This is a genomic window from Pseudomonas sp. B19(2017) (assembly GCF_002113165.1).
Classification (GTDB): Bacteria; Pseudomonadota; Gammaproteobacteria; order Pseudomonadales; family Pseudomonadaceae; genus Aquipseudomonas.
This window is the reverse complement of record NZ_NEJR01000001.1, coordinates 392,466-448,811: the sequence shown is the minus strand read 5'-3', so window position 1 is coordinate 448,811 and position 56,346 is coordinate 392,466. Positions and strand designations below refer to the sequence as shown.

52 protein-coding genes (2 of these 52 running past the window's edge) are annotated in these 56,346 nt (G+C 64.1%); 26 read left to right on the top strand and 26 right to left on the bottom strand.

All coding sequences use genetic code 11. The annotated features are described in order from the left end of the window. From hemE to pilM, 10 genes are all read right to left on the bottom strand, one after another. Window positions 1-765 carry the 5' portion of a uroporphyrinogen decarboxylase gene (hemE, locus tag CAF70_RS02160; RefSeq protein WP_085621688.1) on the bottom strand. The gene continues 300 nt to the left of window position 1, outside the view, so 765 of the gene's 1,065 nt are visible here — the first part of the coding sequence; its start codon is at window positions 763-765; its stop codon lies beyond the left edge, outside the window. Between the two features lie 192 nt (window positions 766-957). Beyond that, window positions 958-2,376, bottom strand: a complete 1,419-nt coding sequence (locus tag CAF70_RS02155) for an FAD-dependent oxidoreductase (protein ID WP_019098286.1) — start codon at window positions 2,374-2,376, stop codon at window positions 958-960. Window positions 2,377-2,482: 106 nt separating this feature from the next. Beyond that, a complete protein-coding gene (gltB, locus tag CAF70_RS02150; protein ID WP_085621687.1) occupies window positions 2,483-6,928 on the bottom strand; it encodes a glutamate synthase large subunit in 4,446 nt (1,481 codons plus the stop codon). Between the two features lie 373 nt (window positions 6,929-7,301). Next, window positions 7,302-8,930 (bottom strand): SPOR domain-containing protein, encoded by a 1,629-nt coding sequence (locus CAF70_RS02140; RefSeq protein WP_085621686.1) that lies wholly within the window; start codon window positions 8,928-8,930, stop codon window positions 7,302-7,304. A 15-nt stretch (window positions 8,931-8,945) separates the two neighbouring features. After that, entirely contained in the window at window positions 8,946-10,043 is a 1,098-nt protein-coding gene (gene aroB, locus CAF70_RS02135; RefSeq protein WP_085621685.1) for a 3-dehydroquinate synthase, read from the bottom strand. 96 nt (window positions 10,044-10,139) lie between these two features. Then, window positions 10,140-10,658: a shikimate kinase AroK gene (gene aroK, locus CAF70_RS02130; protein ID WP_085621684.1), complete on the bottom strand. Its 519-nt coding sequence runs from the start codon at window positions 10,656-10,658 to the stop codon at window positions 10,140-10,142. A 4-nt stretch (window positions 10,659-10,662) separates the two neighbouring features. After that, complete coding sequence (locus CAF70_RS02125) at window positions 10,663-11,931, bottom strand: type IV pilus secretin PilQ (protein ID WP_085621683.1); 1,269 nt, start codon at window positions 11,929-11,931, stop codon at window positions 10,663-10,665. Further along, window positions 11,855-12,856 carry a pilus assembly protein PilP gene (locus tag CAF70_RS02120; RefSeq protein WP_085621819.1) on the bottom strand — a complete coding sequence of 334 codons (1,002 nt, stop codon included), beginning with the start codon at window positions 12,854-12,856 and terminating at the stop codon, window positions 11,855-11,857. The genes CAF70_RS02125 and CAF70_RS02120 overlap by 77 nt, the downstream gene beginning before the upstream one ends. Window positions 12,857-12,867: 11 nt before the next feature. Next, window positions 12,868-13,404 (bottom strand): PilN domain-containing protein, encoded by a 537-nt coding sequence (locus CAF70_RS02115; RefSeq protein WP_085621682.1) that lies wholly within the window; start codon window positions 13,402-13,404, stop codon window positions 12,868-12,870. Then, window positions 13,401-14,282 (bottom strand): type IV pilus biogenesis protein PilM, encoded by an 882-nt coding sequence (gene pilM, locus CAF70_RS02110; protein WP_085621681.1) that lies wholly within the window; start codon window positions 14,280-14,282, stop codon window positions 13,401-13,403. The genes CAF70_RS02115 and pilM overlap by 4 nt, the downstream gene beginning before the upstream one ends. Window positions 14,283-14,463: 181 nt before the next feature. Here pilM and CAF70_RS02105 point away from each other — a divergent pair, with 181 nt between their 5' ends. Next, window positions 14,464-16,914, top strand: a complete 2,451-nt coding sequence (locus tag CAF70_RS02105) for a penicillin-binding protein 1A (RefSeq protein ID WP_371915931.1) — start codon at window positions 14,464-14,466, stop codon at window positions 16,912-16,914. 108 nt (window positions 16,915-17,022) lie between these two features. Here the strand turns inward: CAF70_RS02105 and CAF70_RS02100 are convergent, their stop codons facing one another. The 3 genes from CAF70_RS02100 to rpmE form a co-directional block, all read right to left on the bottom strand. Beyond that, the gene (locus CAF70_RS02100; RefSeq protein WP_085621679.1) at window positions 17,023-18,291 is read right to left on the bottom strand and encodes a malic enzyme-like NAD(P)-binding protein; all 1,269 of its coding nucleotides are present in this window, start codon (window positions 18,289-18,291) and stop codon (window positions 17,023-17,025) included. Window positions 18,292-18,475: 184 nt separating this feature from the next. After that, window positions 18,476-19,291 carry a thermonuclease family protein gene (locus CAF70_RS02095; protein ID WP_085621678.1) on the bottom strand — a complete coding sequence of 272 codons (816 nt, stop codon included), beginning with the start codon at window positions 19,289-19,291 and terminating at the stop codon, window positions 18,476-18,478. Window positions 19,292-19,293: 2 nt separating this feature from the next. Continuing rightward, window positions 19,294-19,509, bottom strand: coding sequence for a 50S ribosomal protein L31 (gene rpmE / locus CAF70_RS02090; RefSeq protein WP_003257833.1), 216 nt, complete (start codon window positions 19,507-19,509; stop codon window positions 19,294-19,296). A gap of 167 nt (window positions 19,510-19,676) precedes the next feature. Between rpmE and CAF70_RS02085 the strand changes: the two genes are divergently transcribed. The 3 genes from CAF70_RS02085 (at window position 19,677) to CAF70_RS02075 (ending at window position 24,565) form a co-directional block, all read left to right on the top strand. Continuing rightward, complete coding sequence (locus CAF70_RS02085) at window positions 19,677-21,896, top strand: primosomal protein N' (protein WP_085621677.1); 2,220 nt, start codon at window positions 19,677-19,679, stop codon at window positions 21,894-21,896. A 232-nt stretch (window positions 21,897-22,128) separates the two neighbouring features. Beyond that, window positions 22,129-23,865 (top strand): arginine--tRNA ligase, encoded by a 1,737-nt coding sequence (argS, locus tag CAF70_RS02080; protein ID WP_085621676.1) that lies wholly within the window; start codon window positions 22,129-22,131, stop codon window positions 23,863-23,865. Between the two features lies 1 nt (window position 23,866). Further along, window positions 23,867-24,565: an SPOR domain-containing protein gene (locus CAF70_RS02075; protein WP_063912064.1), complete on the top strand. Its 699-nt coding sequence runs from the start codon at window positions 23,867-23,869 to the stop codon at window positions 24,563-24,565. A 57-nt stretch (window positions 24,566-24,622) separates the two neighbouring features. On the opposite strand, the gene CAF70_RS02070 is transcribed toward CAF70_RS02075, so the two are convergent. Beyond that, window positions 24,623-25,042 carry a TM2 domain-containing protein gene (locus tag CAF70_RS02070; protein ID WP_085621675.1) on the bottom strand — a complete coding sequence of 140 codons (420 nt, stop codon included), beginning with the start codon at window positions 25,040-25,042 and terminating at the stop codon, window positions 24,623-24,625. A gap of 166 nt (window positions 25,043-25,208) precedes the next feature. Here CAF70_RS02070 and CAF70_RS02065 point away from each other — a divergent pair, with 166 nt between their 5' ends. Next, on the top strand, window positions 25,209-25,838 hold the full coding sequence (locus CAF70_RS02065; protein WP_085621674.1) for a C40 family peptidase: 630 nt from the start codon (window positions 25,209-25,211) through the stop codon (window positions 25,836-25,838). 128 nt (window positions 25,839-25,966) lie between these two features. Here the strand turns inward: CAF70_RS02065 and CAF70_RS02060 are convergent, their stop codons facing one another. Then, window positions 25,967-26,965, bottom strand: a complete 999-nt coding sequence (locus CAF70_RS02060; RefSeq protein ID WP_085621673.1) for a type IV pilus twitching motility protein PilT — start codon at window positions 26,963-26,965, stop codon at window positions 25,967-25,969. 65 nt (window positions 26,966-27,030) lie between these two features. On the opposite strand from CAF70_RS02060, the gene CAF70_RS02055 reads away from it, so the two are divergent. The 9 genes from CAF70_RS02055 (at window position 27,031) to CAF70_RS02015 (ending at window position 33,600) form a co-directional block, all read left to right on the top strand. After that, entirely contained in the window at window positions 27,031-27,717 is a 687-nt protein-coding gene (locus CAF70_RS02055; protein ID WP_085621672.1) for a YggS family pyridoxal phosphate-dependent enzyme, read from the top strand. Between the two features lie 38 nt (window positions 27,718-27,755). After that, window positions 27,756-28,574, top strand: a complete 819-nt coding sequence (gene proC / locus CAF70_RS02050; RefSeq protein ID WP_085621671.1) for a pyrroline-5-carboxylate reductase — start codon at window positions 27,756-27,758, stop codon at window positions 28,572-28,574. Window positions 28,575-28,584: 10 nt separating this feature from the next. Continuing rightward, window positions 28,585-29,175 (top strand): YggT family protein, encoded by a 591-nt coding sequence (locus CAF70_RS02045; protein ID WP_013974619.1) that lies wholly within the window; start codon window positions 28,585-28,587, stop codon window positions 29,173-29,175. A gap of 99 nt (window positions 29,176-29,274) precedes the next feature. After that, a complete protein-coding gene (locus CAF70_RS02040) occupies window positions 29,275-30,414 on the top strand; it encodes a homoserine O-acetyltransferase (RefSeq protein ID WP_085621670.1) in 1,140 nt (379 codons plus the stop codon). A gap of 7 nt (window positions 30,415-30,421) precedes the next feature. After that, window positions 30,422-31,042 (top strand): methionine biosynthesis protein MetW, encoded by a 621-nt coding sequence (gene metW / locus CAF70_RS02035; protein ID WP_015272149.1) that lies wholly within the window; start codon window positions 30,422-30,424, stop codon window positions 31,040-31,042. A 22-nt stretch (window positions 31,043-31,064) separates the two neighbouring features. Then, the gene (locus CAF70_RS02030) at window positions 31,065-31,499 is read left to right on the top strand and encodes a DUF4426 domain-containing protein (RefSeq protein ID WP_025340971.1); all 435 of its coding nucleotides are present in this window, start codon (window positions 31,065-31,067) and stop codon (window positions 31,497-31,499) included. Then, on the top strand, window positions 31,496-32,092 hold the full coding sequence (gene rdgB, locus CAF70_RS02025; protein ID WP_085621669.1) for an RdgB/HAM1 family non-canonical purine NTP pyrophosphatase: 597 nt from the start codon (window positions 31,496-31,498) through the stop codon (window positions 32,090-32,092). Before CAF70_RS02030 ends, rdgB begins: the two co-directional genes overlap by 4 nt. After that, the gene (gene hemW / locus CAF70_RS02020) at window positions 32,089-33,264 is read left to right on the top strand and encodes a radical SAM family heme chaperone HemW (RefSeq protein WP_085621668.1); all 1,176 of its coding nucleotides are present in this window, start codon (window positions 32,089-32,091) and stop codon (window positions 33,262-33,264) included. The genes rdgB and hemW overlap by 4 nt, the downstream gene beginning before the upstream one ends. Before the next feature lie 9 nt (window positions 33,265-33,273). Next, window positions 33,274-33,600 carry a DUF3392 domain-containing protein gene (locus CAF70_RS02015; RefSeq protein WP_085621667.1) on the top strand — a complete coding sequence of 109 codons (327 nt, stop codon included), beginning with the start codon at window positions 33,274-33,276 and terminating at the stop codon, window positions 33,598-33,600. Window positions 33,601-34,411: 811 nt separating this feature from the next. Here CAF70_RS02015 and trmB read toward each other — a convergent pair. The 4 genes from trmB to CAF70_RS01995 form a co-directional block, all read right to left on the bottom strand. Further along, on the bottom strand, window positions 34,412-35,134 hold the full coding sequence (gene trmB / locus CAF70_RS02010; protein WP_013974624.1) for a tRNA (guanosine(46)-N7)-methyltransferase TrmB: 723 nt from the start codon (window positions 35,132-35,134) through the stop codon (window positions 34,412-34,414). Window positions 35,135-35,143: 9 nt separating this feature from the next. After that, window positions 35,144-35,938 (bottom strand): thiazole synthase, encoded by a 795-nt coding sequence (locus CAF70_RS02005; protein ID WP_013974625.1) that lies wholly within the window; start codon window positions 35,936-35,938, stop codon window positions 35,144-35,146. A gap of 53 nt (window positions 35,939-35,991) precedes the next feature. Then, window positions 35,992-36,192: a sulfur carrier protein ThiS gene (gene thiS / locus CAF70_RS02000; RefSeq protein ID WP_003257817.1), complete on the bottom strand. Its 201-nt coding sequence runs from the start codon at window positions 36,190-36,192 to the stop codon at window positions 35,992-35,994. Window positions 36,193-36,294: 102 nt separating this feature from the next. Then, window positions 36,295-36,666, bottom strand: a complete 372-nt coding sequence (locus tag CAF70_RS01995) for a DUF423 domain-containing protein (protein WP_085621666.1) — start codon at window positions 36,664-36,666, stop codon at window positions 36,295-36,297. Between the two features lie 64 nt (window positions 36,667-36,730). Between CAF70_RS01995 and mtgA the strand changes: the two genes are divergently transcribed. Continuing rightward, window positions 36,731-37,441, top strand: a complete 711-nt coding sequence (gene mtgA, locus CAF70_RS01990) for a monofunctional biosynthetic peptidoglycan transglycosylase (RefSeq protein ID WP_085621665.1) — start codon at window positions 36,731-36,733, stop codon at window positions 37,439-37,441. Window positions 37,442-37,608: 167 nt separating this feature from the next. Here the strand turns inward: mtgA and rpoH are convergent, their stop codons facing one another. From rpoH to ftsY, 4 genes are all read right to left on the bottom strand, one after another. Beyond that, window positions 37,609-38,463 carry an RNA polymerase sigma factor RpoH gene (gene rpoH / locus CAF70_RS01985; protein ID WP_003249083.1) on the bottom strand — a complete coding sequence of 285 codons (855 nt, stop codon included), beginning with the start codon at window positions 38,461-38,463 and terminating at the stop codon, window positions 37,609-37,611. A gap of 111 nt (window positions 38,464-38,574) precedes the next feature. Further along, a complete protein-coding gene (ftsX, locus tag CAF70_RS01980; protein WP_013974629.1) occupies window positions 38,575-39,597 on the bottom strand; it encodes a permease-like cell division protein FtsX in 1,023 nt (340 codons plus the stop codon). Next, window positions 39,594-40,265, bottom strand: a complete 672-nt coding sequence (ftsE, locus tag CAF70_RS01975) for a cell division ATP-binding protein FtsE (RefSeq protein WP_013974630.1) — start codon at window positions 40,263-40,265, stop codon at window positions 39,594-39,596. The genes ftsX and ftsE overlap by 4 nt, the downstream gene beginning before the upstream one ends. A gap of 2 nt (window positions 40,266-40,267) precedes the next feature. After that, on the bottom strand, window positions 40,268-41,779 hold the full coding sequence (gene ftsY, locus CAF70_RS01970; protein WP_085621664.1) for a signal recognition particle-docking protein FtsY: 1,512 nt from the start codon (window positions 41,777-41,779) through the stop codon (window positions 40,268-40,270). Window positions 41,780-42,010: 231 nt separating this feature from the next. Here ftsY and CAF70_RS01960 point away from each other — a divergent pair, with 231 nt between their 5' ends. From CAF70_RS01960 to CAF70_RS01935, 6 genes are all read left to right on the top strand, one after another. Continuing rightward, complete coding sequence (locus tag CAF70_RS01960; RefSeq protein ID WP_085621663.1) at window positions 42,011-43,366, top strand: pitrilysin family protein; 1,356 nt, start codon at window positions 42,011-42,013, stop codon at window positions 43,364-43,366. Next, on the top strand, window positions 43,359-44,849 hold the full coding sequence (locus CAF70_RS01955; protein WP_085621662.1) for a pitrilysin family protein: 1,491 nt from the start codon (window positions 43,359-43,361) through the stop codon (window positions 44,847-44,849). Before CAF70_RS01960 ends, CAF70_RS01955 begins: the two co-directional genes overlap by 8 nt. Beyond that, entirely contained in the window at window positions 44,849-45,451 is a 603-nt protein-coding gene (rsmD, locus tag CAF70_RS01950; RefSeq protein WP_085621661.1) for a 16S rRNA (guanine(966)-N(2))-methyltransferase RsmD, read from the top strand. The genes CAF70_RS01955 and rsmD overlap by 1 nt, the downstream gene beginning before the upstream one ends. Before the next feature lie 94 nt (window positions 45,452-45,545). Further along, window positions 45,546-46,877, top strand: a complete 1,332-nt coding sequence (locus CAF70_RS01945; protein WP_085621660.1) for a pitrilysin family protein — start codon at window positions 45,546-45,548, stop codon at window positions 46,875-46,877. Then, window positions 46,870-48,243 carry a pitrilysin family protein gene (locus CAF70_RS01940; protein ID WP_085621659.1) on the top strand — a complete coding sequence of 458 codons (1,374 nt, stop codon included), beginning with the start codon at window positions 46,870-46,872 and terminating at the stop codon, window positions 48,241-48,243. The genes CAF70_RS01945 and CAF70_RS01940 overlap by 8 nt, the downstream gene beginning before the upstream one ends. A gap of 60 nt (window positions 48,244-48,303) precedes the next feature. Further along, window positions 48,304-49,296 carry a hydrolase gene (locus CAF70_RS01935; RefSeq protein ID WP_085621658.1) on the top strand — a complete coding sequence of 331 codons (993 nt, stop codon included), beginning with the start codon at window positions 48,304-48,306 and terminating at the stop codon, window positions 49,294-49,296. A gap of 139 nt (window positions 49,297-49,435) precedes the next feature. Here the strand turns inward: CAF70_RS01935 and CAF70_RS01930 are convergent, their stop codons facing one another. Continuing rightward, window positions 49,436-50,290, bottom strand: coding sequence for a sulfurtransferase (locus CAF70_RS01930; RefSeq protein ID WP_085621657.1), 855 nt, complete (start codon window positions 50,288-50,290; stop codon window positions 49,436-49,438). Between the two features lie 47 nt (window positions 50,291-50,337). Further along, on the bottom strand, window positions 50,338-51,003 hold the full coding sequence (locus CAF70_RS01925) for a TetR/AcrR family transcriptional regulator (protein WP_025340981.1): 666 nt from the start codon (window positions 51,001-51,003) through the stop codon (window positions 50,338-50,340). 151 nt (window positions 51,004-51,154) lie between these two features. On the opposite strand from CAF70_RS01925, the gene CAF70_RS01920 reads away from it, so the two are divergent. The 5 genes from CAF70_RS01920 to CAF70_RS01900 all read left to right on the top strand — a co-directional run bounded on the left by CAF70_RS01920 (window position 51,155) and on the right by CAF70_RS01900 (window position 55,652). Next, a complete protein-coding gene (locus CAF70_RS01920; RefSeq protein WP_085621656.1) occupies window positions 51,155-52,585 on the top strand; it encodes a coniferyl aldehyde dehydrogenase in 1,431 nt (476 codons plus the stop codon). 10 nt (window positions 52,586-52,595) lie between these two features. After that, window positions 52,596-53,081, top strand: coding sequence for a twin-arginine translocation pathway signal protein (locus tag CAF70_RS01915; RefSeq protein WP_085621655.1), 486 nt, complete (start codon window positions 52,596-52,598; stop codon window positions 53,079-53,081). Window positions 53,082-53,101: 20 nt separating this feature from the next. Further along, window positions 53,102-54,700 carry a GMC family oxidoreductase gene (locus tag CAF70_RS01910; protein ID WP_085621654.1) on the top strand — a complete coding sequence of 533 codons (1,599 nt, stop codon included), beginning with the start codon at window positions 53,102-53,104 and terminating at the stop codon, window positions 54,698-54,700. 112 nt (window positions 54,701-54,812) lie between these two features. Next, window positions 54,813-55,292 (top strand): pantetheine-phosphate adenylyltransferase, encoded by a 480-nt coding sequence (gene coaD / locus CAF70_RS01905; protein ID WP_014861498.1) that lies wholly within the window; start codon window positions 54,813-54,815, stop codon window positions 55,290-55,292. Window positions 55,293-55,400: 108 nt separating this feature from the next. Continuing rightward, on the top strand, window positions 55,401-55,652 hold the full coding sequence (locus CAF70_RS01900; protein ID WP_085621653.1) for a YfhL family 4Fe-4S dicluster ferredoxin: 252 nt from the start codon (window positions 55,401-55,403) through the stop codon (window positions 55,650-55,652). 111 nt (window positions 55,653-55,763) lie between these two features. Here the strand turns inward: CAF70_RS01900 and mutM are convergent, their stop codons facing one another. Then, a protein-coding gene (gene mutM / locus CAF70_RS01895) for a bifunctional DNA-formamidopyrimidine glycosylase/DNA-(apurinic or apyrimidinic site) lyase (protein ID WP_085621652.1) crosses the window boundary here: on the bottom strand, window positions 55,764-56,346 show its 3' portion. It continues 230 nt past the right edge of the window; 583 of the gene's 813 nt are visible here — the last part of the coding sequence; its start codon lies off the right edge, out of view; the stop codon is at window positions 55,764-55,766.

The window sequence follows — 56,346 nt, the reverse complement described above, 5'->3', positions numbered from 1 at the left end:
CCACAGGCCGCCGTTCTTGGTGAACAGGATCACCGGCACCTTGCGCCCTTCGTGCTCGCGGATCAGGCCGCTGACGATCTTGCGCATGTAGGCCAGGGAAAACTCCTGGTAAGCCGCCGCCGACAGGTTGCCACCCCAGGTGTCGAAAATCTGTACAGCCTGGGCACCCGCGAGGATCTGGCCATTGAGGTAGCTGGTGACCGACTGGGCCAGCTTGTCCAGCAGCAGGTGCAGAGCCTGCGGGTTGTCGTAGGCCATGGCCTTGGTCTTGCGGAAGTCCTTCGACGAGCCGCCTTCGACCATATAAGTGGCCAAGGTCCAAGGGCTGCCGGAGAAGCCGATCAGCGGTACGCGACCATTCAGTTCGCGGCGGATGGTGCTGACGGCGTCCATCACATAACCAAGGTCTTGCTGCGGGTCGGGGATCGGCAGCGCTTCGATGTCGGCCGGGGTGCTGATGACCTTCTTGAAACGCGGACCTTCGCCGGTTTCGAAATACAGGCCCAGGCCCATGGCATCGGGGATGGTGAGGATGTCCGAGAACAGGATCGCTGCGTCCAGCGGATAGCGGTCCAGCGGCTGCAGGGTAACCTCGCAGGCGAACTGCGGGCTCATGCACAGGCTCATGAAGTCACCGGCCTTGGCGCGGCTGGCGCGGTACTCCGGCAGGTAGCGGCCGGCCTGGCGCATCATCCACACCGGGGTGACGTCTACGGGTTGCTTGAGCAGTGCACGCAGGAAACGATCGTTCTTCAGGGCAGTCATGTCGGCATCCGGAAAAATAGTGCGGGCATTTTCTCAGAGGCCAGCGCAAAAGGCACGGCCATGGCCATGCGTTTTGTCTATTGGATGCCACAGATCAAGCGTTTTTGTATACAAAGCTTCGCGGGCACGCCCGCTCCCACAGATTCTGCGCTGACCCTGTGGGAGCGGGCATGCCCGCGAACTGGTCGAAAATCAGACTTCCAGGTAGTCCAGAATACCTTCAGCAGCAGTACGCCCTTCGAAGATAGCCGTCACCACCAGGTCCGACCCGCGCACCATGTCGCCACCGGCAAACACTTTCGGGTTGCTGGTCTGGTGCTTGAACTTGCCCTTCTCCGGCGCCACCACACGGCCCTGGCTGTCCAGTTGGATGCCATGCTGCTCGAACCACGGCGCGGGGCTCGGGCGGAAGCCAAAGGCGATGACCACGGCATCGGCCGGCAGGATCTCTTCGGACCCCGGGATTGGCTCGGGACTGCGACGGCCACGGGCATCCGGTTCGCCGAGACGGGTCTCGACCACCTTCACGCCTTCGACCTTGTCCTCGCCGACAATGGCGATAGGCTGGCGGTTGTAGAGGAACTTCACGCCTTCTTCCTTGGCGTTCTTCACCTCTTTGCGCGAACCCGGCATGTTGGCTTCGTCACGGCGATAGGCGCAAGTCACCGACTTGGCGCCCTGGCGGATCGAGGTACGGTTGCAGTCCATCGCGGTGTCACCACCGCCCAGCACTACCACCTTCTTGCCCTGCATGTCGACGAAGTCTTCCGGCGACTTCTCGAAGCCGAGGTTGCGGTTGACGTTGGCGATGAGGAAATCCAGCGCATCATGCACGCCTGGCAGGTCCTCACCCGGGAAACCGCCCTTCATGTAGGTATAGGTACCCATGCCCATGAACACCGCGTCGTATTCGGCGAGCAGCTGTTCCATGGTCACATCCTTGCCCACCTCGGTATTCAGGCGGAACTCGATACCCATGCCGGTGAACACTTCACGACGGTTGCTGAGCACGGTCTTTTCCAGCTTGAACTCAGGAATGCCGAAGGTCAGCAGGCCACCGATTTCCGGGTTTTTGTCGAACACCACCGGAGTCACACCGGCACGTACCAGCACGTCGGCACAGCCCAGGCCGGCCGGGCCGGCACCGATGATGGCGACGCGCTTGCCGGTTGGTTTGACCTTGGACATGTCCGGGCGCCAGCCCATGGCGAAGGCGGTGTCGGTGATGTACTTCTCCACCGAGCCGATGGTCACCGCACCAAAGCCGTCGTTCAGGGTGCAGGCACCCTCGCACAGGCGATCCTGCGGGCATACGCGGCCGCACACTTCCGGCAGGGTGTTGGTCTGGTGCGACAGTTCCGCCGCGGCCAGGATGTTGCCTTCGGAGACCAGCTTCAACCAGTTGGGGATGAAGTTGTGTACCGGGCACTTCCATTCGCAATACGGGTTACCGCAGCCCAGGCAGCGGTGCGCCTGCTCCACGGACTGCTGCGGCTTGAACGGCTCGTAGATTTCCACGAACTCCTTCTTGCGCTGGCGCAGCAGCTTTTTCTTCGGGTCCTTGCGGCCCACTTCGATGAACTGGAAGTCGTTGTTCAGACGTTCAGCCATTTTTCAAAACCTCTTTACCGCAGTTGCCAGCCTCAGGCTGCAAGCTGCAAGACGATCACTTGAGCACGACGGGCCCCGCGCACGGGGCCGTCACTTGCAGCTGTTGTTACTGCGGGTTGGCACGGGTGCTGGACAGCAGTTGCTTCAGGTTGGCTGCCTTCGGCTTGACCAGCCAGAAGCGCCGCACGTAGTCGTCCAGGTTCTCCGAGAGCTCACGCCCCCACTCGCTGCCGGTCTCTTCCACGTACTCGGCAAGGACCCGCGCCAGGTGGCTGCGGTAGGCCTCCATCGCTTCACCACTGATACGCTGGATTTCCACCAGCTCATGGTTGAGCTTGTCGACGAAGGTATTGTCCATGTCGAGCACGTAGGCGAAGCCGCCAGTCATGCCAGAACCGAAGTTGTAACCGGTCTTGCCCAGCACGCAGACAAAGCCGCCGGTCATGTATTCACAGCAGTGATCGCCAGTGCCCTCGACAACAGCGTGGGCGCCGGAGTTACGTACAGCGAAGCGCTCGCCAGCAGTACCCGCGGCAAACAGCTTGCCGCCAGTGGCGCCGTACAGGCAGGTGTTGCCGACGATGGCGCTGTGCTGGGTTTCGAACGGGCTACCGGCAGGCGGCACGATGGTGACCTTGCCACCGGTCATGCCCTTGCCGACGTAGTCGTTGGCGTCACCTTCCAGGTGCAGGTTCAGGCCACCGGCGTTCCACACGCCGAAGCTCTGGCCCGCGGTGCCCTTGAAACGGAAGGTGATCGGCGCCGCAGCCATGCCCTGGTTGCCGTGCAGGCGGGCGATCTCGCCCGACACGCGCGCACCGATGGAGCGGTCGCAGTTGCAGATGTCGAGGTTGAACTCGCCACCGGCCTGGTCGCGGATGGCCGGCATGGCCATTTCCACCATCTTCTCGGCCAGCTCGCCCTGGTCGAACGGCGGGTTCTTGTCGACTTCGCAGAATTGCGGCTTGTCGGCCGGGATGTGCGAGCTGCCCAGCAGCGGCGACAGGTCCAGATACTGTTGGCGCTCGGTGTCACCTGGCAGCACGTCGAGCAGGTCGGTACGGCCGATCAGCTCGCCGAGGCTGCGCACGCCCAGCTTGGCCAGCCACTCACGGGTTTCTTCGGCGACGAAGGTGAAGAAGTTGATCACCATGTCGACGGTGCCGATGTAGTGGTCCTTGCGCAGCTTGTCGTTCTGGGTAGCCACGCCGGTGGCGCAGTTGTTCAGGTGGCAGATACGCAGGTACTTGCAGCCCAGGGCGATCATTGGCGCGGTACCGAAGCCGAAGCTCTCGGCGCCGAGGATGGCCGCCTTGATCACGTCCAGGCCGGTCTTCAGGCCGCCGTCGGTCTGTACCCGCACCTTGCCGCGCAGGTCGTTGCCGCGCAGGGTCTGGTGGGTCTCGGCCAAGCCCAGCTCCCATGGGGCGCCGGCGTACTTGATCGAGGTCAGCGGCGAAGCACCGGTACCACCGTCGTAGCCGGAGATAGTGATCAGGTCGGCATAGGCCTTGGCCACACCGGCGGCGATGGTGCCGACACCGGCTTCTGCCACCAGCTTGACCGAAACCAGGGCCTGCGGGTTGACCTGCTTGAGGTCGTAGATCAGCTGAGCCAGGTCTTCGATCGAGTAGATGTCGTGGTGCGGCGGTGGCGAGATCAGGGTCACGCCCGGTACCGCGTAACGCAGCTTGGCGATCAGGCCGTTGACCTTGCCGCCTGGCAGCTGGCCGCCCTCCCCGGGCTTGGCGCCCTGGGCAACCTTGATCTGCAGCACTTCGGCGTTGACCAGGTATTCCGGGGTCACGCCAAAGCGGCCGGTGGCCACCTGCTTGATCTTCGAGCTCTTGATGGTGCCGTAGCGCGACGGGTCTTCACCGCCCTCACCGGAGTTGGAACGCGCGCCCAGGCGGTTCATCGCCTCGGCCAGCGCTTCGTGGGCCTCTGGCGACAGTGCGCCCAGCGAGATACCGGCAGAGTCGAAGCGCTTGAGGATCGCCTCCAGCGGCTCGATCTGCTCCAGCGGCAGCGGCTGGTCGGCCACCTTCACCTTCAGCAGGTCGCGGATCATCGACACCGGACGCTGATCGACCAGCGTGGTGTATTCCTTGAACTTGGCGTAATCGCCCTGCTGCACGGCAGCCTGCAGGGTGTTGACCACGTCCGGGTTGTAGGCGTGGTATTCGCCACCATGGACAAACTTCAGCAGGCCGCCTTGCTGGATCGGCTTGCGCGCGCTCCAGGCTTCGGCTGCCAGCAGTTTCTGGTCGCTTTCCAGGTCTGCGAAACGCGCACCCTTGATGCGGCTGGAAACGCCCTTGAAGCTCAGGCCGACCACTTCCTCGGCCAGGCCGATGGCTTCGAACAGCTGCGCGCCACGGTACGAGGCGATGGTGGAGATACCCATCTTCGACAGGATCTTCAGCAGGCCCTTGGAGATGCCCTTGCGGTAGTACTTGAAGACTTCGTCCAGGTCGCCCAGCACTTCGCCGGTACGGATCAGATCAGCCAGCACTTCATAGGCCAGGTACGGATAAACGGCCGAGGCACCGAAGCCCAGCAGCACGGCGAAGTGATGGGGGTCACGGGCGGTGGCGGTTTCCACCAGGATGTTGCTGTCGCAACGCAGGCCCTGTTCGGTCAGGCGGTGGTGCACCGCACCCACAGCCAGCGAGGCGTGTACCGGCAGCTTGCCCGGGGCGATGTAGCGGTCGCTCAGCACCAGCTGGGTCTTGCCAGCGCGCACGGCTTCTTCAGCCTGGTCGGCGATGTTGCGGATGGCCGCTTCCAGGCCGACGCTCTCTTCATAGTTGAGGTCGATCAGCTGGCGGTCGAAGCCTTCGCGCTCCAGGTTCATCAGCGAACGCCACTTGGCGGGCGAAATGACCGGCGAGCTGAGGATTACCCGCGAAGCGTGCTCCGGGGATTCCTGGAAGATGTTGCGCTCGGCACCCAGGCAGATTTCCAGGGACATGACGATCGCTTCGCGCAGCGGGTCGATCGGCGGGTTGGTCACCTGGGCGAACTGCTGGCGGAAGAAGTCGTACGGCGAACGCACGCGCTGCGACAGCACGGCCATCGGCGTGTCGTCACCCATCGAGCCGACCGCTTCCTGGCCCTGCTCGCCGAGCGGGCGCAGCACCTGGTCACGCTCCTCGAAGGTGACCTGGAACATCTTCATGTATTGCTTGAGCTGGTCGGCGTCGTAGCTGGCCACGCCCTGGTCGTCGGTCAGCGTCGCCTGAATGCGCGTGGCATGCTGACGCAGCCAGCGTTTGTACGGGTGGCGCGACTTCAGGCGGTTGTCGATAGCGTCGGTGTCGAGGATCTGGCCGGTTTCGGTGTCCACGGCGAAGATCTGGCCCGGGCCGACACGGCCCTTGGCGATGACGTCCTCGGGCTTGTAGTCCCATACGCCGATTTCCGAGGCCAGGGTGATGTAGCCGTTCTTGGTGGTCACCCAGCGCGCCGGGCGCAGACCGTTACGGTCGAGCAGGCACACCGCGTGGCGGCCTTCGGTCATGACGATACCGGCCGGGCCATCCCACGGTTCCATGTGCATGGAGTTGTATTCGTAGAAGGCGCGCAGGTCGGCGTCCATGGTCTCGACGTTCTGCCAGGCTGGCGGTACCAGCATGCGCACACCACGGAACAGGTCGATACCGCCGGTGACCATCAGCTCCAGCATGTTGTCCATGCTGGAGGAGTCGGAACCGACGCGGTTGACCAGCGGGCCGAGCTCTTCGAGGTCGGGGATCAGGTCGTTGGCGAACTTGGTGCGACGGGCCATGGCCCAGTTGCGGTTGCCGGTGATGGTGTTGATCTCGCCGTTGTGGGCGAGGAAGCGGAACGGCTGCGCCAGCGGCCATTTCGGCAGGGTGTTGGTGGAGAAGCGCTGGTGGAACACGCAGATCGCGGTTTGCAGGCGCTCGTCACCCAGGTCCGGGTAGAACGCCGCCAGATCGCGCGGCATCATCAGGCCTTTGTAGATGATGGTCTTGTGCGAGAAGCTGCAGATGTAGTGGTCGGCGTCGTGGGCGTTGGCCACGGACGAACGGCGACGGGCACTGAACAGCTTGATGGCGAATTCCTGGTCGCTGAGGCCTTCCCCACCGATGAACACCTGCTCGATCTGCGGCAGGCGCTCCAGGGCCAGGCGGCCGAGCACGCTAGTGTCGATCGGCACCTTGCGCCAGCCGACCAGTTTCAGGCCGGCAGCGAGGATTTCGCGGTCCATGTTGGCGCGGGCGGCTTCGGCTTTGACCGCGTCCTGGTTGAAGAACACCATGCCGACGGCGTACTGCCTGGGCAGCTCGACGGCGAAGTGCTCCTGGGCCACGGCACGCAGGAACTGATCGGGCTTCTGCATGAGCAGACCGCAACCGTCACCGGTCTTGCCGTCGGCGTTGATGCCGCCGCGGTGGGTCATGCAAGTCAGGGCCTGCATGGCGGTTTGCAGAAGATGGTGGCTCGGTTCGCCCGTCATATGGGCGATCAGGCCAAAACCACAGTTGTCCTTGAATTCTTCGGGATGGTACAGACCTGTTTTCATAGACACATTCTCACCAGGTTCACCTCTCAACGGAGGTAAATCTCTTTTTTAACAACCACTTACCATCCACGCCGATCAAACGCCAGCTTTTTTGCGGTGGCCATGGAAAACCATTGTTGCACAGCGACAGCGATGCTCACAAATTTTCATGTCTCACCATTGAAAATTTATGTCGCAATTTTGAATGTTTTTGCGCCATGCGCCGTGATAGCGGCTTGGCTCGAGTCTGAAGCGTTTCAGCCATGACTGCAAGTAAAGGCTTGTGGCCGGCAGTCTGGGACAGAAAAGCCTGCCGCGCTCAGGCGCAGCAGGCTATTCGAATGTCGTTATCGCTCAGCAACTGGGCGGCGGGGGTGATGCCGCCCGGCAGGTATCAGCGGGCCGAGGCCAGCTCTTGTTGGACGCTGGCGACGGTACGTGGCCAAGGTTTACCAGCCTGGACCTTCGCTGGCAAGTTCTTGATTGCCGCAACCGCTGCGTCGCGGTTGGCGAAGTTGCCGTAAGTGACTACGTACAGCGGCTTGCCCTGCAGGTTTTTCTTGAAGTAGCGATAGTCGCCACCTTGGGCCTTGACGAAGGCCTGGGCCGAAGCCTCGGAGCTGGTACCCAGGATTTGCACCACGTAATTGCCAGGTTTCTGCCCGGCGTACCAGCCGCTGTTGCCGCTGCCACCAGCTGCTGGCTTGTCGGCGGGCTTGGCGGCCGGCTTGGCCACGGCGACCTGGGTCGGTGCAGGTGCAGGCTTGGCAGGCGCTACCGGCTTGGCAGGCTGGGTTGCAACAGGTTTTGGCGCAGGCGCTACCGGCTGTGGCTGCACCGGCTGGGCTGGCGCGGTGGCTACTGGCTGGGCAGGTACCGGTGCCGGGCCCGCCGGCACACCTTGCGGCGGCGCGATGGTGGTCACGGTTGGCGGTGGGTTGCCTGGCTGCAGGGCAGTATCACCGGCCGGGCTGCCCTCTTCACCCTCGCCCATGCCCGCGGCCTGGGCCAGCGGCTCGCGCATCACCGGCTGCGACTGGCCAACCAGCGGCAGCGGCATCGGCTGGGACGACCCCGAGAACTCGATGGCCGGGTTGCCACCATTGGCCTGGCCCTCGCCAAGCGGCAGCTGGGCCTGGGCAGCCGGCGCTTCGGCAGGCGCCTTGTCACCTTTCTTCGGCATCAACACCGCGGCCGCAACCGCGACCACAACCACAGCGGACAGCGCGAGCACATGTTTTTTAGGCATCTTGAACCCCATGGATGGTCGCTTGGCCGTCGAGCGGCTGGCGATCATGGCTTCGATCAAAGTGTCACGGGCGACCTGGTTGATGTTGCCAGGCCAGCCGTCGGAGTTTTCATGGATATCGACGATCTGTTCACGGCTGAACACCTCGATGCCCCGGCCAGCACCTTCCAGGCGCTGCTCCAGGTACTCGCGGGTCTCTTCTTCACTGTAGGGGGCGAGCTCAATGATGTGGAAGCGTTCTTCCTCGACATTGATCTCCTCCAGCCCGGCAATCAGCGACGGCTCACCGAACAGGAACACATGCGGGCGCCCTTCCGGTAAACCCGCCGCCAATTCCAGCAACGCTTGGAGTGCCGACTCGTCGAGTTGTTCCGCATCGTCCACCAGCAAATACACTTCCTGGCCGGTCAGTGCCAGTTGCACCACCTTGGCCAGGATTGCCTGCACTTCGGCCTGGGCCACATCCAGGTTCTGCGCGACCTGGCTCAGTACGCTGGCGGCATCGCTGGCGCCACGGGCGGACACCACCACGCTCTGCACCGCCTGCTTGTTGGTGCTGGCCACCAGGGCCTGGCGCAGCAGGGTCTTGCCGCTGCCCAGCGGGCCGCTGACTACCAGCATCAGCTGGCTGTAGCGCGCCAGGTGGTGCAGTTGGCCGAGCACGGGCTTGCGCTGGGCCGGGAAGAACTTGAAGCCGGGCACGCGGGGCGCGAACGGATCGTGGCTCAACTGGTAATGGTCGAGAAAGGCCTCATCGGCATGCAAACTGGTCATTGCGCTGTCACAACCTCAAAGCTGGGCCACGATCGCGCGGTAATCCGCCGACAACGTGGCCTGTAGAATCTCTTTCGGATAGTCGTCAGTCACCACGGCCTCGCCCATCTGGCGCAGCAGCACCAGACGCAGACGGCCGTCGAGCACTTTTTTGTCGACCGCCATGTGTTCCATGAAATGCGCCGGGGTCATTTCCTGTGGTGGCACCACCGGCAAACCTGCGTCCTGCAACAGGCGGATTCCGCGATCGCGCTCGGCCTGCTCGATCCAGCCAAGGCGCATGGACATCTCCAGGGCCATTACCGTGCCCGCCGCCACGGCTTCGCCGTGCAGCCACACGCCATAACCCATATGGGTCTCGATGGCATGCCCGAAGGTATGCCCCAGGTTCAATGTGGCGCGCACGCCAGATTCGCGCTCGTCGGCACCCACCACCGCGGCCTTGGCCGCGCAAGAGCGGCGGATGGCCTCGGTCAGCGCCACAGGGTCGAGGGCACGCAGCGCCTGCATATTGTCCTCGAGCCAGGCGAGGAACGGCTTGTCACAGATCAGGCCGTACTTGATCACTTCGGCCAGGCCTGCGGACAACTCGCGCGCCGGCAAGGTCTTGAGACTGGTGGTGTCGATCAGCACCGCATTGGGCTGGTAGAAGGCACCGACCATGTTCTTGCCCAGCGGGTGATTGATGCCGGTCTTGCCGCCGACCGAAGAGTCGACCTGGGACAGCAAGGTGGTCGGCACCTGGATAAAGTCGACGCCGCGCTGGTAACAGGCGGCAGCGAAACCGGCCATGTCACCGATCACGCCGCCGCCCAGGGCGACCACGGTGGTGCGGCGGTCGTGCCGTGCCGTCAGCAGGCCATCGAAGATCAGTTGCAGGGTTTCCCAGTTCTTGTGAGCCTCGCCATCGGGCAATACCACCGGCAGCACCGAATAGGCACCCAGGGTCTTGCTCAGGCGTTCGAGATACAGGGGCGCGACGGTCTCGTTGGAAACGATGGCAACCTGCCGCCCGGCGATGTGCGGCGCCAGCAGCTCGGGCTGGTCCAGCAGGCCTTCGCCAATGTAGATCGGGTAGCTACGCTCGCCCAGGTCGACCTTTAGTGTCTGCATGTATCCCCACAATGTACTTGGACGCGGTGCCGTTCAGGCACCCGCGCGGTAACGTTGAACCTCGCCTCGGCGCTGGTGGCCGAGAATAGTCCCGGGCTAACGGGGCGGCAACTGCTGCAAGCGCTCGAGAATATCGATCACCACCATGCGTGGCGGCCGCTCGTCGGTTTCCACCACCAGGTCGGCGATCTCGCGGTAGAGCGGGTCGCGGGTTTCCAGCAGGGCGCGCAAGGTCGCCTCGGGATTGGCGGTGCGCAGCAAGGGACGATTGCGATCGCGGGCGGTGCGGCCAACCTGCTGTTCCACCGAAGCATGCAGGTAGATAACCCGGCCACCCTGGTGCAGGGCCTTGCGGTTGGCTTCGCGCATCACTGCACCACCGCCGGTCGCCAGGACCACGCCGTCGAGTGCGCACAGCTCGGCGATCATCGCCTGTTCGCGGTCACGGAAGCCCGGCTCGCCTTCCTTGTCGAAAATCCACGGGATGTTGGCGCCGCATCGCAGTTCGATTTCCTTGTCGGAATCCTTGAACAGCAGGCGCAGCTCTTTGGCCAATAGGCGTCCGATGGTGCTTTTACCAGCGCCCATGGGTCCCACAAGTATCAAATTTCGCACAGAATCAACGACTCACAGCAATCGCCTGGTCACTCATGATACGCGGAGTCAGGAAGACCAGCAGCTCGGATTTTTTCTCTTGTAATGCATCGCGTCGAAACAGCCGCCCAACATACGGCAGATCGCCGAAAAATGGCACCTTGTCGACCACATTGTTTTGCGAAGTCGAGTACACGCCACCGATCACGATGGTTTCGCCGTCCGCCACGCGAACCTTGACATTGACCTCGTTCTTGCGAATCGGCGGTACGTTGTTCAAGGCATTGACGTAATCCGGCTCGTCCTTGGTCACCCTGACGGTCATGATCACCTTGTTGTCCGGAGTGATCTGCGGGGTCACCTCCAGCGACAGCGAGGCTTCGCGGAACGCGACCGAGGTGGCGCCACTCTTGCTGGTTTCCTGGTACGGCACCTCGGTGCCCTTGAGGATCCTGGCCGTTTCCTTGTCGGCGGTGACTACCTTGGGCTGCGAGATGATTTCACCATTGCCGCTCTTTTCCATGGCGCTGAGCTCCAGGTCGAGCAGCACGCCGCCGCGCAGCAGGCCCAGGCCGATGCTGCTGCCCACGCGCTCCACTCCAAGGTCGACGAACAACTCCTTGCCCGGCCGCGGGGCTTCAACGTACAGAGGCCCACCCCAACGTACCCCCAGGCTTTTCTCGTAATCGACGTTGGCCTCGACGATACGCGCCTCTATTGTCACCTGCCGCACTGGCACGTCCAGCTGCGCCACCAGTTGCCGCAACTCGGCGAGGCGGTCGGCGGGCTGGTATGCCACCAGGGTATTGGTGCGTTCATCGACACTCAGGCTACCCCGCCCGGTGAGAATACCGTCGTCCGCCAGACTCGCCAGCAGCAACTCCGCCATTTCGGCGGCCTTGGCGTGATGGATGGGCAACAGTTCCCGACGCAACGGTTGCACCTGCGCATCCAGCGCCTGGCCCACACGTGCATTGGCAGACTGCGCGGCAAACTCGGCCGCAGGCGCCACCAACAGCACATTACCCTCCTGGCGCCGGGCCAGGCCCTTGCTGCGCAGTACCAGGTCCAGCGCCTGGTCCCATGGCACATCCTCCAGGCGCAAGGTGACGCTGCCCTGCACAGCATCGCTGGCGACCAGGTTGACGCCGGCATAGTCAGCCAGCACCTGCAGCACCGAACGCACTTCCACATCCTGGAAGTTCAACGACAGCGGTTCACCCTGACAAGGCATCGCCAGCGCCAGCGGGATCGGCAGCAACGCTGCCAGTGCCCATTTTTTCAATGTTTTCATCGTGGTCCGGGGCCTCCTTGCCCAGGCGCTTTGCGAGGGTGATGAACGCCGTGCGCTCGTGCCACTCCCCAGCCATGAACAGCCGCTCGCGTACTTCGACCTGGCGTTGATCAACCCTTGCCACTACCCCCAGATCACGCCCGACCCGGTCCCCAGGGCGTACGCGATAGAGCCTGCCAGCCGCCAACAGCAGTGCTTCGTGCACCGCCCCACGCGACAGGCTGCCGACCATCTCCAGTTGTGCCAACGGCACACTGGCCAGCCCGGCCCCCATCAATCGCGTCGCCCCAAGGTCGAACGGGTCGACAGTGGGCGCTGCCGTCACGCCCCTGGCCGGCGTTTGCGCAAGCACAGCAGCCGTCGGTGTGGGCGCCAGCGCCTCATAGGCATCAACCTGCAACCGCAGGCGCAACAGGCCAGGCTGATCAACGGCTGCCGCCAGCTGCAGGTCACCGCTGCGCAGCACCCGCGCCTGGCCCAACCAGTCGCCCAGCCACTGGCGCAGGGCCACGTAACGCCCCACCACCTGCAGCTCCAGCGGCACCTTGCGCAAACCGGCCTGCTGTTCGCCTTCATGCACATCGAACCGCTCGATGAGCAAACCATGCGCATGCGCCGAAGCCGCTAGGCGCTCAAGTAGCTCGCTCATGGCCTCCCCGGCCGCCAGGTGCCAGTGCGCCTCCTGCAAGCGTTGCTCGGCCATGGCCACGGACGCCTGGAGCTGCTCACGTTCGACCTGCTGCAACGCGCTGGCTGCTTGCTGTTCGTTCAGCTGGGTATGCCGGGTCTTCTCGAGCGCCTGCTGCTGCAAAACCACCGGCAGACGTATCGCGCAGCCCAAGCCGAACAACGCCACTGCCACCAACACTGGCGCCAGTTGCCTGAAGCGTGAGGAGCGCTCGGCCACAGCCAGCCAGCCGAGCACCTGTGCAGCATTCACGACCAGAACGCCGAAACGCGCGCGTCCAGCAGGAATTCGTCGCCGCCCGGCATGCTCCTGATACGCTTGAGCTGCAGATCGAGCAACGCATTCGAGCGACCCAGGTCACGCATGAACTGCGCGACCACGGCACCGGACGTGGCCAGCCCGGTCATTTGCAGCCGGCCATTTTCCAGACGGAGGTCGAGTAGCTTTACCCCCACTGGCAACGCCCTCTCGAGGTCGGCGAACACCCCGGTCAGCACATCCTGATGGGCGCGCAGGCCTTCCAGCGCCGCCGTGCGGGCCAGCAGTGCCTCGTGCTGTGCACGCACCTCGGACAGCGGCTGCAATTGCTCGCCAAACACTGCAAGGGCTGCCTGGCGCTGGGCATTGGCCAGCGCCTGCTGCTGCCCGCGCTGGCGAGCCAACTGGTCGACCAGCGTCACGGCACACAAGGCCAGCAGCACACCAGCGACCAGTTGCCTGCGAAAACACCGCAACGCCGCCTGGCGCTGCCGTTCGCGCCAGGGCAGAAGGTTCAGCCGCATCATTGGCGCAACCCTCCAAGCGCCAGGGCGCACGCCAGGATCATCGCGCCATCGACCTGCTCCAGGCCCGCCAGGTCGGGTAGCGGGCGACACGGCAGGTTCAACTGCGAACCGAGGCTCTGCAACCGGCAGGGTTCGATCGGTGAACAGCTGGCGATCAACAGGCAATCGGGCAAAGGTTCACCGGCAAGCAGGGCCGGCAGGCGCTCCGGCAGCGATGCCGTTATCGCCGACATCCCCAGGCTCAGCTCACGCCGTTGCGGCGGCTGGCCCGTCTGCCAGCTGTAGAGGTTGGTGCCATGCGTCTCGATACGCAGCAGCGCCGCCGCTTGGTGACTACCCTGCGGCAGCATGCGCCCCAAGGCAATGCTGTCGACTTCCACGGCCTCAAGTTGCAACCCGGCCGCCTCGACGACGCCTGCAAGTGGTGCCAGCGCACGCTGCCGACATGCAGCCACCATCACCTCGGCGCAGCCTGGCTGGACACGGGAGGCCCCCATGACCTGAAAATCCAGCGCCAGGTCTTCCAGCGGAAACGGGAACAGCCGTTCGGCGTCAGCCAGCAGTTGCGCCTCCATTTCTGCCCCGCCCTGTTCCGCTGGCAAGTGGCACAGCTTGCAGATCACCTGGCTGGCCGGCAGTGCCAGCGCTACGCGGCGCTGCCTGAGGCCGCTGCGTCGGTAGGCACGCTTAAGGGCTGCCACCACGGCGGCCGGCTCTGCCGCCCAGTCACTGCCAGCCGGCGATTCGAACGGTTCTTGTACCGCGGCAAGCACCCGGCAGCGTCGGTTACGCCGCTGCAGTTGCACCATCCGAACGTTGTCAGGGGCAATTTCCAGCCCCACGAGTGAACCGGCATCCTTGCCGAAGCGTCCTAGCATCGCGACATCCTTGCTGTCTGTCTCAACCCCGCGCCAACACTGGGCCACGCTGGCCCATCGAGGCGACGGGCAGCCTGACCGGTAACCCGGAGAGGCGAAAAAATGCTTATAATGCCCAGCGTTTTCTGGTCCGCCGGACCTGCGCGCAATCCACTCCCAACCTGGACACCGAAAAGCCTTGATACGCCTGCTGAAGTTCTTCTGGTGGTCTTCCGTCGCAGTCATCTGCGCGCTCGTACTCGGTGTGAGCGGTGCGTTTCTGTATCTTAGCCCCAGCCTGCCCTCGGTCGAATCGCTCAGAAGCATCCAGTTGCAGATCCCCCTAAGGGTGTACAGCAGCGACGGCAAGCTGATTGCCGAGTTCGGCGAAATGCGTCGCTCGCCAATCCGTTTCGCGGAAATTCCCCCACAGTTCATCCAGGCGCTTCTGTCGGCCGAGGATGACAACTTCCTCAACCACTATGGTGTCGACCCCAGCAGCCTGATGCGCGCCGCGACCCAGCTGGTGAAAACCGGGCATATCCAGACCGGCGGCAGTACCATCACCATGCAGGTGGCGAAGAACTTCTTCCTTACCAGCGAACGCAGCTTCTCGCGCAAGACCAACGAAATCCTGCTGGCCCTGCAGATCGAGCGTGAGCTGACCAAGGACGAGATCCTCGAGCTGTACGTGAACAAGATCTACCTGGGCAACCGCGCCTACGGTATCGACGCCGCCGCGCAGGTGTACTACGGCAAGTCGATCCGCGACGTGAGCCTGGCACAGATGGCGATGATCGCCGGCCTGCCCAAGGCACCCTCGCGCTTCAACCCGCTGGCCAACCCGGTGCGCGCGAAAGAGCGCCGCGACTGGATCCTTGGCCGCATGTACAAGCTGGGCAAGATCGACGAAGCCAGCTACCAGGCAGCCCTTGCCGAACCGCTCAACGCCAGCTACCACGTGCCCACACCTGAGGTGAATGCACCTTACATCGCCGAAATGGCCCGCGCCGAAATGGTCGGCCGCTACGGCAGCGACGCCTACACCGAAGGTTTCCGCGTTACCACCACGGTGCCCAGCGACATGCAGGAAATGGCCAACAAGGCCATCCTCAACGGCCTCTCCGACTACGATGAGCGCCACGGCTACCGCGGCCCCGAGGCACGTTTCCCGGGCCGCACCCAGGCGGCCTGGCTGCAGGAACTGGGCAAGCAGCGCAGCCTTGGCGGCCTGGAGCCGGCAATCGTCACCCAGGTCGAGAAAACCGGCCTCAAGGTGCTGACCCGCAGTGGCCAGGAAGAAATGGTGGCCTGGGACACCATGAAATGGGCGCGCCCGTTCATCAACAGTAACGCCCAGGGCCGTGCGCCGCAGTCACCGGCAGACGTGGCCCAGGTCGGCGACCTGGTACGCCTGCAGCGCCTGGAGGATGGCAAGCTCAAGTTCAGCCAGGTACCAGGGGCACAGAGTGCACTGGTCACCCTTGACCCGTACAACGGCGCCATCCGCGCCCTGGTCGGCGGTTTCTCGTTCGAGCAGAGCAACTACAACCGTGCCATGCAGGCCAAGCGCCAGCCGGGCTCGAGCTTCAAGCCATTCGTCTACAGTGCCGCCCTGGACAGTGGCTATACCGCATCCAGCCTGGTCAACGACGCACCAATCGTGTTTGTCGACGAGTACCTGGACAAGGTCTGGCGACCGAAGAACGACACCAATACCTTCCTTGGCCCGATCCGCATGCGCGAAGCGTTGTACAAGTCGCGCAACCTGGTGTCGATCCGCCTGCTGCAGGCCATGGGCGTGGACCGCACCATCGACTACATCGCCAAGTTCGGCTTCAACAAACAGGACCTGCCACGTAACCTGTCGCTGGCACTGGGCACCGCTACCCTGACCCCGATGGAGATCGCCACCGGCTGGAGCACCTTTGCCAACGGCGGCTACAAGATCACCCCGTACCTGATCGAGCGCATCGAAAGTCGTAGCGGCGAGACGCTGTTCACTGCCAACCCGGCCCGGGTACCGCAAGGTGTCGAGGACCAGGCGGGCCTGGCAGCGCCCGAACAGCCGATCAGCACCGCCGCCATGCCGGGCGAGGCACCCGCTGCCTTCAGCCAGGTGGCGTCGGCACCGCAGGCGCCGGCCGTGGCCGAGCAGATCATCGACGGGCGCACCACCTACATCCTCACCAGCATGCTGCAGGACGTGATCAAGCGTGGCACCGGCCGCCGGGCACTGGCCCTGGGCCGTACCGATCTGGCAGGCAAGACCGGTACCACCAACGAGTCCAAGGACGCCTGGTTCTCCGGCTACAACGCTGACTACGTGACCACCGTGTGGGTCGGTTTTGATCAGCCCGAAACCCTGGGCCGCCGCGAGTACGGCGGCACCGTGGCACTGCCGATCTGGATGAGTTTCATGGGCGCGGCGCTCAAGGACAAGCCTATGCATGCGCCGGCCGAGCCGGAAGGCATCCTCAGCCTGCGCGTCGATCCGGTCAGCGGCCGTGCCGCTTCGCCGAGCACGCCGAACGCCTACTTCGAGCTGTTCAAGGCCGAAGACTCGCCGCCGTCGGTGGACGAACTGGGTACTGGCGCAGCACCGGGCAGCCCGTTGCCGGCGGATGAAGCGGCGCCGATGGATCTGTTCTAAACCTGACAGGCTAACGCCGTCCGTGTAGGAGCGCGTCAGCTGGGACACCGGCAAACAAAAAGCCCCGGCTCATACGAGCCGGGGCTTTTTTGTGTCGCCAGGCAGCAATCAGCCGTTGAACACGTCATCCACGCTGGTCAGCGGGTAGTGCTTCGGATACGGCAGGGTAGCCACGCCGGATTCGATGGCGGCCTTGGCCACAGCGTCGGAAACGACGGTGATCAGGCGGGCGTCCAGCGGCTTCGGAATGATGTACTCACGGCCGAACTCCAGGCCCTCGACGCCGTAGGCTTCGCAGACTTCCTTCGGAACCGGCAGCTTGGCCAGGTCTTTCAGGGCGACGGCGGCGGCGATTTTCATTTCTTCGTTGATGCGCTTGGCGCGTACGTCCAAGGCACCACGGAAGATGAACGGGAAGCCCAGTACGTTGTTGACCTGGTTCGGGTAGTCGGAACGACCGGTAGCCATGATCACGTCGCTGCGAGTGGCGTGCGCCAGCTCTGGCGAGATTTCCGGGTCCGGGTTCGAGCAGGCGAACACGATCGGGTTGGCAGCCATCGACTTCAGGCCTTCGGCGCTCAGCAGGTTCGGGCCGGACAGGCCTACGAACACGTCGGCACCGTCGAGGGCGTCAGCCAGGGTGCGCTTGTCGGTAGCGTGGGCGAACTGCGCCTTGTACTGGTTCAGGTCGTCACGGCCAGCGTGGATCACGCCGCTGCGGTCGATCATGTAGATGTTTTCGACCTTGGCACCCATGCTCACCAGCAGCTTCATGCAGGAAATGGCTGCAGCGCCGGCCCCCAGGCAGACGATCTTGGCGTCTTCCAGCTTCTTGCCAGCGATTTCCAGGGCGTTGATCATACCGGCCGCGGTCACGATGGCGGTGCCGTGCTGGTCATCGTGGAATACCGGGATGTCGCACTGTTCGATCAGGGTGCGTTCGATTTCGAAGCACTCAGGCGCCTTGATGTCTTCGAGGTTGATGCCACCGAAGGTGATCGAGATGCGGCGGACGGTGTCGATGAACGCTTGCGGGCTTTCCGACTCGACTTCGATGTCGAATACGTCGATACCGGCGAAACGCTTGAACAGAACACCCTTGCCTTCCATGACCGGCTTGGAAGCCAGTGGGCCGAGGTCGCCCAGACCGAGGATGGCGGTGCCATCGGAAATCACCGCAACCAGGTTGCCCTTGCCGGTGTATTTGTAAGCCAGCTCTGGATCACGGCCAATTTCACGCACCGGCTCAGCAACACCTGGGCTGTAGGCCAGGGCGAGGTCACGGGCGGTGGCAGTGGGCTTGGAGAGCTCGACGCTCAGTTTCCCCGGACGAGGTTGAGCGTGGTATTCGAGAGCGGCGGTTTTCAGGTCTGACATGGTGGGCATTCCGCTATTTACTGTTCTGACGGACCGCCGAGGATACGCAAAGAGCCGGGGAGTCACAAGACTGGTCGGTCACTTGTGTCAAGGCCTTTAGCCTACGACTTTACGCTATAACCCACGGGGGCATACGGCTCACAGTGTGTACAATCTGATAGCGAAATGTCTACATCTTTTGGCCTTAAATACGTTCCAACATGCTCGGATCGGTCAATGGCAACACCCAGCGTCGCTGCCCAGGCTTGAGGCCGCCCTTGCGGGAACGATCCAGCATCCAGCCGCGCGCTTCGACCTGGCGTCCCTTGAGGTTATCGAAGAAGCTGGCGGGAAAGTTGCGTTGCAGACGAGCGGGAACCTGCAACACCACGGCACTGTCCAAGGTCAGCCAAACCCCACCACGGTTGCGCTCTATGCCCTCTATGCGCCCCCCGACAACAGCAAAACCCGACTGCCTGACATCAGCCGCACGCACCACCGGCGAACGGCGCCACAAACCGGCGCCGGCCTTGCGCGCCGCTTGTTCAGCAAGTTGCTGGCAACCGCTGAGGCGCACGTTGGGGGCCACGGCAACCCGGTAGCCCAAGCCCTCGCTGAGCAGTTGTGCTTCCAGATTGTCGCCATTACGGCCATAGATATGCGCCAGTGCGCGGCCGTATTTGTCTTTGGCCTCGATACCCGGCACCAGCCCGACACGCCCGTCACTGGCCTTGACCAACGCCTGCAAACGCCGCCTGGCGGCCTCGGCGTAGGGCTCGCTAGTGCGCCCGTTACGGCCGATTTCCGGGGCATTGATGCCAATCAGGCGCACGCTGCGGCCATCGACCAGGCGCAAGGTATCGCCATCCACCACCTGGCGCACCGCCACCTGCTGCGGGCGGTCCGGTAACGGGCAGAACGCCAGTGCAGGGAAGTGCCAGATGACGCCCATAAAAAAGGCGCCCACAAGGGGCGCCTTTTTTTGCAGCAATGCGAAACCCGAGGGGTTCGCCATGCGCATGATTACTTCTTGGTACCGAACATGCCGAAGCGATCGGCGAACTTCTGTACGCGACCACCGGTGTCCAGGACTTTCTGCTTACCGGTGTAGAACGGGTGGCACAGGTTGCAAACGTCGATCGCCAGGGTGCTGCCCAGGGTCGAACGGGTTTCAAACTTGTTGCCGCAGCTGCAGGTGACTGCAACTACTTCGTAGTTCGGATGAATATCTGCTTTCATGGTCACTTCCTCGAGCTGCGTGCCGCCACCCAACACCAATTGTTGAATACCGCACGTAATTAGGCGGCGAATAATACCAGAGCATCACGCCAACGCAAGTTGTCGCTTGCACCGACCGTCGTCTGCTAGGCTCGCCAGTCTTTGAAACGCCCTCCGAGACTATCCGCGTGTCCGACGTCATCCTGCGCCTTGCCCTGCCCTCTCCGCTGCGTCGCCTGTTCGACTACAAGGCGCCGGCAAGCATGGCACGCCAGGCCTTGACCCCGGGCATGCGCATTCGCGTGCCGTTCGGCCGCCGCGAAATGATCGGCGTGCTGGTGGAAGTGTGCGAGCAGAGCGAAGTGCCCGCCGACAAGCTCAAGCCGGCCAGCGCTCTGCTCGACCCGGTATCGCCGATTCCGCCGTCGCTGTTCAAGTTGTGCCTGTGGACCGCCCAGTACTACCAGCACAGCCTGGGCGACACCCTGAGCTGGGCCCTGCCCACGCTGCTGCGCCAGGGCGAACCCGCCGAGATGCGCCAGGAGCGCTTCTGGCATGTCGCCCCCGGCGCCCGCCTGGAAGACCCGCGCATCGCCCGGGCACCGCGCCAGCGCGATGCCCTCAAGACCCTGGCCCAGCACCCGCACGGCGTGGCCCACAGCCTGCTGGCCAAGCTCAACCTGAACAAGGACAGCCTCGACCTGCTGCTGGCCAAGGACCTGGTGCAGATCGAGGTCCGCCGTCACCTGCCAGCGATACGCCACGAACACTGGCTGGCTCAGCCGGAACTGCCACTCAACGAAGAGCAGCGCGATGCTTTCGACGCCGTGCGCGAAGGCTTTGGCAGCTTCGGCGCCTTCCTGCTGGCCGGCGTCACCGGCAGCGGCAAGACCGAGGTCTACCTGCAGCTGATCCGCGAAACCCTGGAAGCCGGCAAGCAGGCCCTGGTGCTGATCCCGGAAATCAACCTCGGTCCGCAGACCCTGGCCCGCTTCGAACAGCGCTTCAACGCCCGCATCGCCCTGCTGCATTCGGCGGTAAATGATCGCGAACGCCTGGATGCCTGGCTGGCCGCCCGCGACGGAGAGGCTGACATCATCATCGGCACCCGCTCGGCGCTGTTCACGCCGATGAAAAACCCCGGCCTGATCATCATCGACGAGGAACACGACGGCTCCTATAAACAGCAGGAAGGCCTGCGCTACCACGCCCGCGACCTGGCGCTGGTACGTGCCCATCAGGAAAACATCCCGATTTTGCTCGGCTCGGCCACCCCATCGCTGGAAACCCTGCACAACGCCCTGAGCGGCCGCTACCGCCTGCTGCGCATGAATCAGCGGGCTGGCGGCGCCCGCCCGCCGCGCATGCTGCGCCTGGATGTGAAGAGCCTGCCGCTGGACAGCGGCATCAGCGGGCCGTTGCAGCAGGCCATCCGTCAAACCCTGGAGGCGGGCCAGCAAGTGCTGGTGTTCCTCAACCGCCGCGGCTTCGCCCCGACCTTGCTGTGCCACGATTGCGGCTGGCTGTCCGAGTGCCCGCGCTGCGATGCGCGCATGACCGTGCACCAGCGCTCCGGCGTGCTGCGCTGCCACCATTGCGGCTATGACGAGCGCCTGCCCCAGCAGTGCCCGCAGTGCAACCACGTTGACCTGCGCCCGGTCGGCGCCGGTACCGAGCGCGCCGAGGAACGCCTGAAAGTGCTGTTCCCGGATTACCCGATCCTGCGCGTGGACCGCGACAGCACGGCGCGCAAGGACGCCATGCACAACCTGTTCAGCACCATCCAGCGTGGCCAGCCGAGCATCCTTGTCGGCACCCAGATGCTCGCCAAGGGCCACCACTTCCCGAGGGTGACCCTGGTGGCCATCCTCGATGCCGATGGCGGGCTGTTCTCCGGCGACTTCCGCGCCAGCGAACGCATGGCACAGCTGATCGTGCAGGTTGCCGGGCGGGCCGGGCGCGCCGAGGAGCCCGGCAAGGTCATCATCCAGACCCACCTGGCCGACCATCCGCTGCTGGTGCAGCTTACCGAGCAGGGCTACTTCGCTTTCGCCGAGCAGGCCCTGGACGAACGCCGCGCCGCCGGGCTGCCGCCTTACTCGCACCTGGCACTGCTGCGCGCCGAAGCGCACAAGCCCGGGCAAGCCGAAGCTTTCCTCGACGAGGCTTGCGCCGCCGCCGAGCGCCTGGTGGCCCAACAGCGCCTGCCGGGCATTGAACTGCTGGGGCCGGTGCCGGCACCGATGGAGCGCCGCGCCGGGCGCTTCCGCGCGCAACTGTTGATACAGGCCAATACGCGGGCGCCTTTGCATCGACTGATCAGCGCCTGGTTGCTAGTGTTGGAGCAGATGCCGAGCGGGCGCCAGGTGCGCTGGTCGCTGGATGTCGACCCGGTAGACCTGTATTGATTTCAGGGGCTGCTTTGCAGCCCATCGCGACACAAGGCCGCTCCAACACAGAGCGTGCGCATCACCTGTAGGAGCGGCCTTGTGTCGCGAAAGGGCCGCAGAGCGGCCCCGGCATTCTGAAGGCAGGCAAGCCCCAAAGGTTGGCAACCCGCCCTCAGCCACGGATAATGCCCAGTTTTTCCACCTGCGCATCCAAGCGCTCCACCGCGCTTGCGGTCGAAAAGAGATCCCCATGAAAGACACCATTCGCCAGCTGATCCAGCAAGCCCTCACCCAACTCGTCATCGACGGTGTGCTGCCTGAAGGGCTGTCGCCGGCGATCCAGGTGGAAAACGCCCGGGACAAGACCCACGGCGACTTCGCCAGCAACATCGCCATGATGCTGGCCAAGCCGGCAGGCATGAAGCCGCGCGACCTGGCCGAAAAACTGATCGATGCCCTGCCGGCCAGCGCCGACATCAGCAAGGTCGAGATCGCCGGCCCGGGCTTCCTCAACTTCTTCCAGAACACCGACGCGCTGGCCAACCGCCTGGATGCCGCACTGGCCGACGCGCGCCTGGGCGCGCGCAAAGCCGGCCCTGCGCAAAAGGTGGTGATCGACATGTCGGCACCCAACCTGGCCAAGGAGATGCATGTCGGCCACCTGCGTTCGACCATCATCGGCGACAGCGTGGCGCGCGTGCTGGAGTTCCTCGGCGATGATGTGATCCGTCAGAACCACGTGGGCGACTGGGGCACCCAGTTCGGCATGCTGCTGGCATACCTGGAAGAAAACCCGATTACCAGCGACGAGCTGTCGGACCTGGAAAACTTCTATCGTGCCGCCAAGAAGCGCTTTGACGAATCCGAAGAATTCGCCACCCGCGCCCGCGGCCTGGTGGTCAAGCTGCAGGCCGGCGACCCGGACTGCATGGCCCTGTGGACGCGCTTCAAGGACATTTCGCTGTCGCACTGCCAGAAGACCTACGAGCTGCTCAACGTCAAGCTGACCATGGCCGACGTGATGGGTGAAAGCGCTTACAACGACGACCTGGCCAACGTGGTCGCCGACCTCAAGGCCAAGGGCCTGCTGGTAGAAGACCAGGGCGCCCAGTGCGTGTTCCTCGACGAATTCAAGAACAGTGAAGGCGAACCACTGCCGGTGATCGTGCAGAAGGCTGACGGCGGCTACCTGTACGCCACCACCGACCTGGCCGCCGTGCGTTACCGCAGCAACGTGCTCAAGGCCGATCGCGCCCTGTACTTCGTCGACCAGCGCCAGGCCCTGCACTTCAACCAGGTGTTCGAAGTTGCACGCCGTGCAGGTTTCGTCGGCCACCCGATGCAGATGGAGCACATGGGCTTCGGCACCATGAACGGCGCCGACGGCCGCCCGTTCAAGACCCGTGACGGCGGCACCGTGAAGCTGATCGACCTGCTCACCGAGGCCAAGGAGCGCGCCTACGCGCTGGTCAAGGAAAAGAACCCGAGCCTGGCCGATGAAGAACTGCGCCACATTGGTGAAGTGGTGGGCATTGGCGCGGTGAAGTATGCCGACCTGTCCAAGCACCGCACCAGCGACTACAGCTTCAACTTCGAGCTGATGCTCAACTTCGAAGGCAATACCGCACCTTACCTGCTATACGCCTACACCCGCGTGGCCGGCGTATTCCGCAAACTGGGCAAGGGCTTCGATGAAGTCGAAGGCAACATCGTGCTGCAGGCTGCCCACGAGCAGGACCTGGCCGCACGCCTGGCGCAGTTTGGCGAAATCCTCAACAACGTCGCCGACAAGGGCACGCCGCACGTGCTGTGCAGTTACCTGTACGACCTGGCCGGCCTGTTCTCCAGCTTTTATGAGAACTGCCCGATTCTTGCCGCCGAAACCCCGCAGCAGCAGCAGAGCCGCCTGCGCCTGGCGGCCCTGACCGGCCGCACCCTCAAGCAAGGTCTGGAACTGCTCGGCCTGGAAACCCTGGAGCGCATGTAAGTTGGCTGCCAAGAAAAAACCCGCACCCAAACGCGGCGCCAGCCGCCAGACGGCGCCGGCCAAGCAGCCGATCCCCGGTTGGGTATGGCTGGCGGTCGGCCTCACAGTAGGCGCGTTCATCGTGTTCCTGATGAAGCTCGAGCCCGGTGGCGAAGACATCAAGCGCACCAAGCCCGAGCAGCAGAAGGCGGAGAAAGTGGCTGAAGCCGGCAAGCCGGCACAGGCTACCCCACAGCAGCCAGTAAAGCCGAAGTACGACTTCTACACACTGCTGCCAGAGTCCGAGGTGATCGTGCCGCCAGAGGCCGTGCCAGAGAAGACGCCACCCGTCCCGGCCCAACCAGTGACCCCGGTGACACCGGCCGAAGCGGCGAAGATCGACACGGCGCGAGCCCAGGCAGCATTGATGGGGCAGACCCCGCCACCGGCACCGCCGGTAATCAAACCGGCGGCGACCACCCAGTTCTTCCTGCAAGCAGGCTCGTTCCGCAAGCAGGCCGATGCCGACAAAGTACGCGCGCAGATCATTCTGCTGGGCCAGGCGGTGAAGGTAGAGTCAGGCACGGTCAAGGACGAAACCTGGTACCGCGTACTGGTGGGCCCGTTCAGCAATCGCGAGCAGCTGACCGGGGCGCAGAAGCAACTGGCCGGTGCAGGTTTCAGCAACCTGTTGCTGCAACAGCGGCAAACCCGTCAGTAACCTGCATTTGCGGCCCTGTGGGAGCGGCCTTGTGTCGCTCCCACAAAGGGCTGCGCGTCAACCCCGCCCCGCATTCCGCTCGGAAACCTGGCTGTTCAGCGTCCAGAAGTCATACAGCACCCCCACCAGGAACAGCCCGCCGGTAAAGAAGTAGATGATCGCGGTCACCCACTTGCCCTGATACAGCCGGTGCAGGCCAAACACACCGAGGAAGGTCAGCAGGATCCAGGCGATGTTGTAGTCAATCCGCCCGGACTGGAACCTAAGGTCGGCTTCACGGTCCATGGCCGGGATCAGAAACAGGTCGATCAACCAGCCGATGCCCAGCAGGCCCAGGGTGAAGAACCAGATGGTGCCAGTTACCGGCTTGCCGTAATAGAAACGGTGCGATCCGGTAAAGCCGAAAATCCATAGCAGATAGCCAATGGTCTTGCTATGGGTGTCGTGAAATGGCGCCCCTTGTTGATAACTGTTCATTCATAGCCCTCGTGGGTTATCCGAAAATTTTCTAAAAAAAAATGTGACTTTCTTGTCGCAGGCCGACGTACGGCACCTGGGCAATCGACCAACGGATCAAAGATTGATCAAAAAGCTGTTATAAAGTTGCGCGCCCAACACATAACTATTCATAAGAGCTTCATCTATGCCGCCTTTACTCAAGACATGGCTGACCCTCTGCCTATTATTGCCCCTGGCCGCCCACGCCACCAATCGTGAGCAACGTCTTCCCAATGGTTTCACCGGCTATACCACCAACGCCTCGGTGAGACACGCACCGGTCAAACAGACCGCGCTGCGCACCCGCCCAAGCAATGCTGCCAGCAGCAGCCGCGGCATGCCGGTCGCTGCCATGTCGCCGAAGCAGAGCAGCGATGTGCTCAGCCGTGCGGTGAATGTGCTCGGCACCCCTTATGTATGGGGCGGCAGCAGCCCGAAGAAAGGCTTCGACTGCAGCGGACTGGTCAAATATGCCTTCAACGACGTCGCCGACGTCGACCTGCCGCGCACCTCCAATGCCATGGCTCAGGGCCATGGTGTGAAGGTGGCCCAGGATGACCTGAAGCCGGGTGACCTGATCTTCTTCAACATCAAGAGCCGCCGGGTGAACCATGTTGCCATCTACCTGGGCAACGACCGCTTCATCCATGCGCCACGCCGTGGCAAGCGGGTGAGCATCGACACCCTGAGCAAGCCTTACTGGCAGAAGCATTACGTAGTAGCCAAGCGAGTGCTGCCAAAAGAACAGCAGCAACTGAACCTGGCCAAGCGCTGATCTGATCGGCGCTCTCCTGTATCGGCCTCTTCGCGGGCACGCCCGCTCCCACAGGTACCGGGGCCGCTCTCGCGGGCAGCGCCATACCTGTGGGAGCGGGCGTGCCCGCGAAGGGGCCGGTACAGCCACTACGAGTCCTCAATCAGCCCTCGCTCCCTCAGTCCTCGCATCGCCCCCTCCATCGTCCGCATCCCGTCCGCACCACCCGCCTGCATCACCGAACACAACTGCGCCATCCGCCCTTCCCGAATCAGGTTACGCACCGCTGGCGTAACCACCAGCACCTCACGCGCCGCAACCCGCCCTCCACCCGCACGCCTGACCAATATTTGCGCCACCACCAGGCGCAACGACTCGGCCAGCATCGCCCGCACCAGCGGCTTCTCTTCGGCCGCAAACACCTCCACCAACCGGTCAACGCTGTTCACCGCCGAACGCGTATGCACGGTCGCCAGCACCAGGTGCCCGGTCTCCGCCGCGCGCAAGGCCAGGCGAATGGTTTCCAGGTCGCGCAGCTCCCCGATCATGATCACATCCGGGTCCTGACGCAGGGCACTGCGCAGCCCTTGGGCAAACCCGCCGCAATGGCGACCGATCTCACGCTGGTTGACCAGGCTGCGCTGGCTGCTATGGATAACTTCGACAGGGTCTTCGAGGGTGATGATATGCAGTGCCCGCTCACGGCTCAGCTGGTCGAGCAGCGTCGCCAGGGTGCTGGACTTGCCGCTGCCGGTCGGCCCACCCACGAGTATCAAGCCATCGCTGCCCTGCGCAACAGCTTGAAACACATCCCCTAGGTCGAGTTCATCGAGCGTGGCGATACGCCCCGGGATCAGGCGAAAGGTGGCCGCCGGCCCCTGCAACTGGCGAAACAGGTTCAGCCGAAAGCGCCCCAGTGCCGGCAATTCCAGCGCCAGGTCCAGCTCATCTCCCTGGGTCCACTGTCGGCGCTGGGCTTCATCCAGCATGGGTGCCATGCCCTCGATCAAGGCGTCCGGGCTCAAGGTCGGCAGAGCCATGCGCTGCAACTCGCCATCCAGGCGCAACATCGGTATCTGGCCCGCCGCCAGATGCAGGTCGGAAGCCCCCGCATCCACGGCCCGGGCCAACAGGTCGGTCACATCCATGAGACTCCCCAAAGGCCTTCAAGTAGGTAGAATGCCGCAAACCCCACAGCCGCCGGCATCAATCCATGTCCACCCTAGCAGACAACCTTTCCGCTATTTCCGCCCGTATAGCCAGCGCTGCCCAGGCTGCCGGGCGTGATCCGGCCAGTGTCCAGTTGCTGGCCGTGAGCAAGACCAAGCCAGCCAGCGCCATCCGCGAGATCCACGCCGCCGGTGTTTGCGATGTCGGGGAAAACTACCTACAGGAAGCGCTGACAAAGCAGCAGGCACTCAGTGACCTGCCCTTGATCTGGCACTTCATCGGCCCCATTCAGTCGAACAAGACCAAAGCCATCGCCGAGCATTTCGCCTGGGTACATTCCGTGGACCGCCTGAAAATCGCCCAACGCCTCTCGGAGCAGCGCCCGGCCGGGTTGGCGCCACTGAACATCTGCCTGCAGGTGAACGTCAGCGGCGAAGACAGCAAGTCTGGTTGCGCCCCCGCCGACCTGCCAGCCCTGGCCAAGGCGGTAGCCGCGCTGCCCAACCTGCGCCTGCGCGGGCTGATGGCAATCCCCGAACCTACCGATGACCGCGCCGCGCAGGAAGCCGCCTTCGCCACCCTGCGCCAGTTGCAGGAGGGCCTTGGCCTTGGCCTGGACACCCTGTCCATGGGCATGAGCCACGACCTGGAAGCTGCCATTGCACAGGGTGCGACCTGGGTACGTATCGGTACCGCCCTGTTCGGCGCCCGCGACTACGGGCAGCCCTGATTCCATGCTTTACTCACTCTTTCCCACAAGGACCTGACATGAGCAAGACTCGTATTGCCTTTATCGGCGCCGGCAACATGGCCGCCAGCCTGATCGGTGGTCTGCGTGCCCAGGGCCTGGACGCCTCGCAGATCCGCGCCAGCGACCCGGGCGCCGAGACCCGCAGCCGCATCCAGGCCGAGCACGGCATCGAAACCTTCGAGAACAACGCCCAGGCCATCGATGGCGCCGACGTCATCGTCCTGGCGGTCAAGCCGCAGGTCATGAAAGCAGTGTGCCAGGCCCTGCAACCGAACCTGCAGGATGGCCAGCTGCTCGTTTCCATTGCCGCCGGCATCACCTGCGCCAGCCTGCAAAGCTGGGTCGGCGCTCGCCCGGTGGTGCGCTGCATGCCCAACACCCCGGCACTGCTGCGCCAGGGCGTCAGCGGCCTGTACGCCACCGCAGAGGTTACTGCCGACCAACGCCAGCAAGCCGAGCAACTGCTGTCGGCCGTGGGCACCGCCCTGTGGCTGCAGCAGGAGCAGCAACTGGACGCCGTGACTGCCGTCTCCGGCAGCGGCCCGGCGTATTTCTTCCTGCTGATCGAAGCCATGACCGCGGCGGGCGAAAAGCTTGGCCTGCCACGTGAAACCGCTTCCCAGCTGACCTTGCAGACAGCCCTGGGCGCCGCGCGCATGGCGGTTGCCAGCGATGTCGACGCCGCCGAACTTCGCCGCCGCGTCACCTCGCCTGCCGGCACCACCGAGGCGGCGATCAAGTCGTTCCAGGCCAGCGGCTTCGAAGCTATCGTCGAACAGGCGCTGCAAGCTGCGGCCACACGTTCCGCCGAGCTGGCCGAACAACTGGGCAAATAAGGAGCCTTAGATGAATGCACTGTCCGGCGCCGCGATCTTCGTGGTGCAAACCCTGGTCAGCCTGTACCTGGTGATCGTCCTGCTGCGCTTCGTCCTGCAGCTGGTCAAAGCCAACTTCTACAACCCGCTGTGCCAGTTCGCCGTGCGCGCCACGCAGCCGCTGCTAAAGCCGATTCGCCGGGTCATCCCCAGTGTTGGTGGGCTGGATACCTCGTCGCTGCTGTTGTCGGTGGTCATCCAGGCGCTGCTGATGGCGTTCGTGCTGATGGTCACCTACGGCACCTTCGGTGACATCCTGCACCTGCTGATGTGGGCGATCATTGGTATCACCTCGCTGTTCCTGAAGATTTTCTGGGTGGCGATGATCGTCATGGTGATCGTTTCATGGGTGGCCCCCAACAGCCACAACCCGGCGGCCGAACTGGCCTACCAGATCAGCGAACCGGTGCTGGCGCCGTTCCGCCGCATCGTGCCCAACCTGGGCGGCATGGACATCTCGCCGATCTTCGCCTTCCTCGCGATCCAGGTCATCCAGTCGTTCGTCATGCCACCGCTGGCCGCCTACGCCGGCATGCCGCAAGAGCTGTGGCGGATGATCTGAGCCTAACCTGACCTTGCTTGCTTCCAGTGGCAAGCCTTTGCTTGCCGCTGGGGGTAGCGCTCTTTAGACTTACGCCTCCGTCAAGCGTGAGCAGGGTCGATGTCCACAGTCTTTCCCGAAGATTCCGTCGGTCTGGTAGTACCGCAAACCGCCCGGTTCGATGAACCGCTGGCCCTGGCCTGTGGCCGCTCCCTGGCCAGTTATGAACTGGTCTACGAGACCTATGGCACCCTGAACGCCAGCGCGAGCAACGCCGTGCTGATCTGCCATGCCCTCTCCGGCCACCACCATGCCGCTGGCTACCATGCCGCCACCGACCGCAAGCCGGGTTGGTGGGACAGCTGCATCGGCCCTGGCAAGCCGATCGACACCAACCGCTTCTTCGTGGTCAGCCTGAACAACCTGGGCGGCTGCAACGGCAGCACCGGCCCCAGCAGCGTCAACCCGGCCACCGGCAAGCCCTATGGCGCCGACTTCCCGGTGCTGACCGTGGAAGACTGGGTACACAGCCAGGTGCGCCTGGCCGAGCGCCTGGGCATCCAGCAGTGGGCCGCGGTGGTCGGTGGCAGCCTGGGTGGCATGCAGGCGCTGCAGTGGACCATCAGCTACCCCGAACGCGTACGCCATTGCGTCGACATTGCCTCGGCGCCCAAGCTGTCGGCACAGAACATCGCCTTCAACGAAGTGGCACGCCAGGCGATCCTCACCGACCCCGAATTCCACGGTGGTTCGTTCCAGGACCAGGGCGTGATCCCCAAGCGCGGCCTGATGCTGGCGCGCATGGTCGGCCACATCACCTACCTGTCGGACGACTCGATGGGTGAAAAATTCGGCCGTGAGCTGAAGAGCGACAAGCTCAACTACGACTTCCACAGTGTCGAATTCCAGGTCGAGAGCTACCTGCGCTACCAGGGCGAGGAGTTTTCCGGGCGCTTCGACGCCAACACCTACCTGCTGATGACCAAAGCGCTGGACTACTTCGACCCCGCCGCCGCCCAGGGCGGCGACCTGGCGGCCACACTGGCCCACGTCAAGGCGGATTACTGCATCATGTCGTTCACCACCGACTGGCGCTTCTCCCCGGCCCGTTCGCGCGAGATCGTCGACGCCCTGATGGCCGCGCGCAAGAACGTCTGCTACCTGGAGATCGACTCGCCTTACGGGCACGATGCCTTCCTGATCCCCACGCCTCGCTACATGCAGGGTTTCTCGAACTACATGAACCGCATTACCATCTGAGGGCAGCATGAGAGCCGATCTGGAAATCATCCACGACTGGATCCCCGCCGGCAGCCGGGTACTCGACCTGGGCTGCGGCAGCGGCGAACTGCTGGCCTCGCTGCGCGACCGCAAGCAGGTCACCGGCTATGGCCTGGAGATCGATGCCGACAACATCGCCGCCTGCGTGGCCAAGGGCGTCAACGTCATCGAGCAGGACCTGGACAAGGGTCTGGGCAACTTCGCCAGCAACAGTTTCGACGTGGTGATCATGACCCAGGCCCTGCAGGCCGTGGAGTACCCCGACCGCATCCTCGACGAGATGCTGCGCGTGGGCCGCCAGTGCATCATCACCTTCCCCAACTTCGGCCACTGGCGTTGCCGCTGGTACCTGGCGACCAAAGGCCGCATGCCGGTATCGGACTTCATGCCATACACCTGGTACAACACGCCGAACATCCACTTCTGCACCTTCGCCGACTTCGAAGAGCTGTGCCACGAGCGCCGCGCCAAGGTGCTCGACCGCCTGGCCGTCGACCACTTGCACCGCAACGGGTGGGGTGGCCGGCTTTGGCCTAATCTTCTAGGTGAGATCGGCATCTACCGCGTCAGCAGCCCGGGCCTGCAAGAACATCAGCTCGCGGTCTGACGCCCAGCGGAGGAATCCCCCCATGCGTCGCCTAGCCCTGTTCCTGATCAGCCTGTGCCTGGCCCTGCCGGTACTGGCTGCCGATGCTGCCCGCCCCGAGCGCAAGGAGGTGTTTGGCGACGTGACGGTACACTACAGCGCGTTCACTTCGAGCATGCTGACGCCGGAGGTGGCCGCAGCCACCGGCCTGGTACGCAGCAAGAACCAGGGTGTACTCAACATCGCCGTGCTCAAGGCCAACAAGCCCGCCACGGCGGTGGTCAGCGGCACGGTCAAGGACCTGACCGGGCGCAGCAGCCCGCTCTCGTTCAAGCAGATCACCGAACAGGGCGCGGTGTACTACATCGCCCAGTTCAAGATCGACCAGCCAGAAACCGTCACCTTCGACCTGAATATCGAAACCGGCGGCATCAGCAACTCCCTCAGCTTCAATCAGGACGTTTTCCCAGGCGAATGATGAATTTCCAGCAACTCGTATTGGCCAGCCACAACGCCGGCAAACTCAAGGAACTCCAGGCCATGCTCGGCGCGTCCGTGCAACTGCGCTCGATCGGCGAGTTCAGCCAGGTCGAACCGGAAGAAACCGGCCTGTCGTTCGTCGAGAACGCCATCCTCAAGGCGCGCAACGCCGCACGCATTTCCGGCCTGCCAGCCCTGGCCGACGATTCGGGCCTGGCGGTAGACTTCCTTGGCGGCGCGCCGGGCATCCACTCGGCGCGCTATGCCGACGGCAAGGGTGACGCGGCGAACAACGCCAAGCTGCTCGAAGCGCTGAAAGACGTGCCTGAAGCCGAGCGCGGTGCACAGTTCGTCTGCGTCCTGGCGCTGGTGCGTCATGCCGACGACCCGCTGCCGATCCTGTGCGAAGGCCTGTGGCAAGGGCGCATCATGTTCGAGGCCAGTGGCGAGCACGGCTTTGGCTACGACCCGCTGTTCTGGGTACCGGAACGCAACTGCTCCAGCGCCGACCTGGCCCCTGTGGACAAGAACCAGCTCAGCCACCGCGCCCGCGCCATGGCTCTGCTGCGCCAACGTCTGGGCCTGGCATGATCGAAACGCTGTCCACCCCCGGAGCGGCGGGTTTCACCAGCCTGCCGCCGCTGGCGCTGTATATCCACATACCGTGGTGCGTACGCAAATGCCCTTACTGCGACTTCAACTCCCACGCCGCCGGGCCTGAACTGCCGGAAGACGCCTACGTCGCCGCCCTGCTGACCGACCTCGACCAGGAGCTGGCCGCCGTGCAAGGCCGGCCGATCAGCTCGATCTTCTTCGGTGGCGGCACCCCCAGCCTGTTCAGTGCCGACGCCCTTGGCCGATTGCTGCGTGGCGTGGAGCAACGTATCCCGTTTGCGCCGGACATCGAAATCACCCTGGAGGCCAACCCGGGTACGTTCGAGCAGGACAAGTTCAAGGCCTACCGGCAAACCGGGATCAACCGCCTGTCCATCGGCGTGCAGAGTTTCCAGCCAGCCAAACTGCAGGCGCTGGGTCGTATCCACAACGGTGATGAAGCAGTCCGCGCCGCTGGCATGGCACGCGCCGCCGGCTTCGACAACTTCAACATGGACCTGATGCACGGCCTTCCCGACCAGTCGCTGGACGACGCGCTGGGCGACCTGCGCCAGGCCATCGACCTGGAGCCGACGCACCTGTCGTGGTACCAGCTGACCGTGGAGCCGAACACGGTGTTCTGGAACCAGCCGCCCGAGCTGCCCGAGGACGACATCCTCTGGGACATCCAGGAGGCCGGCCAGGCGCTGATGGCCGAACACGGCTTCCGCCAGTACGAAGTCTCGGCCTATGCCCAGGCGGGGCGCGCCGCACGGCACAATCTCAACTACTGGCGCTTTGGCGACTTCATCGGCATTGGCGCTGGTGCCCACGGCAAGCTGACCTTCGCCGACGGGCGCATCCTGCGCACCTGGAAGACCCGCCTGCCCAAGGACTACCTGAACCTGGCAAAGCCGTTCAAGGCCGGCGAGAAGCTGCTGCCAGTCGACGAGCTGCCGTTCGAGTTCCTGATGAACGCCCTGCGCCTGACCGATGGGGTGGAAGCCGAACTGTTTACCCAACGCACCGGTTTGCCGCTGGCACAGCTGCGCGAGGCACGCCGCGCAGCCGAACAAAAAGGCCTTTTACAGGTCGAACCGGATCGACTGGTGGCCACCCCGAGGGGCCAGTTGTTCCTCAATGACCTGCTGCAGTATTTCTTGACCTAAGGATGACCCATGGATCTGGTACTTGATCTGCTCGCGACGGTTTCTCGCTGGAGCCGCAGCAACCTGTCGGAGATTTCACTGGCCTTGGTAGGCTGCCTGCTGGTGCTGTTCGGCACCGATGTCAAAGCCTGGGCCGAACAACGCCTGGGCAACCTGGCGGGCGCTCTGCGCGTGCCGTTCATGGCGCTGATGGTGATGATCGGCAGCGGTGCGGCACTGATCTACGCCACACCGTGGGTGGTGAAGGGGCTGAGCCAGTTCAACAACTACGCGCTGGCGCCGGTGTTGCTGGTAGTGCTGGTGATAATTGGCGTGGTGGCTGATCGGCGGGGCTGAGCCAATATTCGGGAGTTGCACTTACCCTGTGGGAGCGGGCGTGTCGAGGCGTCGAACCGCCGCGAACACGGGCGAAGCCCGTGCCATCCACCGAGTCGTCTGCTTCGCGGGCTTGCCCGCTCCCACAGATACCGCGCATGCCAGGAGATAGTGCAGTTTCTGGGTACGGGCCGGTGCAGGGAATGATTCTAAAAGCTGCCCCGGCGAACCAGGGCAGCCCTACCACCTGACTAGCCCTTGGCGGGCATCATCGAAGTGGTCGCGCATGAAGTCCCGAACGGTCTTGAGCACAGTCAAGATCCGGATGAACGTCCAAACGCGGCTCAGCGCATCAAGCAAACGCTTCATATGCCTTGGCCTCCGTGTTGGCGGGCCAATCTTCCAGCATCTAACCGTCGCTTCGATGCCTTCGAAAACCGTGTGGAGGTTTTCGGTGAAGTGGCCAGGTTAATGGCCCTTCAAAGTCAGTTGCCGGCATGGTTCTCAGGCCATGTCGAAGGGGCCGGAAAGCAGAATTCTTCTCCTACCCGGCCCATCACCGATCAAATCCACACAGGAGCAGCGCGATGATACTTGGGATCTTTTCGCAAAACTGTTAACCGCTCCGACACACGTAATGCTGGATATTTCGGAGCATTGACGCTCCCTGTCAGCCTACTTATGATCTTTCTACCGTGTGGAGGTTTTCGGTGAAACACCGAGCGAAGGATACTCAGTCCTGTCGCTCAAAAGAAAACCGCCTTTCTCAAGGCGGTTTTTTTTCGCCTGCATTTCTGCAGGCATCAGCACATCGAAAGGCCGTATCAGCCGATCAATCCACCTTCTCGAACTTCAAGTCCCAAACGCCATGCCCCAGCCGTTCGCCGCGGCGTTCGAACTTGGTGATCGGGCGCTCTTCCGGGCGTGGCACGTAAGTGCCGTCAGCCGCACGGTTGCGATAGCCCGGGGCAGCGCTCATCACTTCCAGCATGTACTCGGCATACGGCTCCCAGTCGGTAGCCATATGGAACACGCCACCGGGCTTGAGCTTGCGTCGTACCAGTTCGGCGAACTCCAGCTGGACGATGCGGCGCTTGTGGTGGCGCGCCTTGTGCCATGGGTCGGGGAAGAACAGCATGAGGCGGTCGAGGCTGTTGTCCGCCACACAGCGGTTCAGCACTTCGATGGCATCGCAGTCATACACCCGCAGGTTCTTCAGGCCCTGGGTCAGCACGCCGTTGAGCAGCGCGCCAACACCCGGGCGGTGTACTTCCACACCGATGAAGTCCTGCTCAGGCGCGGCAGCTGCCATTTCCAGCAGGGAATGGCCCATGCCGAAACCGATCTCCAGGGTGCGCGGCGCCGAACGGCCAAACACCTGGTCGTAGTCCACCGGGCTGTCGGCCAGCGGCAGAATGTACAGCGGGCCACCCTGCTCCAGGCCACGTTGCTGGCCTTCGGTCATGCGCCCGGCACGCATCACGAAACTCTTGATGCGGCGGTGCGGGCGGGCTTCGCCGTCGGGGGTGATCGGCGTATCGTGCGATTCAGTCATCAGGGGCTCTTACTTGATCAGACCATCCAGCGGCGAAGAGGCGCTGGCATAGAGTTTCTTCGGCATACGACCGGCCAGGTAGGCCATGCGACCGGCGACGATGGCGTGCTTCATGGCCTCGGCCATCAGCACCGGCTGCTGGGCGTGGGCAATGGCCGAGTTCATCAGCACCGCTTCGCAGCCCATTTCCATGGCGATGGTGGCATCGGACGCGGTACCCACGCCTGCATCGACCAGCACCGGCACCTTGGACTCTTCCAGGATGATCTGCAGGTTGTAGGGGTTGCAGATACCCAGGCCGGTACCGATCAGGCCTGCCAGCGGCATGACCGCGATGCAGCCGGCTTCGGCCAGCTGACGGGCGATGATCGGGTCGTCGCTGGTGTAGACCATCACGTCGAAACCGTCCTTGACCAGCACTTCGGCAGCCTTGAGGGTTTCGATCACATTGGGGAACAAGGTTTTCTGGTCGGCCAGCACTTCCAGCTTGACCAGGTTGTGGCCATCCAGCAGTTCGCGGGCCAGGCGGCAGGTACGCACGGCTTCGACCGCGTCGTAGCAGCCAGCGGTGTTCGGCAGGATGGTGTAGCGGTCTGGCGGCAGCACATCGAGCAGGTTCGGCTCGCCCGGGTTCTGACCGATGTTGGTGCGGCGCACGGCAACGGTGACGATCTCGGCACCCGAGGCCTCGATGGCCAGGCGGGTTTCTTCCATGTCACGGTATTTGCCGGTACCGACCAGCAGGCGCGACTGGAAGGTACGCCCGGCCAGGGTGAAGGGCTTGTCGCTACGAACGTTGCTCATGGTTGTTCCTCGGGAAAAGGTTGCTGGGCTTGCAGGTGAATCGCCGGCCGGAATCAGCCGCCACCGATAGCGTGGACCACTTCGACCTGGTCGCCGTCGTTCAGCAGCGTGCTGTCGTGCTGGCTACGCGGCACGATATCCAGGTTCAGTTCCACCGCGACGCGGCGCCCGGTCAGCTCCAGGCGGGCCAGCAGGGCCGCGACGCTTTCGCCAGCGGGCAATTCGTAAGGTTCACCGTTCAGTTGAATGCGCATGCGCACGGCCACCATTGTTCTTTGGGGCCCGCATTCTAGCGCCGAACCGCCCTGCAACCCAAGGGCGCTGCACGCCATTAGTCGCGATTGTGGACTACCCGGTCAGCCCAGCCGCCAGGCTGCCAGGCCCAGGCACAACCAGCCGGCCAGGAAGCACAGGCCGCCAAGCGGGGTGATGATGCCAAGCTTGCCCAGGCCGCTGAGGGTCAGCAGGTACAGGCTACCGGAGAACAGCACTATACCCAGGGCAAACAGGCCGCCGGCCCAGCCGACCATGCGCCCTGGCAGGTGCACCGAGAGCACGGCGACGGCGAAGATAGCCAGGGCATGCACCAACTGGTAGGTCACGCCGGTCTGGAAGATCGCCAGGTAGTCGGCCGTCAGGCGGCTTTTCAGGCCGTGGGCGGCGAACGCGCCCAGGGCGACACCGGTGAAGCCGAAAAAGGCGGCAAGCATCAGGAAGCTGCGAAGCATGGGACGACTCCTTGGATCGGGTCTGTATAATGGCCCCTTCCACCCGTACGGCCAAGCCATCGCCATGCTGCCAACCCTTCTCCGCCGCCTCTCCCGCGCCCTGCTCTGGTTCGCTGCCGGCAGCGTCGTGCTGGTGCTGGTGTTCCGCTGGGTGCCACCACCCGGTACCGCGCTGATGGTCGAGCGCAAGGTGCAGTCCTGGGTGAATGGCGAGCCGATCGACCTGCAACGCGACTGGGAGCCGTGGGAGAACATCTCCGACGACCTCAAAGTCGCGGTTATCGCTGGCGAAGACCAGAAGTTTGCCAGCCACTGGGGCTTCGACATCCCGGCTATCCAGGCAGCGCTGGCCTACAACGAGCGCGGCGGCAGCATTCGCGGTGCCAGCACCCTGACCCAGCAAGTGGCCAAGAACCTGTTCCTGTGGTCCGGGCGCAGCTGGTTCCGCAAAGGGCTGGAGGCCTGGTTCACCGCGTTGATCGAGCTGTTCTGGTCGAAGGAGCGGATTCTCGAGGTCTACCTGAACAGTGCCGAATGGGGCAAGGGTGTTTTTGGCGCCCAGGCGGCTGCGCGCTATCACTTTGGCGTCGATGCCAGCCGGCTCAGCCGCCAGCAGGCGGCACAATTGGCCGCAGTGCTGCCCAGCCCGATCAAATGGAGTGCCAGCCGGCCGAGTGCCTACGTGGCCAGCCGGGCCGGCTGGATTCGCCGGCAGATGAGCCAGCTAGGCGGGCCCAGCTATCTGATGCAGCTCGACACTTCGCGCAAGCCTTGAGGGCCTCTTCGCGAGCACGCCCGCTCCCACAGGACCAGCATTACCCCTGAGGCCTGTGCAGTACCTGTGGGAGCGGGCGCGCCCGCGAAGAGGCCGGTAAATCTTGCGCAAAAAAAAGCCGCTCACCCTACCTGGGCCAGCGGCTTTTCCTTGCAGTCAGGGCTCGATCAGGCCGCGATCAGCGCCTTGACCTTGTTCATCGCATTCTTCTCAAGCTGGCGAATCCGCTCGGCCGAAACGCTGTACTTGTCCGCCAGCTCATGCAATGTGGCCTTCTCTTCCGCCAACCAGCGCTGGTAGAGAATGTCGCGGCTACGTTCGTCCAGCCCTTGCAGTGCTTCGTGCAGGTTGCTGGTGGAGTTGTCGCTCCAGTCGGCATCTTCCAGCTGCACCGCCGGGTCGTAACGGTGGTCTTCGAGGTAATGCGCAGGCGACTGGAAGGCACTGTCGTCGTCAGCTTCCGCTGCCGGGTCGAAGGCCATGTCCTGGCCGCTGAGGCGGCTTTCCATCTCGCGTACTTCACGCGGTTCCACGCCCAGGCTTTCCGCCACGCGGTGCACTTCGTCGTTGTTCAGCCAGGCCAGACGCTTCTTCTGGCTGCGCAGGTTGAAGAACAGCTTGCGCTGGGCCTTGGTGGTGGCCACCTTGACGATGCGCCAGTTGCGCAGGATGAACTCGTGGATCTCTGCTTTGATCCAGTGCACGGCGAACGACACCAGGCGCACGCCCATTTCAGGGTTGAAGCGCTTGACGGCTTTCATCAACCCGACGTTGCCTTCCTGGATCAGGTCGGCCTGAGCCAGCCCGTAGCCGGCATAGCTACGGGCGATATGTACGACGAAACGCAGGTGGGCCATCACCATTTGACGAGCGGCCTCGACATCCTGCTCATAATAGAGACGCTCGCCCAGATCACGCTCCTGCTCGACCGTCAGCAGCGGGATGCTGTTGACCGTGTGCACGTAGGCTTCCAGGTTCGCACCGGGTACCAGGGCATAGGCAGGTTGCAACGATGTGGTCATTCAAGAACCTCCGACTTACAGAACTCACGCCTTGTGGGCGCTGCCAACATTGACCTGGAACGACGGTACAAGTTCCATGGTGAAGAATTTGTCAATGCTGGCAGGTAAAAACTATCGCGGCGCCAGCTCGTTCAAATGGCGGGCCACTGCGATCCATGCACCGATATACCCCAACAGCACCGCTCCGATCAAGAGCGACAGACCATCGGACGCCGGCACCCCGCCCAGGGCGAAGTCGCTGCCGTACAGCCCGGAAAGCCCTACCACCGCCTCGTTCAGCCAGTTCAGGCCAAACGCCAGGATGCCCCATGCGATAACCCCCGCGCCCAGGCCATACAGCGCGCCCATGTACAGGAAAGGCCGGCGTACGTAGGCATCGGTGCCACCGACCAGCTTGATCACTTCGATCTCGGTACGGCGGTTTTCAATGTGTAGACGAATTGTGTTACCGATTACTAACAGCAGGGCAGAAATCAGCATCACGGCCAGGCCGAAGACAAAGCGGTCACCCAGCTTGAGGATGGCCGCCAGGCGCTCGACCCACACCAGGTCGAGCTGCGCCACTTCCACCCGCGGCAGCTCCGACAGGCGCTGACGCAAGGCTTCCAGGGCCGGCTTGTCGACCTCGGTCGGGGTTACCACCACCACGCCAGGCAGCGGGTTGTCAGGCAGTTCACGCAGGGCTTCGCCCAGGCCTGACTGCTGCTGGAACTCCTCCAGCGCCTGCTCGCGGCTGACATACTGCGCGTCGGCCACACCGGGCATGCCCTTGATCTCGTCGCGCAGCGCCTCGCCTTCGCGGCTGCCGGCATCGAGTTTGAGGTACAGCGAGATCTGCGCGGCGCGCTGCCACGAGCCACCAAGCTTTTCAACGTTCTTCAGCAGCAACGACAGGCCCATGGGCATGCTCAGCGCCACGGCCATCACCAGGCAGGTGAAGAAGCTGCCGATCGGCTGCTTGCCCAGCCGGCGCAGGCTGTCGGCCATGCTGGCACGGTGGCTTTCCAGCCAGGCATGCAGCAGCGTGCGGAAATCCGGGCCATCATCGTCGTCGTGCTTTTTCTTCGCCGGTTGCGGGTCGGCCGGTTTCGGCGCAACCCGCTCGGAAACCTTCGGCGTACGTGTAGTGCTCATTGCCCGGCCTCCCCATCGCCGATCAAGCGGCCGCGCTGCAAGGTCAGCATGCGGTGGCGCATGCGCGCAATCAGTGCCAGGTCGTGGCTGGCGATCAATACGGTGGTACCCAGCCGATTGATGTCCTCGAATACGCCCATGATCTCTGCGGCCAGGCGCGGGTCCAGGTTACCGGTGGGTTCATCGGCCAGCAGCAGGGCGGGCTGGTGGACGATGGCGCGGGCGATACCCACCCGCTGCTGCTGGCCGGTGGACAGGTCGGCCGGGAACAGCTCGCCCTTGTCGGCCAGCGACACACGCTCCAGCGCAGAGTCCACGCGCTTGGCGACCTCGGCCTTGGACAGGCCGAGAATCTGCAGCGGCAAGGCGATGTTGTTGAATACCGTACGGTCGAACAACAGCTGGTGGTTCTGGAACACCACCCCAATCTGCCGGCGCAGGAACGGGATCTGCGAATTGCTGATCTGGCCCAGGTCCTGCCCGGCCAGCATCAGCTTGCCGCTGGTCGGGCGCTCCATGGCCAGCAGCAGGCGCAGCAAGGTGCTCTTGCCCGCGCCCGAGTGGCCGGTGACGAACAGGAATTCGCCCCGGCGCGCCCGGAAACTCAGCTCATGCAAACCCACATGACCATTGGGGTAGCGCTTGGCAACCTGTTCGAATCGGATCATGTTCAGTCTCGCTCGGCGAACAGAGCCTTGACGAACGGCTCGGCTTCGAAGGTACGCAGGTCGTCGATGCCTTCACCGACACCAATGAAGCGGATCGGCAGCTTGAACTGCTTGGCCAGGGCGAAAATCACCCCGCCCTTGGCAGTGCCATCGAGCTTGGTCAGGGCCAGACCGGTCAGTTCGACGCTCTGGTTGAAGTACTTGGCCTGGCTGATGGCGTTCTGGCCGGTGCCGGCATCGAGCACCAGCAGCACCTCGTGCGGCGCCTCGGCGTCGAGCTTGCCGATGACTCGGCGGACCTTCTTCAGCTCTTCCATCAGGTTGTCTTTGGTGTGCAGGCGGCCTGCGGTATCGGCGATCAGCACGTCGACGCCACGGGCCTTGGCAGCCTGTACGGCATCGAAGATCACCGAAGCGGAGTCGGCGCCAGTGTGCTGGGCGATCACCGGGATCTGGTTGCGCTCGCCCCACACCTGCAGCTGCTCGACCGCCGCGGCACGGAAGGTGTCGCCCGCGGCCAGCATCACTTTCTTGCCTTCAAGCTGCAGCTTCTTGGCCAGTTTGCCGATGGTGGTGGTCTTGCCGGCGCCGTTCACACCGACCACCAGGATCACATAGGGCTTGTTCTGCGCCTGTACCACCAGCGGCTGCTCGACCGGGCGCAGCAGCGCCGCCAGCTCTTCCTGCAGCGACTTGTACAGGGCATCGGCGTCGGCCAGCTGCTTGCGGGCAACCTTCTGGGTCAGGTTCTGGACGATGGTGGAAGTGGCTTCCACACCAACGTCGGCGGTCAGCAGACGGGTTTCGATTTCGTCGAGCAGGTCGTCATCGATGACCTTCTTGCCCAGAAACAGGCTGGCCATGCCCTCGCCGATGCTGGCGCTGGTCTTCGACAGGCCCTGCTTGAGGCGGGCGAAGAAGCCGGGCTTGGCCTGCTCGGCCGGCGCGGCGACCGGAGCTTCAGCCACCGGGGCAGCAGGCGCTGGTGCTGGGCGCTCCGGGATGGCGGGCGGCGCTTTCGGCTCCAGGTCCGCCACCAGGGCCACGGGTTCTTCGGCAACCGGCAGCACCAGGTTGCTGACCGGCGCGGCCGGCTCGACGACCGGAGCCGCCTCGACCGGGGCCGCCTGCAAAGGCACGGACGCGATCGGCTGCGGTGCAGGTGCGACCAGCGGCCGGGACGCGACCGGCTCGGGCTCAGGGGCCTGCAACGGTTGGGAAGCGACCGGTTCAGGCACAGGGGCCTCGACCACCGGTGACTCAACGGGTGCGGCGACTTGCTGCGGTTCAGTCAGCTGTGGGGCCGCAGGGGCCTGAACGGGCTCAGGGGCCTGTGGCGCTTCGGCGCTAGCCCCTTCGACCGGAGCGGCTGCAGGCTGCTCGACGGCTGGGGGTTCATTCGCGGGCACACCCGTTGCCACAGGTGGCTGCGGCTTCTTGCGAAACCAGCTGAACAGGCCTTTCTTCTCACCAGCCTCGGCCGGCGCTTTTTTGTCGTCGTTGGAACCAAACATGGAAGACGGCTATCTCAGGGTAGCGATGGGCCAGCTATGGCGCATCGGGAATTCTCTCTACGCAGAACAGACTATCTTGAAGCCGGCTGGTTCATGCGCAACGTTTTGTCTTAGTGTCCTGTGGGCCAGAACGGCGACAGGCATGGTCGCCAGGCAACCGGATCAGTATCCTAGCACCTCCTGGCCCGCCGACGCTAAACCCAGCGGGCCGCCGAACAGGTTAAACACCGTATGAATGCTCTAGCCCGCCGCGCCGCTGGCCTGTTGCTCGGCACGCTCTGCCTGCCGCTCGCGGCTTTTGCCGCCGAGGTGCAACCCACCCACGAATTCATCCTCGACAATGGTCTGAAAGTGGTCGTGCGTGAAGACCATCGCGCCCCGGTGGTGGTCTCGCAGATCTGGTACAAGGTTGGCTCCAGCTACGAAACCCCGGGCCAGACCGGCCTGTCCCACGCGCTGGAGCACATGATGTTCAAGGGCAGCGCCAAGGTCGGCCCCGGCGAGGCCTCGCGCATCCTGCGTGACATTGGCGCCGAAGAAAACGCCTTCACCAGCGACGACTACACCGCCTATTACCAGGTGCTGGCCCGCGACCGGCTGCCGGTTGCCCTGGAGCTGGAGGCCGACCGCCTGGCCAGCCTGCGTCTGCCCGCCGACGAGTTCAGCCGCGAAATCGAGGTGATCAAGGAAGAACGCCGGCTGCGCACTGACGACCAGCCCAACGCCAAGGCGTTCGAGCTGTTCCGCGCCATGGCTTACCCGGCCAGCGGCTACCACACCCCGACCATCGGCTGGATGGCCGACCTGGAGCGCATGAAGGTCGAGGAACTGCGCCACTGGTACGAATCCTGGTACACCCCCAACAACGCCACCCTGGTAGTGGTCGGCGATGTCACCGCCGACGAGGTCAAGGGCCTGGCGCAGAAGTACTTCGGCAGCATCCCGAAGCGCGCCGTACCGCCGGCCAAGCTGCCACTGGAACTGGCCGAACCGGGCCAGCGCCAGCTGACCCTGCACGTACGCACCCAGCTGCCCAGCCTGATCTACGGCTTCAACGCTCCTGGCCTGGCCACCGCCAAGGATCCGCGCACGGTGCACGCCCTGCGCCTGATCTCGGCACTGCTCGATGGCGGCTACAGCGCCCGCATGCCGGCACGCCTGGAGCGTGGCCAGGAGCTGGTGGCCGGTGCTTCGTCCAGCTACAACGCCTTCACCCGCGGCGACAGCCTGTTCCTGATCTCGGCCACGCCGAACGTGCAGAAGCAGAAAACCCTCGCCGATGTCGAGAAGGGCATCTGGCAGCTGCTGGATGAGCTCAAGACCACCCCGCCCAGCGCCGAAGAGCTGGAACGCGTACGCGCCCAGGTCATTGCCGGCCTGGTCTATGACCGCGACTCCATCAGCAGCCAGGCCACTACAATCGGCCAGCTGGAAACCGTCGGCCTGTCCTGGAAGCTGATCGACAGCGAGCTGGACGAGCTCAAGCGCGTTACCCCGCAGGACATCCAGAACGCCGCGCGCACCTACTTCACCCGCGAACGCCTGAGCGTTGCCCATGTACTGCCCGAGGAGTCCGCTCATGAGTGATCGCTGCGCACCACGCCCAACCCTGCTGGCCACGGGTATCCGCGCCCTGGCGCTGGCGGCAGTGCTGGCCGCCCCGGCCATGGCCGACAACGCCGCCAAGGCCGACAGCAATGCAGCACGCCCGGCCAACACCTTGCAGTCGCTGGCCGAGCTGGATGGCAAGGCACCCAGCCGGCGCCAGTTGAACATCCAGCACTGGAGCACCGCCGAAGGTGCACGGGTGCTGTTCGTCGAGGCACGCGAGCTGCCGATGTTCGACCTGCGCGTCACCTTTGCCGCCGGCAGCAGCCAGGACGGCGGCACCCCGGGCCTGGCGGCCCTGACCAATGCCATGCTCAACGAGGGCGTGGCAGGCAAGGACGTGACGGCCATCGCCGAAGGCTTCGAGGGCCTGGGCGCCGACTTTGGCAATGGTTCCTACCGCGACATGGCCGTGGCCTCGTTGCGCAGCCTCAGCGCCAAGGACAAGCGCGAACCTGCGCTCAAGCTGTTCACCGAGGTGGCCGGTAAGCCGACCTTCCCCGAAGACGCTCTCAAACGCATCAAGAACCAGATGCTGGCCGGCTTCGAATATGAAAAGCAGAACCCCGGCAAGATCGCCGGCAAGACGCTGTTCGGCAAGCTTTACGGCGACCACCCCTACGCCCACCCGAGCGACGGCACCGCGGAAAGCATCAACGGTATCACCCTGGCTCAGCTGCGCGCCTTCCACGCCAAGGCCTACACCGGTGGCAACGCGGTCATCGCCCTGGTCGGCGACCTCAGCCGCGCCGAAGCCGAAGCCATCGCCGCCCAGGTCTCCGCCGGCCTGCCCAAAGGCCCGGCGCTGGCCGCACCAGCCCAACCCACTGACGCCAAGGCAGGCCTGACCCACATCGACTTCCCGTCCAAGCAAACCCACCTGATGCTGGCCGAGCTTGGCATCGACCGCCAGGACCCGGACTGGCCGGCCCTGTCACTGGGCAATCAGATCCTCGGGGGAGGTGCATTCGGCACCCGGTTGATGAGCGAGGTGCGGGAAAAGCGCGGCCTGACCTACGGCGTGTACTCGGTGTTCAGCCCGATGCAGGTGCGTGGCCCGTTCATGATCAACCTGCAGACCCGTGCCGAGCTCAGCGAAGGCACGCTCAAGCTGGTGCAGGGCATACTCGGCGACTACCTCAAGAACGGCCCTACCCAGCAGGAGCTGGACGATGCCAAGCGCGAACTGGCCGGCAGCTTCCCGCTGTCCAATGCCAGCAACGCCAGTATCGTCGGCCAGTTGGGCGCGATCGGCTTCTACAATCTGCCGCTGACCTGGCTGGAGGACTTCATGCAGCAGTCCCAGGCCCTCACTGTCGAGCAGGTCAAGACGGCCATGAACAAACACCTGTCAGCCGATAAACTGGTGATCGTCACGGTTGGTCCGAAAGTGCCACAAAAACCGCTGCCAGCCCCCACTGACAAGCCCTCCGAGCAGCCGCTCGGGGTACCGGAGCACTAATGCCAAGATCCACCCCACCCGCTCGCCCCCAATCGAGCCAAAGCAAAGGCCAGGGTCACCTGCGCATCATCGCCGGCGAGTGGCGCAGCCGTCGCCTGGCAGTGCCCGAAGGTGAGGGCCTGCGACCAACGCCCGATCGCGTGCGGGAAACCGTATTCAACTGGCTGGCGCCGTACATTGAGGGTGCCCGCGTGCTGGACGCCTTCACCGGCAGCGGCGCGCTGGTGCTCGAAGCCTTGTCCCGCGGGGCCGAAGACGCCGTGGCGCTGGACAGCAACCCGGCAGCCATCGCCAACCTGAAGAACAACCTCGAGATCCTGCGCTGCCCGCGCGGGCAAATCCTGCAGACCGACGCCCTGCGCTATTTGCAAGGCTCGGCCAAGCAGCAGTTCGACGTGGTGTTCCTCGACCCGCCGTTCCACCAGGACCTGCTGGCCGACACCTGCAACCTCCTGGAACAGAATCAGTGGCTGCGCGAACAGGCGTGGGTCTACACCGAAAGCGAAGCGGCGCCTTCAAGCTTGCAGTTGCCGGGCAACTGGCGCCTGCACCGCGAGAAGAAGACCGGCCAGGTGCATTACGCACTTTGGCAACGGGGCTGACCCGGTAACCCAGGGTTGCCGTATTTAGTTACCACAAACCCGCCGCCCCGATGGTTGAAGCTGCTCCTTCCTTTCCTGCAGGAGCACTTCAACCATGACCGCACCCCCATCCCCGCCTGCGCCAGCAAGCTCGGTGCACGCCTTTACCCTCGCCAACGGCCTGCGGGTCTACCTGCGTGAAGACCACCGTGCGCCACTGGTCAGCGTACAGCTGTGGTACCACGTAGGTTCCAGCTACGAACCTGAAGGCCACACCGGCCTGTCCCATGCCCTGGAGCATTTGCTGTTCGAAGGCAGCAGCAAACTGGCCCCAGGCCAATATGCAACGCTCATGACCCACCTGGGCGGTGAACCGAATGCCTTCACCTACGCCGATGCAACGGTCTTTCCGCTGACATTGCCTTGCAACCGCGTGGAAATTGCGCTGGAAGCGATGGCCGACGTCATGGCCAGCGCCACCCTCAGCGATGCGCCCTTTGCCCGTGAACTGGCGGTGGTCATGGCCGAGCGACGCGAGGATGTCGACAACAGCCCCTTGGCACTGGCACTGGAACATCACCTGTCACTGGCCTACGGCAATAGCGGCCATGGCACACCTGTGATTGGCAACAAGACCGACCTGGGCCATATGACCCCGGCGGCGGCGCGCACCTGGTACAACACTTGGTACCACCCCAACAACGCCACGCTCGCCGTGGCCGGCGACATTAGTCTGGCGCAGCTGCAAAAGCTGGTGACCCGCCATTTTGCGGCAATCCCCGCCCAGCGCCTGCCAACCCGGCAAACACCCGCCAGCCCCTCCGGGCAGGCTCGGCGCATCCAGACCCTGAACTGGCATGGCCTGAACACCGGCGTGATCGTCAGCTTCAACCTTCCCAGCCAATGCACCGCCCGGTCTGGCGCGCAAGCCTGTGCACTGCGCCTGTTGCCCGACATTCTTGCCGAAGGCCAGGCCAGCACGCTGCAGCGCCTGTTGGTGCAGAACGGTTCGCTGCTACAGGGCCTGAAAGCGACCTATGAGCCCTGGCAGCGTGGTGACAGCCTGCTGACCCTCTACGCGTTCTGCAGCCCGCAGGTTACGCCAGAGTTTGCAGCCGAAAGGCTGATGCAGGAAATCGAAGCGTTCCGCCAGTCAGCCCCCTCCAGAGAAGACCTTCAACGCGCCAAGGCTCGCCTGCTGGCCAGGCAACTGTTCGAAAGGGACGACATCGGGAACCAGGCAGCGGCCATTGGCAAACAGGCCGCCTGCGGTCTGGACCCTGTTGCCCTGGACGATGAGCGGCAAGCCATCGAAGCGGTGACAGCCGAGCAGGTAGGCCTGGTTGCCCTGGAATTCCTGACTGAAGCCCGTGCGGCCATCACCTTCATGCTCCACAAGGACATGCACCACGAGGACATGCACCAGGAGGAAAGTACCGATGAATGACAAGATCGAGAGCATGCCGCAGCCGACTGGCACCAACGGAGGTTTCAGTAGCCTGGTCTCGGCCCAAGGGGTTGACCTTGACCAGCTCGAACCCCTTCAGACGCAGGTGCAGATGTGGACCACGGAAGCAGGCACCGGCGTGAAATTCGTCGAAACACGCGGGCTGCCTATCGTCGACGTTGTCTTGCGGTTCAAGGCCGGCACGACCCAGGACACCGAGCAGCCCGGCCTGGCAGCCTTGACGCTATACATGCTCGACGAGGGCAGCCGGCGCCACACGGCTGCCCGGCAAGCTGCGGGCATGGAGCGCCTGGGCGCAATCCTGGAAAAACAGATACGCCTGGAGCATGCAACGCTCAGCCTGCGCAGCGTGAGCACGAAAACGATACTCGAGCCGGCCCTGGACCTGCTTACCGACCTCGTGGCAAACCCGGCTTTCCTCGCACCTGCCCTGGAAAAGGTCAAACGCCAGCTCGTGCAGCACAACGCATCACGCGAACAGCACCCCAGGCTCAGGGCACGCAGCGAGGCGTTTCGCCATTTGTTCCAGGGCCATCCCTACGGCAACCCGCTGGGCAGCACCATTCAAGGCGTGGCCGCCGTCAGCCCTGAAGACTTGCGGGCCTTCCACCAACGCGCCTATAGCGCCAGCAACCTGGAAATCGTGCTTGTCGGGGACCTGGCCCTGAGCGAGGCGCAAGCCATCGCGCAACAGATCAGCCAGGCTCTGCCGCAAGGCTGGTCCGCCGTTGACCTGCCAGCCGTTCCGGTAGCGACCCAAGCAACCATCAACGTCGAACAACCCGGCACCAGCAGTGCAGTACTGCTGGCGCTACCCATGAACGTTGCCGCCAGTGATCCGGATTTCCCAGCCCTGGTGCTGGCCAGTGAAGTGTTGGGGTCAGGCCTCGAATCGCGCCTGATGGTGGAGCTGCGCCAACGCCGCGGCCTGACCTACGACATCTACAGCCGTCCATCACCGTTGAGTAGCGGCGGGCTGTTCACCATCGAGTGGGAGATCGCGCCACAGTACGTGCAAGGTTCGCAGGACCGGGTGGCAGCCTTGTTGCGCGACTTCATCGAGCAAGGGCCAACCCAGGCCGAGCTGCAACTGGCGCGCAAACAGCTGGCCGGGCAATTGCTGCGGGGCGTGGCGCAGAACAACAGCCTGGCAGCATTGCTCACGGAGATAACCCAGCAACGTCAGCCCGCAGACCACCTGAACACCTACATCGAGCGCATCGGCAGGCTGAGCCCGGCAGATATCCGCGCGGTGATGCAGCGCTGGCTCGACCTGGACTATAAGGTGCAGGTCAGTGTCGGGCCACGTGTCGAACAGCAACCGCTGCCAGCCACCACCCCATAGCGCAGGTACAGTGGCGCTGTTTCATGGCACTCTAGGCAGGCACAACACGAGTCGCCCAGCATGCCCAGCCCCAGCACCACCTTCCGCCCGGCCATCGGCCTGTCCAACCCCCACCTGCAAACCCTGTGGGGGCCGCTGTGGCGCAAGCTGCCCGAACTGCAGCGCGACCGCGAGCGGCTGTGGCTGGCCGATGGCGATTTCATCGACCTGGACTGGCACGGCCCGCACCAGCCGCATGCACCGTTGGTGCTGGTGCTGCACGGGTTGACCGGGTCATCCCGATCGCCCTACGTCAAAGGCTTGCAGCAAGCGCTGCAAGGCCGCGGCTGGGCCAGTGTGGCGGTGAACTGGCGCGGTTGCTCGGGCGAGCCCAACCTGCTGCCACGCAGCTACCATTCAGGCGCCAGCGAAGACCTGGCCGAAATCGTCAGCCACCTGCGCGCCCAGCGCCCATTGGCGCCGTTGTATGCGGTGGGTTATTCGCTAGGGGGCAATGTGCTGCTGAAGTACCTGGGCGAAAGCGGTATTGCCAGCCAGTTGCAGGCAGCGGTGGCGGTGTCGGTGCCGTTTCGTCTGGACCATTGCGCCGACCGTATCGGCCAAGGCTTTTCAAAGGTCTACCAGGCGCATTTCATGCGTGAGATGCTTGCTTATGTGCAGCTCAAACAGCGGCACTTCCAGGACAAGGGCCAGCATGAACGGCTGGCGACGCTGCAACGGCTGGGGCCGCTGGGCAACTTGCGTACGTTCTGGGATTTCGACGGCAAGGTCACCGCACCGCTGAACGGCTTTCGTGATGCGCACGACTACTACCGCCGCTCATCGAGTCATTTCTTCCTCCGCCAGAACCGCACGCCGACGCTGATCATTCACTCCAGTGATGACCCTTTCGTCGCCGGCCACAGCCTGCCCACGCCCCGCGAACTAGCGCCGCAGACCCACTTCGAACTGCACAGCCGCGGCGGCCATGTGGGCTTTGTCGACGGAAGCCTGCGCAACCCGGGGTATTACCTGGAGCGGCGGATTCCGCAGTGGTTGACGGAAGGCACATAAACGATTGTTTTGCAGAACTCTGTGGGAGCGGGCGCGCCCGCGAACACCGGCGCAGCCGGTGCCAGCCACCGCGCTGCATGCTTCGCGGGCTCGCCCGCTCCCACAGAGCCTGGGCGATCTCCTGCAGGATTTGACAGGTTTATTCGCCAGTGGCTACGCCATGAGCGGGATCGTTGATCCACTCACTCCACGACCCGGCATACAACTTGCCCAGCGGGTACCCCGCCAACGCCAGGGCAAACAGGTTATGGCAGGCCGTCACCCCTGATCCGCAATACGCCACCAACTGCTCCGGCGCACGCCCGGCCAGTTTTTCGGCAAAGCGCTGCTTGAGCTGGTCCGCCGGCAGAAAGCGCCCGTCAGCATCCAGATTGTCGGTAAAGGCTGCACACTGCGCCCCCGGAATATGTCCTGCGACTGGGTCGATCGGTTCCACTTCGCCACGGAAACGCGGCAAGGCCCGCGCATCGATCAGGGTCAGGTCAGCGCTACCCAGGCGCTTGCCCAGGTGTTCGGCATCGATAAGCAGCCTGGCGTCCGGCTCACCGCTGAAGGTGCCCTCGCGCTTCGGCGGCGGGTCCAGGCTCAGCGGCAGATGTGCCGCATGCCAGGCTTTCAGGCCACCATCGAGAATAGCCACGCCGCTGCGCTTGCCCAGCCAGGCCAGCAGCCACCAGGCGCGGGCGGCGTAGGCGCCTGGGCCGTCGTCGTACAGCACCACCTCGCTGTCAGCGTCCAGCCCCCACTCCCGCAGTCGCTCGACCAGCCGGCGCGCATCGGGCAACGGGTGGCGCCCTGTGCGGCCCTTGCTCACCGGCCCGCTAAGGTCGCGCTCGAGGTCGGCAAAATGCGCCCCGGCGATATGACCCTGGGCATAACTGCGTTGGCCATAGTCCACATCCTCGAGGGCAAAGCGGCAGTCGAGGATCACCAACTTGGGCGAGCCCAGACGCTCGGCCAACTGCTGCGGGGTGATCAATTGCGCAAGTGGCATGACAATCTCCTGATCGATGGCACTATCGATAGCACTAAGGCACTGGACTAGTGCTCCAGGGCCTGGTTGAACGGTACATGGAATTCCTGGCACAGGGCGTCCACGGCATTGCGGGCGTTATCGGTGACGAAGCCGAGCTCCAGCACCAGTACCTGGTAGACGCCACGCTTGAAGGCCTCTTCACCCAGGTGCGCGGAATGCTCTCGCGTCGTGCTGAGAAAACGCACCCAGGACGTCAGCACGATCCAGGCATTGATGGTCAGCGATTCGATCTGCGCTGGTGCCATGGCCAGGATGCCCGCCTCGACGAAACCGCGGTAGATCGCCTGGCCCTGCCGTAGGCAGCGTTCGGAAAAGCGCCGATAACGGGCGGCCAGCTCCGGGTCGCTGTCCAGCAGGTGCTCCAGGTCGCGGTGCAGAAAACGGTAGTTCCACATCGCCGCCAGCAGGGCCTTGAGGTAGAAGCGCTTGTCCTCCACGGTCGCGGCGCGACCTTGCGGCGGGCGCAGGAAACTGTCCACCAGTTCTTCGTACTGGCTGAACAACAGGGCAATGATCGCCTGCTTGTTGGGAAAGTGGTAATACAGGTTGCCGGGCGAAATTTCCATGTGCGCGGCAATGTGGTTGGTACTGACGCTGCGTTCGCCCTGCTGGTTGAACAGCTCCAGGCTGTTCTGCACGATGCGCTCTCGGGTCTTCATGCGCGGGGCCATGCTCAGCTCCCAGTCTGCGGGCCTTCATCAAAGGGTCATCTTACGGCGTATTGGCGGTGGAATGCACCGCTCGACAACGCGGAAAAATTCGCACCATAGTACAAATTAGAGTATAGGCTCTAGGGATTCCCTGACCGGACTCGAAGCCGCCATGAACTCGCCCAGTGCCTTGCCCCCTGTGCTATCCGACCTCGACCTTGCAGCGACGTTCGCCGCCCAGCGCCAGGCCTTCGTCAGCAACCCGTTGCCAGCGGCGGCGCAGCGGCGCCAATGGCTGAAATGCCTGCGACAAGCCTTGCTGGCCGGCCAGGCCGAACTGATCGAGGCCATCGGCCAGGACTTTGCAGGGCGCAGCGCCGACGAGACCCTGCTGGCCGAGCTGGTGCCCTCGGTGCAAGGCCTGCGCCACGCCGAAAAACACCTGCAGCGCTGGATGCGCGCCAGCCGACGTCGGGTCGGCCTGGCCTTCCAGCCGGCCAGCGCACAGGTGCGCTACCAACCGCTGGGCGTGGTCGGCATCATCGTGCCGTGGAACTACCCACTGTTCCTCGCCATCGGCCCGCTGACCTGTGCCCTGGCCGCCGGTAACCGGGTCATGCTCAAGCTCAGCGAAGCCACGCCCGCCACGGGCCAGGCGCTGAAGCAACTGCTTGAGCGCGTGTTCCCCAGCGACCTGGTCAGCGTGGTGCTTGGCGAGGTCGAGGTAGGCCAGGCCTTTGCCCGCCTGCCGTTCGATCACCTGTTGTTCACCGGCGCCACCAGCGTTGGGCGCCAGGTAATGCTGGCAGCGGCGCACAACCTGACCCCGGTCACCCTGGAACTGGGCGGCAAGTCGCCAGCTATCGTTTCGGCCGACGTACCGCTGGACACCGCCGCCGAGCGCATCGCCTTCGGCAAGACCCTCAACGCCGGCCAGACCTGTGTCGCCCCCGACTACGTGCTGGTGCCGCGCGAGCGGCTGGAGGCCTTCAGCGACGCCTACCAGCGCGCCGTACGCCGGCTGTACCCACGCATCGCCGACAACCCCGACTACACCGCCATCATCAATCAGCGCCAACTGCAGCGCTTGCAGCATCTGCTGGACGACGCCCGCGCCAAAGGTGCGCAGGTGCTGGACCTGTACCCTGGTGAAACCCGCCAGGGCCGACGTTTGCCACCACACCTGCTGCTGCGAGTGAACGACGGCATGCAGGTGATGCAGGACGAAATCTTCGGCCCGCTACTGCCGCTGGTGCCCTACGACAGCCTCGAGCAGGCACTGGCCTACATCAACCAGCGCCCGCGCCCTCTGGCGCTGTACTACTTCGGCTATGACCGCGCCGCCCAGGAGCAGGTGCTGCGCCACACCCACTCCGGCGGAGTATGCCTGAACGACACCCTGCTGCACGTGGCGCAGGACGACTTGCCGTTCGGCGGCATCGGCCCTTCAGGCATGGGCCATTACCATGGCCATGACGGCTTCCTGACCTTCAGCAAGGCCAAGGCGGTGCTGGCCAAACAACGCTTCAACGCTGCCCGGCTGATCTACCCGCCTTATGGCAAAGCCCTGCAGCGCCTGGTCTTCAAGCTTTTCATCCGTTGAGGGCCGCCCCATGCACCGCCGAGACCTGCTGCGTTTCAGCCTTGGCGCCAGCGTCTTCCTGGCCGGCACCAGCCTGGTCGGCTGCAGCGCACAAACCGCCGCGACGGGCTACCAGGTATTGCGTGACGACGACCTGCCGTTGCTGCGCGCGCTGATCCCGGTGGTACTGGCCGGCACGCAGGCCGCCGAGACACTGGTGCTGCATAGCCTCGACCACAAGCTGGCGGCGCTGTCGCCAGAAATGCTCAAACTCACCCGGCAGTTGTTCGACGTGCTCAATCTGCCGCTCACCCGTGGTCCCCTGACCGGCGTCTGGGGCACCTGGGAGCAAGCCGGCGCCGCGCAGGTCAACGCCTTCCTGCAACGTTGGCGGGACAGCTCGCTTGACCTGCTGCGCATGGGCCACGCCTCGCTGCTGCAGTTGCTGCAGATGGCCTGGTACGAACGCCCCGAATCCTGGGCCGCCTGCGGTTACCCGGGGCCACCGAAAATCTGAAAACGACAAGAGCAGCGCCAATGCCTGTACCCGACCCCTTTCGCCAAGGCCTGGAACGTGGCTGGATCACCTACGACGCGTCGCGCCTGGAGCACGATCTCACGCTGGAAGCCGATGTGGCCGTAATCGGCAGTGGTGCCGGTGGCGCTACCAGCGCACAGATGCTCAGCACTGCCGGCTTCAAGGTGCTGCTGATCGAAGAAGGCCCGCTGAAGACCAGCAGCGATTTCCACCTGCTGGAAAACCAAGCCTATGCCAGCCTGTACCAGGAAGGTCTGGGCAGCATGAGCAAGGACGGCGCCATCACCATCCTCCAGGGCCGTGCCGTGGGCGGCACCACGCTGGTCAACTGGACCTCAAGCTTTCGCACGCCGCCACAAACCCTGGCGCACTGGGCCGCAGCCCACAACGTGACCGGCCTGGGCGAGGCGCAATTGCGCCCCTGGTTCGAACGCATCGAACAGGAACTGGGCATCACTCCCTGGGCCCTGCCGCCAAATGCCAACAACGACGTGCTGCGCCGTGGCTGCGAACAACTGGGCTACCGCTGGGCAGTGATCCCGCGCAACGTGCGCGGTTGCTGGAACCTGGGTTACTGCGGCATGGGCTGCCCGGTGAATGCCAAGCAATCGATGCTGGTCACGCGTATTCCCGCCACCCTCGAACAGGGCGGCGAGTTGCTGTACCTGGCTCGGGCCGAGCGCTTCGAACACAACGGCGAGCGCATCCAGGGCCTGTCATGCCAGGCCCTGGATAGCCAGGGCATACACGCCACAGGCCGGAAGGTCCGCGTTCGCGCGCGTCACTACATCCTTGCCGGTGGCGGCATCAACAGCCCGGCCCTGCTGCTGCGTTCCGACGCGCCCGACCCGCATGGACGCCTTGGCAAACGGACCTTCCTGCACCTGGTCAACTTCAGCGCAGCACGCTTCAACGACCGTATCGACCCCTACTACGGCGCCCCGCAGTCCATCTACAGTGACCACTTCCAGTGGCAAGGCGGCAGCGACGGCCCGGTGGGCTACAAGCTGGAGGTACCTCCGCTGCACCCGGCCCTGGCCAGCACGCTGCTGGGCGGGCATGGCCACGAGAATGCCCGGCGCATGGCCGAGCTGCCGCATACCCACGTGATGCTGGCGTTGCTGCGTGACGGCTTCCACCCGCAAAGCCTGGGCGGTGCCGTGGAGTTGCGCGGCGATGGCTCACCGGTGCTCGATTACCCGGTCACCGACTACCTGCGCGACGGCCTGCGCCGCGCCTACCGCAGCATGGCGCAAATCCAGTTTGCGGCCGGCGCCACCCAGGTTACCCCCGTGCACAGCGACGCCAGCGCCGCGTCCAGCCCGGAACAGGCCTTGGCCATGATCGGCACGTTGCGCCTGGAGCCGTTCCGCACGCGCCTGGGCAGCGCCCATGTGATGGGTGGCTGCGCCCTCGGCGACGACCCGCGCCAAGCGGTGTGCGACAGCCTGGGCCGTCATCACCAGCTGGAAAACCTGTCGGTTCACGACGGTTCGCTGTTCCCCACCAGCATCGGCGCCAACCCGCAACTGTCGGTATATGCCATCAGTGCCAGGCTCACCGAAGCACTGGTCGCCCGCCTGGCACGCAGCGCATGACAAGCAACAGGGCCCCTGTCTATAGTGCCATCAGCCGGCCGCATGACTTGGCCGGGGCGCCGTCGCTGCGCTACCATCCGACTCCCCAACGCACTCCAGCCAGGATGACGCGATGAACCGAGTGTTGTACCCGGGTACTTTCGACCCCATTACCAAAGGCCATGGCGATCTGGTCGAGCGCGCCTCGCGGCTGTTCGACCACGTGATCATCGCGGTGGCGGCCAGCCCCAAGAAAAACCCGCTGTTCCCGCTGGAACAACGGGTGGAGCTCGCCCGTGAGGTCACCAAGCACCTGCCCAATGTCGAAGTCATCGGCTTCTCCTCGCTGCTGGCGCATTTCGCCAAGGAACAGGGCGCCAACGTCTTCCTGCGTGGCCTGCGCGCGGTGTCCGACTTCGAGTACGAGTTCCAGCTGGCGAACATGAACCGGCAACTGGCCCCCGACGTCGAAAGCCTGTTCCTTACGCCTTCGGAGCGCTACTCGTTCATTTCCTCGACCCTGGTCCGGGAAATTGCCGCACTGGGCGGTGATATCAGCAAGTTCGTCCACCCGGTGGTGGCCGAGGCGCTGACCGAACGCTTCAAGAAGTGATCTTTGGCAGCTGATCATCGCGCCCGCGTGCACTGCGGGCGCGAATGCGGCACAATTGTGCCCACTGCGTTGAACATGCCCGGGCGCTGAGCCCCGGCCGGAGTCCCCATGTCCCTGATCATCACCGACGATTGCATCAACTGCGACGTCTGCGAACCCGAGTGCCCGAACGAGGCCATCTCCCAAGGCGAAGAGATCTACGTGATCGACCCTAACCTGTGCACCCAGTGCGTGGGCCATTACGACGAGCCGCAATGCCAGCAGGTTTGCCCGGTCGACTGCATCCCGCTGGATGAAGCGCACCCGGAAACCGAAGAACAGCTGATGGAAAAGTACCGCCGGATTACCGGCAAGGCCTGATATCAGGTAAGCCCTCATCGCCGGCAAGCCGGCTCCCACAGGTACAGCGCAGACCTCAAGAGTTACGTGGTCCCTGTGGGAGCTGGCTTGCCGGCGATAGGGCCCTAAGCTTCAGCGCTGACAGCGCGGGCAGAACACGCTCGCCCGTTGCCCCAGCTTCACCTCGCGCAACTCCGTACCACACACCTTGCACGGTTTCCCGCCCCGCCCGTACACGAACAATTCCTGCTGGAAGTACCCCGGCTGCCCGTCGCCGCCGATGAAGTCGCGTAGCGTGGTGCCACCCTGCTCGATCGCCGCCGCCAGTACACGCTTGATCTCGATCGCCAGCTTCAGGTAGCGCGCCCGGGAAATCCCGCCCGCTGCCCGACGAGGATCGATGCCGGCGGCAAACAGCGCCTCGGTGGCGTAGATGTTGCCCACCCCCACCACGACCGCGTTGTCCATGATGAACGGCTTGACCGCCATCGACCGCCCACGGGACAGCTGGAACAGCCGCTCACCGTCGAACAGGTCGGTCAGTGGCTCCGGCCCCAGGCGCAACAGCAGTTCATGGTTGTGCGGGTCCAGGCTCCACAGCATCGCGCCAAAGCGGCGCGGGTCGGTGTAGCGCAGCATCAACCCCGACTCCAGCTCGATATCCACGTGCTCATGCCTGGCCGCCGGCAAGCCCAGCTCGACCAGGCGCAGGTTG

Bases quoted from the DNA above. Each gene is read 5' to 3' on its own strand.
- CAF70_RS02155 (WP_019098286.1), bottom strand. From the start codon at position 2,376: ATGGCTGAACGTCTGAACAACGACTTCCAGTTCATCGAAGTGGGCCGC.
- gltB (WP_085621687.1), bottom strand. From the start codon at position 6,928: ATGAAAACAGGTCTGTACCATCCCGAAGAATTCAAGGACAACTGTGGT.
- CAF70_RS02140 (WP_085621686.1), bottom strand. From the start codon at position 8,930: ATGACCAGTTTGCATGCCGATGAGGCCTTTCTCGACCATTACCAGTTG.
- aroB (WP_085621685.1), bottom strand. From the start codon at position 10,043: ATGCAGACACTAAAGGTCGACCTGGGCGAGCGTAGCTACCCGATCTAC.
- CAF70_RS02125 (WP_085621683.1), bottom strand. From the start codon at position 11,931: ATGAAAACATTGAAAAAATGGGCACTGGCAGCGTTGCTGCCGATCCCG.
- CAF70_RS02115 (WP_085621682.1), bottom strand. From the start codon at position 13,404: ATGATGCGGCTGAACCTTCTGCCCTGGCGCGAACGGCAGCGCCAGGCG.
- pilM (WP_085621681.1), bottom strand. From the start codon at position 14,282: ATGCTAGGACGCTTCGGCAAGGATGCCGGTTCACTCGTGGGGCTGGAA.
- CAF70_RS02100 (WP_085621679.1), bottom strand. From the start codon at position 18,291: ATGTCAGACCTGAAAACCGCCGCTCTCGAATACCACGCTCAACCTCGT.
- CAF70_RS02095 (WP_085621678.1), bottom strand. From the start codon at position 19,291: ATGCGCATGGCGAACCCCTCGGGTTTCGCATTGCTGCAAAAAAAGGCG.
- rpmE (WP_003257833.1), bottom strand. From the start codon at position 19,509: ATGAAAGCAGATATTCATCCGAACTACGAAGTAGTTGCAGTCACCTGC.
- argS (WP_085621676.1), top strand. From the start codon at position 22,129: ATGAAAGACACCATTCGCCAGCTGATCCAGCAAGCCCTCACCCAACTC.
- CAF70_RS02070 (WP_085621675.1), bottom strand. From the start codon at position 25,042: ATGAACAGTTATCAACAAGGGGCGCCATTTCACGACACCCATAGCAAG.
- CAF70_RS02065 (WP_085621674.1), top strand. From the start codon at position 25,209: ATGCCGCCTTTACTCAAGACATGGCTGACCCTCTGCCTATTATTGCCC.
- CAF70_RS02060 (WP_085621673.1), bottom strand. From the start codon at position 26,965: ATGGATGTGACCGACCTGTTGGCCCGGGCCGTGGATGCGGGGGCTTCC.
- CAF70_RS02055 (WP_085621672.1), top strand. From the start codon at position 27,031: ATGTCCACCCTAGCAGACAACCTTTCCGCTATTTCCGCCCGTATAGCC.
- proC (WP_085621671.1), top strand. From the start codon at position 27,756: ATGAGCAAGACTCGTATTGCCTTTATCGGCGCCGGCAACATGGCCGCC.
- CAF70_RS02045 (WP_013974619.1), top strand. From the start codon at position 28,585: ATGAATGCACTGTCCGGCGCCGCGATCTTCGTGGTGCAAACCCTGGTC.
- CAF70_RS02040 (WP_085621670.1), top strand. From the start codon at position 29,275: ATGTCCACAGTCTTTCCCGAAGATTCCGTCGGTCTGGTAGTACCGCAA.
- metW (WP_015272149.1), top strand. From the start codon at position 30,422: ATGAGAGCCGATCTGGAAATCATCCACGACTGGATCCCCGCCGGCAGC.
- CAF70_RS02030 (WP_025340971.1), top strand. From the start codon at position 31,065: ATGCGTCGCCTAGCCCTGTTCCTGATCAGCCTGTGCCTGGCCCTGCCG.
- rdgB (WP_085621669.1), top strand. From the start codon at position 31,496: ATGATGAATTTCCAGCAACTCGTATTGGCCAGCCACAACGCCGGCAAA.
- hemW (WP_085621668.1), top strand. From the start codon at position 32,089: ATGATCGAAACGCTGTCCACCCCCGGAGCGGCGGGTTTCACCAGCCTG.
- CAF70_RS02015 (WP_085621667.1), top strand. From the start codon at position 33,274: ATGGATCTGGTACTTGATCTGCTCGCGACGGTTTCTCGCTGGAGCCGC.
- trmB (WP_013974624.1), bottom strand. From the start codon at position 35,134: ATGACTGAATCGCACGATACGCCGATCACCCCCGACGGCGAAGCCCGC.
- CAF70_RS02005 (WP_013974625.1), bottom strand. From the start codon at position 35,938: ATGAGCAACGTTCGTAGCGACAAGCCCTTCACCCTGGCCGGGCGTACC.
- thiS (WP_003257817.1), bottom strand. From the start codon at position 36,192: ATGCGCATTCAACTGAACGGTGAACCTTACGAATTGCCCGCTGGCGAA.
- CAF70_RS01995 (WP_085621666.1), bottom strand. From the start codon at position 36,666: ATGCTTCGCAGCTTCCTGATGCTTGCCGCCTTTTTCGGCTTCACCGGT.
- mtgA (WP_085621665.1), top strand. From the start codon at position 36,731: ATGCTGCCAACCCTTCTCCGCCGCCTCTCCCGCGCCCTGCTCTGGTTC.
- rpoH (WP_003249083.1), bottom strand. From the start codon at position 38,463: ATGACCACATCGTTGCAACCTGCCTATGCCCTGGTACCCGGTGCGAAC.
- ftsX (WP_013974629.1), bottom strand. From the start codon at position 39,597: ATGAGCACTACACGTACGCCGAAGGTTTCCGAGCGGGTTGCGCCGAAA.
- ftsE (WP_013974630.1), bottom strand. From the start codon at position 40,265: ATGATCCGATTCGAACAGGTTGCCAAGCGCTACCCCAATGGTCATGTG.
- ftsY (WP_085621664.1), bottom strand. From the start codon at position 41,779: ATGTTTGGTTCCAACGACGACAAAAAAGCGCCGGCCGAGGCTGGTGAG.
- CAF70_RS01960 (WP_085621663.1), top strand. From the start codon at position 42,011: ATGAATGCTCTAGCCCGCCGCGCCGCTGGCCTGTTGCTCGGCACGCTC.
- CAF70_RS01955 (WP_085621662.1), top strand. From the start codon at position 43,359: ATGAGTGATCGCTGCGCACCACGCCCAACCCTGCTGGCCACGGGTATC.
- rsmD (WP_085621661.1), top strand. From the start codon at position 44,849: ATGCCAAGATCCACCCCACCCGCTCGCCCCCAATCGAGCCAAAGCAAA.
- CAF70_RS01945 (WP_085621660.1), top strand. From the start codon at position 45,546: ATGACCGCACCCCCATCCCCGCCTGCGCCAGCAAGCTCGGTGCACGCC.
- CAF70_RS01940 (WP_085621659.1), top strand. From the start codon at position 46,870: ATGAATGACAAGATCGAGAGCATGCCGCAGCCGACTGGCACCAACGGA.
- CAF70_RS01935 (WP_085621658.1), top strand. From the start codon at position 48,304: ATGCCCAGCCCCAGCACCACCTTCCGCCCGGCCATCGGCCTGTCCAAC.
- CAF70_RS01930 (WP_085621657.1), bottom strand. From the start codon at position 50,290: ATGCCACTTGCGCAATTGATCACCCCGCAGCAGTTGGCCGAGCGTCTG.
- CAF70_RS01925 (WP_025340981.1), bottom strand. From the start codon at position 51,003: ATGGCCCCGCGCATGAAGACCCGAGAGCGCATCGTGCAGAACAGCCTG.
- CAF70_RS01920 (WP_085621656.1), top strand. From the start codon at position 51,155: ATGAACTCGCCCAGTGCCTTGCCCCCTGTGCTATCCGACCTCGACCTT.
- CAF70_RS01915 (WP_085621655.1), top strand. From the start codon at position 52,596: ATGCACCGCCGAGACCTGCTGCGTTTCAGCCTTGGCGCCAGCGTCTTC.
- CAF70_RS01910 (WP_085621654.1), top strand. From the start codon at position 53,102: ATGCCTGTACCCGACCCCTTTCGCCAAGGCCTGGAACGTGGCTGGATC.
- coaD (WP_014861498.1), top strand. From the start codon at position 54,813: ATGAACCGAGTGTTGTACCCGGGTACTTTCGACCCCATTACCAAAGGC.
- CAF70_RS01900 (WP_085621653.1), top strand. From the start codon at position 55,401: ATGTCCCTGATCATCACCGACGATTGCATCAACTGCGACGTCTGCGAA.